Here is a 41,059-nt window from a genome sequence, read left to right as displayed (position 1 = left end):
CACAACCCCTCTATTCCATCAGCAAACGCCTTTGGAACTGCTTTTTTTAAGATGTTATAGGAACCATTCACATCTGCGTTTAGTAATTTGTTCTCTTTCGTACGATACAAGCCACGTTTAATACGTTTCCCACTGAATACAAGAATGTCTTCTTCACCATAAGTGGGAATTACATCATTGTCTAAAAAGGATGCCTTGCTTGTATACGATTCTTCTACGACTTGAACAGCAATCCCATTTCGTTTGGCCTTATAGGTGATCATTTCAATAAGTAGATTGTGTGGGATATGGCAAAAGGATTGATTCTGTCGGTTTCCCATATTACTGTTTTGTTTCCATGATGTATTTTTCCCAATCACAATCATAGAGATTTCCTGTTGAATCGCTATCTGAACAATGTGGTGACTCATTTTGTGGAAGATATCTTTTATTTTAAGAAACCGTTTTTCATGAAGCTTTTCTAAACGCTTTGATGTGTGTGGTCCTTCTTTTGGTTCTTTTCCATGACGAAGAATACCCAGTAAATGGGCCTTTTGCTTGTTGTAGTATTGATTGATGCTTTTGATGACATTGCCCTTTACTAACATAGGTGTGATCCCTATATTCGTTGTGATAGTTGCAATGTTATGAATCCCTAAATCGATACTCATATACCGATTATTATCTACATGCTCAGGTATTGACTTGGAATGTTCTGTTACAATTTCCACCTTAAACTTCCCATAGGCAGGAGAAACACGTACTTCTTTTAAATTTTCGATTTTCCCGAGCAATTTACCGATATTTAATTTGATACTTGTTTTTGGAAAACGAATATACTTATCTTGGAGTTTACATACTTGATTCGTGAATACAATTTCTCTCATAGATGATTTAATGTATTTGGGAATGCGAGGTCTACCCGTAAAAGTGGAAGGATGTTTTTCGTATGCTTTAATGGAAGTAAAGAATGATTTCCAGTTTTGATATAACTTCTTCATAACCGCTTGATTCGTTTGTGCTGGCAAGTTCATATAATCTTGTTGCTTCATTATTTTAAACAAACAATCTAGAAAGTTATAGGATAGAAATGATTTCTCCTTTGTCGGTAACGTAAACAGATTACACTTGATTTCTTTCCGTTCTTCTGCCAGCTTTTCTTTCTGCTTTTGCACACGTCTTTGATACGCACGAAGTTGATTTTCATTCATGATTTCAATATATGCTTGTAATGTATGGAGAACTTCTTGTTGAAGTGGCTGTAATGGTTGATCCGTACGTAAGGCCGTATACACTTGGCGAATATAGAAATTCGTTGTATTGTAGAGATTTTTTGCATGTTGACACATTTCCATGAAGTAGGCGTGCAATTTGTGATCTTTCTTAATCCAAATTTGATAGGTTGTATATTCTTTTTCTCTTGTCATCATGTTCACCCCCTTCTTTCCATAATAATACTACAAAGCAGCAAAAAAGAACATACATTCGTATCGATATCAAAAATTTTTTTACAAATTCAAAGGCAATTCATCCCCACCTTAAACTGGGCTATGCACTGAGCGTTTTGAAGATGGGGGTTTCTTGCCAATTTTCCGATAAAAAAATAGCCTCATTAACAATGAGACTATTTTTCATCCCGCTCTAACGGGCCATATATTTAAAATTTAAACTCTTGTCCAACTTCGTAACTTTCTTCAAGTACAAGAATTCCTTTTTCTTGCGGAGCATCTGGAAGCTCTAATTCACGTGCTGAGCAAATCATACCTGAAGATGGAATACCGCGAAGCTCTGCTGGTTTAATTAACATACCGCTTGGCATTACCGCACCGATTTTCGCAACAACTACTTTTTGACCTGCGTCAACGTTTGGCGCACCGCATACGATTTGTAATGTTTCTGTACCAACTTCCACTTTACATACATTTAATTTATCCGCATTTGGATGCTTTTCTTTTTCTGCTACGTAACCAACAACAAATTTTGGTGAAAGATCTGCTTCTACTTTTTCTGTAAAATCGTTCTTCGCTAAAATTTCATTGATCTTTTCCACAAGCTCTTTCGTTAATGTAAGATTGCCTGTTTCTGTTACTTCCATATAAGAAGAAGCATTAAAAATGTTGAAGCCTGCTGTTACATTGCTTTCACGATCGAAAACGCGCGCTACATCTCCTTTACGTTCAAATGTACGGTTTTCTAATGTAATATCTTGCAGGGCAACAATTAATGTATCCCCAATACCTTCAAGGTTATAAAAAACGTTCACTTTGTTCATCCTTTCTCTTTTTCACTTCGTTCCTTCCGATTTTTCGCCAAAATAAAGATTGGTTCGAAATTACCATCTTCATATACGAATGAAAGTGATGTAATCGGAACATGACCTTCTGCAAAAAACTTCATTGTCATTTGTGCAATAATATCATAACCGATTTTGTTCACGATATCAGCAACAATTAATACATCTTGATGTGGAACTGCAACAACCATATCACCTGAAATTTGTTTACGCATCTCTCGTAATAACGCATCGTTTAAAATACGACTCGCATCATACCCGTCATTTGTATTTAAGAAATAAAACGTATTTCCACCGACTTCATCTCGCTTAAAATCAGCATTTAAAGAACGAACGTTGAACAATGCCATTTCACGCACTTGTTCTTCTGTCATTCCAAGTTTTTGCAACAAACGCTGATCAATAAGGCGATATGTTTTATCTGAATCTAATGCATAGTAAATACGCGTTTCTGCTGTATGCTCTGTCATGACAAACGGATTTCCTTCTTCCGCTTCTTTCGGAAAGGACGTCGAACGAATAACAGGCAAAATTTTCGCCGTACTTTTTACTTCTTTATGCATCGCAACGAGCGCTTCTTCTACGTAATATACAACTTCGTCAATTGCCTTCTCTTTCTTTACCTCCCACTTCGCTACGATACCTGGAAGAGAAACAGTAATTCCCTTTTTCGTATCTGTCTGCTCAATGCGAAGTGTCTCCTTTTCACTATCGTACTGAAAATTCCACTCTGCTCTTTCAAGACGCTTCATAAGCTCGTCTTTCATCTTTTTACTCGTCATTTTCATATGATGTACCTCCCTTCCGAAAAAAACAACCTCCACATGTGAAGACAGAGGTTGTTTTTCGCATTGTAATTGGCTGGAAACGTCTTACTTTAACCCTTCAATAAACTCTTCAATTTGCTCTTGTGTTTTACGATCTTTGTTTACGTAACGACCAATTTCTTCTCCCTTATTGTAAGCGACAAAGCTTGGAATACCAAATACGTCTAATTTGATGCATAGATCGATATATTCATCACGGTCTACATAATAGAAAGAGAACTCGCTATATTTTTCTTCTACTTCCGGCATAAATGGATCGATAAAACGGCAATCTGGGCACCAGTCTGCTGAGAATAAAAAGATCACTTTCTCCTCGTTTTTCAATTCTTGAAATTGCTCCATGCTTTCTAATGATTTCATCTATAATTCCTCCCTAAAAAGAAGTATGTATTTACTAATTTAATCTTACTTTATATATAAATCCATTTTGATTTATCAACATATAAATCGCTGCCATGCAGATCAAAACATGACCTGCACTCGCTTTCTACCTTTGTTTTAACCCTTGCACGTGGCAGGAAAGGCCCTGACCGCTTCTATGCATGGCCAGATGCTCTCGCCCATCTAAAAAGAAAGAGGGTTTTTAGGTCGTTTTTTTAATTTGTATTTATATACTACCATACATGAAGTACGGTGCAAGGTTTATGCTTCGTTTCTGTCATACATATATTGTCCAACTAATAGCTTCACAACATGCACAAACAAATCCGTTCGATCTACATAATTGTTTGTAAAAATGCCGATTGCTCCTTCATGGCTGCGAATGTCATGCCGCTTTGTATAGTCTTCCATTACTTCACTTAATTCTTTTCCTTCTTCAAGAGGTTGAATAAACTCATCTGGCAGTTTTATACGTGCTCCGCCTGCGGTAAATAGCTTGCCTTCTTTCGTTGCTAAAGCACCCCAGTTACACATAAACAAGCCGTGTTCTGTATGCATCACACCGCCTTCTAAACCAACTCCAATATCTGCTTTTCCTTCTGCTAGTGCTAATTTTGCCCGGTTACTTGCTCCTTGCAGCGTTTCTTCATCAGAAAACGGCTGCGCTGACACATGAGATGGTACAGACAATGAAATCATTTCAGCATCTGGTAACACTTGCTGAACAGCATTTACTTTTGTTTTATTTTTTGATCCGACTGCTACTTTCACTGTTAAACCTCCTACTTAAAAAGAAAAGGCCGCATTTGGCCTTTTCCATATTAAACATTTTGTTTAATTGTTTCAAATGTTGTTTTATCTGTTGCTTTTACTAAATGAATCAACAATTCTTTCGCAGCTGCGTAGTCATCGATATGTAAAATTGACGCATGTGTATGAATGTAACGAGCACATACACCAATAACAGCTGATGGTACACCAGAGTTACTTGTGTGTACACGTCCTGCATCTGTACCACCTTGTGATACGAAGTATTGATACGGAATGTTATGCGTTTCTGCTGTATCTAAAATAAACTCACGAATTCCACGGTGCGTCACCATAGAACGATCATACAGACGAAGCACAGCACCTTTTCCGATTTGACCAAACTGTGTTTTATCTCCTGATGCATCGTTTGCTGGGCCTGCATCTAACGCATAAAAAATATCTGGCTGAATCATATTCGCTGCTGTTTGTGCACCGCGAAGACCGACTTCTTCTTGTACAGTTGCACCGGAATATAGCGTGTTTGGTAATTTTTCATCTTTTAACTCTTTTAACAATTCAATCGCAAGGCCGCAGCCATAACGGTTATCCCAAGCTTTTGCCATAATTTTCTTTGGATTTGCCATTGGTGTAAACGGACAAATTGGCACAATTTGTTGACCAGGTTTCACGCCAATTTCATGTGCTTCCTCTGGGCTATCTGCACCGATATCAATTAACATATTTTTTATATCCATTGGTCTCGCGCGTTGTTCGTCACTTAATAAATGAGGAGGAACAGAACCTACTACACCGATAATTGGTCCATTGTCTGTCATAATTTGTACGCGCTGCGCTAGTAACACTTGACTCCACCAGCCGCCTAATGTTTGAAAACGAACCATTCCGTTTTTCGTAATTTGCGTTACCATAAAGCCAACTTCGTCCATATGACCAGCTACAAGAACGCGCGGTCCATTTTCGTCACCCTTTTTTAAGCCGAAGATACTTCCTAAACGATCTTGTACAATCTCATCTGAGTATTTGCTTAGTTCTTGCTTCATAAAACGACGCACATCATGCTCAAATCCAGAAGCTCCTTGCAGCTCTGTTAACGTACGAAATAGCTCCATTGTCTCTTTATTCATCGCGTTATCCTTCCTTCAATCCAATAATAGAATCACTCTTTTTATTGTAACGAAATTTTCGAAATCTTTCTAGTTTCTTCTTTTTTCATGTAAATTGATTTATAATTATGAAGATGAACTTTTTATAGAATAGAGGTGAGTATATGAATTGGAAAAGCTTACTAGCTGGTGTTGGTATAGGATTTGCGGCTGGATATGTTGTTGCAAATAAAGTACAAGAACAAGCACACATTTCTTCTGAAAAAGCATTAAAAATGGTGAAACAAGCATTAAGTCATAAAGGTGAAATTACAGGTTCTTGGGTCCATATGGTCCCAGAGACGTTTGAAAAATATGATGTTACTTATGATGTATACCGCGGTGGTATTACAACGTTATTACACGATGTACAAGAACGATTTGAATTTTTAGTAGATGCAAAAACAGGTACAATTTTAGAAGTAAAAGTTGCTTAATCAAAAGGGTGCAGATTCATTTCTGCACCCTTTTAATTATCACATCAATATATCGGCGAGCCGACAATATATGACTTAAATTTACTGTTATATTCTTTCAATAATTGTTGCCGTTGACATCCCGTGTCCAATACAAATCGTAAGCAACCCGTATCTTCCATTTCTTCTTTCCAGTTCATGAAGAAGGGAAGTCATCAATTTCACACCTGTTGCTCCAAGCGGATGCCCTAATGCAATAGCACCGCCATTGACATTTACCTTATGTAAATCTGCTTCCATTTCTTTTTGCCATGCAAGAACAACGGAAGCGAATGCTTCATTAATTTCTACTAAGTCCATATCATGAATCGTTAAGTTTGATTTTTGCAGTACTTTTTTCGTTGCTGGAATAACTCCAGTAAGTCCCATTGTAGGATCTGAGCCAACAACAACTTGATTCACAATTCGCGCGCGTGCTTTATATCCTAGCTCTTTCGCTTTTTCACTGTCCATTAAAAGAATCGCTGCTGCTCCGTCACTAATTTGACTTGCATTTCCTGCTGTAATCGATCCGTTCTCCTTGAACACAGCCTTTAAATTTGCTAGTGCTTCAGGAGAAGTATTCGCCCGCGGCCCTTCATCATTTGTAACTAGTATTGCATTTCCTTCCTTATCTATTCCATTTACAGGTACAATTTCTCGCTTAAAATGACCTGCTTCTATCGCATGTAGTGCGCGTTGATGACTTTCAAAGGCATAGCTATCTAGTTGCTCTCTTGTAATTCCATATTTTTCAGCAATCATTTCTGCTGATACACCTTGATGTACAATTTCATATTTTGCATGAAGACTACTCGGAATTGTATTTGCATTGCCATCGCTTAAAATTGGCACTTTCGTCATATGCTCAACACCAGCAGCAATGGTAATATCCATATCACCAGATTTAATTTCTTGCGCCGCAAAATGGATCGCTTGTTGTCCTGAACCGCAAAGACGGTTAATCGTTACGGCAGGAACTGTAATCGGAAAGTTCGCTTCTAGCGCGGCAAGTCTACCAATATTAAAGCCTTGCTCCGCAATCGGCGTTACACATCCCATTACAATATCTTCTACGATTCCTTTTTCGATATTTGCACGTTTTGTTACTTCATTCAGTGCAACTGCTCCAAGTTGTACTGGATGAAGTTCACGAAAAGCACCGTTTCTTTTTCCAACTGGAGTACGTACCGCTTCAACAATAACGACTTCTCGATTCATATTTTCTCTCCCACTTTCCCTTTTTGATAATCATAGAACCCTTTTCCCGTTTTCCGGCCAAGATGTCCTGCCTCTACAAGTTTTACAAGTGTTTGCGGAGCGCGGAATCTATCACCAAACGCTTCGCTTAAGCCTTGACTTGCAAATAACATCGTATCTAATCCAACATAATCCGCTAACTCAAACGGACCCATTGGATAATTCAAGCCAAGTTTAATTGCTTTATCAATTTCCTCTTTACTACCTACTCCTTCTTCGTACATACGCATACACTCTAACAAATGCACCGCAATTGCTCTTGAAGTGACAAATCCTTGCACATCTTTCACAACAACTGTTTCTTTTCCAATCTCTTCTGCTAATTCTTTCACTGCTTGTAGTGTATGTTCCTCTGTATCAACCCCTTTCACAATTTCAATGAGTTTCATAACAGGTGCTGGATTAAACCAATGCATCCCCACCACTTTCTCAGAGCGGTTTGTCGCGCTTGCAATCGCCGTTACACTTAATTCAGATGTATTTGTTGCAAGAATAGTAGCCTGAGAAGCATAGCTATCTAGCTGTTTAAAAATCTCTTTTTTCAACTGCAAATTTTCAGGTGCAGCTTCAATAACAAGTTCTACATCTTTACATGCTTCCTCTAACGTAATCGTAGAAACAATATTAGCAAGAACCTGCTCTTTCTCTTCTTCGTTCATACGCCCGGCTTTCACAAAGCGATCCAAACTTGTGGTAATCCCCTTATATGCCTTTTGTAAACTTTCTTCCGATACATCATACATTTTCACACACTTTCCGCCCATCGCTAATGCTTGGACAATACCGCTTCCCATAATTCCGGCACCAATTACTGCAATATTTTGAATCATCTTTTCTCCTCCCATTCCTCTTTCATTACAATCCCATACTTTTCGCGATAATACTTTTCATAATTTCGTTTGTTCCGGCATAGATCGCACTTACTGGAATATCGCGGTACCGCCTTGCAATCTCGTACTCTTCCATGTATCCATACCCGCCGTGCAGTTGCATGCACTCTGCCGCTACTTTCTTCGCAAGGTCTGTTACCCACCACTTTGCCATCGATACTTTGGTAACGATGTTTTCCCCATGCATATGTGCCCTAATACATTCATCAATAAATGTGTGGCCAATTTCAATTTCTGTATACATTTCTGCGAGTCTGAATTGAACAGTTTGAAAATCACTTATACTCTTTCCGAATGCTTTTCGCCCTTTTACATATTTCTTTGTTAAACGCAGCATCACTTCTGCTGCAGTTATGGCAGCAATCGCGACAACGAGGCGCTCTTGCTGCAATTTGTCCATTAAATAATAAAAACCTTTTCCTTCTTCTCCTAACAAATTAGAGGCAGGAACTTTCACATCTTCAAAAATAAGTTCTGCTGTATCTTGGCTATGTAATCCAACTTTTTCTAATTTTTTCCCTCTTTTAAATCCTTCCATTCCTCTCTCTAAAACAAGCAAACTCATTCCTTTATGAGCTGGCTTTACAGTAGAATCCGTCTTACAAACAACAACGACTAAATCTGCATGAATGCCATTTGTAATGAATGTTTTTTCTCCGTTTACAACATAATGATCCCCTTCCTTTCGTGCTGTTGTGCAAATACCAGCTAAATCAGAACCTGCTCCCGGCTCTGTCATCGCAATTGCGGTAATGTATTCACCGCTCACACATTTTGGAAGCCAACGTTTCTTTTGTTCTTCTGTTCCATATGCTGTTAAATAAGGAACGACAATATCATTATGGAGACTAATTCCTACTAAACTAGAACCAACCTTTTCTAACTCTTCATTTATCACAGCTGAATATCCAAAATCAGCGCCGGCTCCGCCGTACTTCTCCTCTACCATCGAACAAAGAAAGCCATTTTGGCCCATCTTTTTCCACAAGGAACGCGGAATAATACCGTCTTTCTCCCATTGGTTATAGTGCGGATACGCTTCCTTTTCTAAAAATTTACGGAAGGCATCACGGAAAATGTGATGCTCCTCCTCCAAATATGCATGCTTCATCGTATTCTCTCCTTATTTTTTCACCTCTGCTCCTTCACTACGTATAATAAACTTTTGAATTTTCCCGCTCGCATTTCTCGGCAACTGCTCGGTAAATACATACTTGCGCGGGCGTTTATAATCAGCGAGTTTATCGCTCTGTTTACAATATTCATCTAACATTTCTTCTGTAAGAGACCCGTCCTTCGAAACAACATACGCAACGACACGCTGCCCCCATAACTCATCCTTCTCTCCTAGCACCGCAACATCTAAAACACCGTCATGCGTATACAAAAAATCCTCTACTTCACGCGGATAAATATTCTCACCGCCGCTCACGACCATATCATCAACGCGGTCTGCAACGTATAAATACCCATCGCTATCTACATACCCTAAATCGCCTGAATGATACCACCCTTTATATAAAGCCTTTTCTGTCGCTTCTTTATTGTTGTAATACCCTGCCATCACACACGAACCTCTTATAATAATTTCTCCAATTTCATATGGAAGTAATACATCATCCGGTTCAGACGGTCCATCATCGTTCGGACGGACAATGCGAATTTCATGATTATACCCAGCCTTTCCTGCCGAACCAACTTTCGAAAGCTGCTCATGCTCACGTAAAAACGTAACGGCTGGTCCCATCTCTGTCATTCCGTAAGCTTGTACTAATGAAACATTCAATTTTGCATCGCAAGCTTTCACAAGTGCAGGTGCCATCGACGCCGCTCCATATAAACCGTATTGAAGTGAGGATAAATCATACTGTGACAAATCTTCTTGCAGTATCATATTCCACATTGTCGGTGCCGCAAACATAACAGTCACCTTTTCACTTTGAATTGTCTCTAAGACAAGCTTTGCATCAAAATGATGAAGAATGATATTTGTTGCACCGCTATGTACTCTCGGAATAAAGCAGCAATGCAGCTCCGCGCAATGAAACATCGGCGCTGTTACAAGGCCGCGGCTATTTTCCGTGTAATGTAAATAGGCAACGCCCATCAAGCTTTGATCAATAATCTCTCGGTGACGATGAAGCACACCTTTTGGATAACCCGTTGTTCCACTTGTATACATAATGGAACAAATATCATCTTCTTTTACTTCTATTTTTTCAAAATGTGGCGTGGCACTTGATATTTTTTCTTCATAAGAAATAGAAAACGTTGGCTGATCTTGATCAATGTACCAAAACTGAATGTGAGGAAATTGTGTATGAATGCTTTGTACTTGGGAGGATAATTGCTGTTCAAAAAGTACGATTTTAGGAGAAGCGTCTTCTAATATGTAAGCAAGTTCTTGCGGTTTTAACCGAAAATTAATTGGATTGAATACAGCCCCAATTTTTGCACAGGCAAAACATGTCGTTGCCAGCGCACTACTATTAAAAAGAAATGTCGAAACGCGGTCACCCTTTCGTATCCCGCTTTGTTGAAGTGCATGGGCAAGTTTGTTTACCTGCTCGTTCCACTCTGCATACGTCCAGCGAACCTGTTTTTCCGGCTCAACAATTGCTTCCTTATTCGGATAACTTCCAACCGTTAATTCCAGTAGCTTCCCAATCGTCATATACACGATACATTTCCCCTCCTTATCCATTAAAACGCTTTCATTTTTTCGTTATCTTCTTTTAAAAAATGGACTAGCTTGGGGCTATTATAACAATTTTCAGAATGTTTTAGAAACGAACATTTCGACAAATAGTTACAACAAAATCGTTGGACAGCTACTTCCAAAGAAAAAGGAGAGCATTCTTTGCTCTCCTTTTCCTACACCTATTCGTATTAATAGAATAATCCGCACCATTAGCTTAAACGAACAAACTCACGCTTCCGCTGCTAATCGTCTTTCTTTTTTAGGAGAATAACTAATCCCTACAAACACTAGCAAAATTCCAAGAAGTTGATAGACATCAGGACGGTAATTCAAAATAGTAACATCCAGTAAGATTGCAACAATTGGATCAACAAAAACTAAAATAGCAATGGTTTGAGCCTTTAATTCTCGCAAACTACTGAAAAACAAATAAAATACGAATCCCGTATGAATAAACCCTGTAACAAGGATATAAAACCAATTTTCAGCGGTAAGATGCGTAAACTTTGACCAATCTACGAATGGAATCAATAGCAAAACACCCAAGCTCGTTTGAATAACGGTCGTTAACAACGGACTAAGTGTTTGAATTCCCTTTCCCGTAATTGAAGTAAGGGCATAAAAGAGTGCTGCTGCAAACGCCCATAAAACGCCTGTAGATAAAAATCCAGCAACGGTTGTATGTTGATGAATCCCTCCGACTAACAGTGTTCCTGCAAAACAAATAAAGAAGAATATCAATCCTGTTCCTGTTATTTTTTCTTTAAAGATAAAAGAACCTAATAAAAGTACAATAACAGGCGCTAAATGATAAATGGATATTGCCACAGTAATGGGCATTACTTCAATAGAGCGAAAGAAAAAGACCCAGTTTATGATAAGAAACACACCACATAATAAAGCAAGTAAGTACTCCCGGCGCGGAATAAAACTTTTATGCTGCTGTTTTGTTGTTAATGTGTGAAACCCCCATATTGCTCCTAAAAGAATACTTGCACAGAGGCAACGTACAAAAACCAATTCAATCGATGGGAGGCCTGTTTTTATCGAAAATAAACCGATTGAACCAAAGATAGCCATAGAGGCGGCAAATTTTAGTTTTGCATACATCTAATTCCCCTCCAAAGTCGTTATAATTATAACGACTCTTGTTTTATGGTAAAAAAACAGCTTTACACTAAGCTGTTTCTTCCTGTCATGACATGAATTAAATCTTCTCGTTTTTTCCATAGCTCATCTAGCTTTTCAGGACCGAACGCAGTTGTAATCTCTTCTACCATAATGTCGTGCCGAATATATTCGGTAGCGATAAGAACGAGAGCAGGGTCAGTTGACTTTACAGCCCATTCTGAACCTCTGTCGCTAAACTTAGCAATTAATGCTTCTTCTTCATCCCGAATAAGAATGGTCAAATACCCGCCCATACGTTTACTAACAATGTCCGGTGCCATATAGTTGTGATGATACGTGTTTCCTAGCGTCTTATCTTCTGCTCCAAATAAAACTGTAAAAATAGGGATTGATCCTTCTTTCTCTCGAACAGCTTTTTCAATGTCTTTCACAATAGGAGACCAAATGGATAACCAAAGTTCTTTGTTTGCATCTCGAATCATCGAAAGCATTTCTTGAACAATATGTTCATATTGAACAATTCTCGTGACAACATCTATCTTTTGATCACTTTCTAACGTGGTAAGAGACGATTCTAGTACTTCTAATGATGTATTGATCTCTTCTTTCAACCTAGCAAGCAATTGCTTCGGCTCAACTGGTTTATAGACAATTGGATCAGAGGGAACAGTTTGAATTGCCCCTTTATCAAGTAATTTTCCTAATACTTCATAAATCATTGAGCGCGGGACGCCAGAACGTTTACTTAATTCATAGCCAGTGATGGCTGGTGATTTCAATAAACCTATATAGGCCTTACACTCGTATTTTGAAAATCCATGTTTTTGCAATTCGGTAATTGCTTTCTCTTCCATAAATCCTCCTAATAGTAGTTATTGTATTAACTACTATAAAACATTCATGATTAAATGTCTATATTTTCAGAATTATCATTAAAAATAAAAAAGTACCGGTTAGTAAAGACCGATACTTTTCGTTTACTCATATGGGTTATCTTTTCATTCGCTTCATGTTTGCTTATTCAAATTTTACTCCATTACACTTCGCTCGGTACTTCTGCTTCTTCGCGTTCTAATTTTTCTACCATATGCCCTTCTTCATCCCATTTCACAGCGCGGTAATATGCATCGTGGTAGAACGTAAACCATGCCTTCTGCTCTGCGCCATATTTCATCCATTTTTGTTTATTCCCAATTGACGTCATTGGATAATCATCATACGCCATGACCCACAATACATTTTGATGCGCATGCGTTGGCATTAGGTCTGCTAAATGCAGTAATGTTTCATTTTGACTTTGTGCAACGACAACCGCATGTCCATCGCTATGTCCGCCTGTATGAACCATTCGAATTTCATCTGTAACGTTTACTTCTTCCATAAACAGATGTACTTGATGTACAATTGGCTCCCAATTTTCTTTCCAATATGTATTGCGTGAGCGGATATTCGGATTTCTCATTTCGTCCCATTCTGTTTGTGATACATATATTTTTGCATTTGGAAACGTCGGGACAAGCTTTTCCCCTTCCCATTTCGTTAAACCAGATGCATGATCAAAATGAAGATGCGTCATAAGAATATACTGAATATCTTCCGCTTTCAAACCAAGTTGAGCGAGCGATTGTTCAACAGATGACTCTTCAGTCACCCCTTGATTTCGCTTCATTTTCTCATTCATTTTATTGTTGCCTATCCCGGAATCTATGAGCATATTTCCATCTTTCGTTTGCAGCAGTAATGGATCTGTTCGTAAATAAATTTGATTTTTATCGTTATGGCTATATTTTCGTGACCAAAGGGATTTCGGCACAACACCAAACATCGCCCCGCCGTCTAAATGCGTATTTCCTCCCTGCAACCATGTCACTTGTATATCTCCAATTTGTAAATGTTCCATTTTTTGTATGCCCCCTTTCATTCCATATTATCACACAATTCAGAAAAGGTGGTTTACTAGAAGGAAATGAAGTAAAATTTATGGAACAAGAGCAGTCGAAAAGACTGCTCTTGTTTTTTGAAATAGGAAATATTGAGTTTTTAGAATTCCTAAACATACAAACTATTAAAATGTTTATATTAATTTTATTAATAGTTTGTAAATAGTCTAAGCCTTTTCTCTATACTATGAATACTTTACTAGAGGGAATTGATTATATAATCCAAAAATATATACGGAAAGAAGGTTTTTTATGGGTTCAAATAGTCATCGTTCAAATGACTCTATATGTGACTTATGTAAAGAATTTGGGAGAATCTTAGGTGGATCTGCAACGGTTACTCCAGAAGGGGTATGCTTAGTACAAAAGTTTCGTGATATTAAATTTACTATTCTTGGACGTAGAACACAATCTCCGCTGGTTAACCCACAGTTTTTTTCGTTTGAAGATGTTGATCGTAAAGGAAATGCGTTGAACTTAGGGGAAACAGTTCTTTTACAAGAAGAGGTTAACCCATTATTAACTGAACTTCGAAAAAGAAACATCATTGTTACAGCACTTCATAATCATTGGTTATTTGAAGAACCACGGGCTATGTACATGCATTTTGAATCAGTTGAACCACCATTAGAGTTTGCTAGAAAAATAAGAGAAGCATTTAAAGTATTAAAAAAATAGTTTGATTTTATTTATATCAGGGAGGAATTCTTATCAATCCTCCCTATTTCTGCTTCTGTAAGGGCATTTCTAACCTTTTTTACATAATAGTTCTTATATCAGATTCTCATAGCAAACTGATTTCCTCCCTTAATATAAGTTATATAATGAACGTGTATTCCATTTTTTGTATCCCTCCTTTTTGTGTTATCATATAATTCAGAAAACAGAGTCTGTCAAAATGAAAGGGAGTCATTTCCGTGATTAAAGGACTATATGAAGCACATCTGCCTGTCCGTAATCTAGAAACATCTATCGCATTTTATAAATCATTAGGTTTAAAACTATATAAAAAACATAAAACAGTAGCTTAAGGAGGTACATTATGATTCCTATCCTCATCTTACTAATCCTATTTAGTTTTCTCGTTTTTATTTGGGATAATCTTAGATTAATTAGAAAAAATTCTGACCAGCAGCTGAAGCAAAACGAACAACTAATAAAACTTTTAGAAGAGATAAAACAAAAGTAGAAGCTCTTTCCTCTAATGATAAAACCCCCAGGCAATTTTATTCCTCTATTTGTAGGAAGTAAACCTGATTGGGATGAGCTTTCCATCAACAAGGGATGAAGCACTCCACTGATGAAAATTTCACTTTATCATTTTAAATTATAATTTCATTTCATCCTCATGATTTGGTATCACAAACAAAACATGAGCATCATCCTATTTACTATCATTGTCCCCATATATTTTACCTTTATATTTTCCAATGAAAGCCCTAAACCAGAATGACCTTTATTTTTAGATCTTAAAGAATCACCTTGATAAAATTTATCCCCGCCTTCACTAACAAGCTGTTATGTGCAAGAAAAAAGATGAATGGGGAATTATAATATCGTTTCCTAATATTTCACTATAAATCTAAAGAGGAGTTAATCTATGCATAAGTGGAAATATATTATAGTTACTTTTTTAGTTGCTGTTATAATTTATAATTTTACTTCAGCCCCCTCAATTCAAGCGATGGAGAACTCTTCTTCTCCGAATTACAATCATTCAACAAATCATTTACCACAACAAGTAAACTGGAAACTAGTTGAGAAAGCAATGGGACAATCAGGTGCGATGAAGCCAGGTGAAGTCTTTTATATCAGCCTTCCACGTAATGATTTACAAGTAAATGTCCAAGGAATACCAATCCGGCCTAGTTTAGCCTTGGGAGGCTGGACAGCTTTTAAACAAATGGGTAATCAAACGATGGTTATGGGTGATTTAGTTCTTACGGAAAATGAAGTTCAACCTGTCATGAATCAACTTTTTCATCAAGGAATTCAAGTTTCTGCACTACATAATCATTTGCTGGGAGAGTCACCGCGTATTATGTACTTGCACGTTAAGGGGTATGGTGATCCAGTTCAATTAGCTAAAGCGATTAGATCCGCAATGGAACTAACAACAATACCATGGAACAACAAATTACCGAATGATTCGCATACATTTTCCATTGATCAACAGAAGCTTGATAAAATATTTAGACAGAAAGGTACAGTTAGTGGTGGTGTTTATCACGTAAGTATTCCCCGGTTAGAAAAAATCATGGAAAATGGCATGGAAATTCCTCCTGCTATGGGAGTAGCAACAGCAATCAATTTTCAGCCGACGAAAAACAAAAAAGCTGCCATAACTGGTGATTTTGTACTTACTGCTGAAGAGGTAAATCCTGTTGCAAGTACGTTACGTAAACATGGTATTGAAGTAACTGCTTTACATAATCACATGTTAACCGAGAATCCCCGACTGTTTTTTATGCATTTTTGGGCAAATGACGATCCAATCAAATTAGCTAAAGCACTGCGTGAAGCCATAGACAAAACTCATAGTATGTAGACTGTTTCGTTCGAATGCTAAATTGGATTTCAATTAGAAAAACAGATAAAGTGAAACTTCCATCAGTGGGGGTTTTCTTCATCCCCCACTGATGGCTAGTTGAACCAATCGGGCTTTTACGGGCAGTTATCCCCCACCTATCCTCTTAATCTTGAGGTGGGGGGTCTTACTGCCCGTTAATGCGGGATAAATTCATAAAAAGCGCTATTCTCTCCGTATGTTTCCACAAAAGAATAGCGTTTTTTCTTTATATAAATACAAACTCGTTTTAATCTACTAAATCAAAGTATGCCCACCTTCAACATGCAGAACTGTTCCCGTAACAAAACCGTTCTGCATCGCATATAGTACAGCTTGTGCTACATCTTCTGCTTGCCCCACTCGCTGTGCAGGGAGTTTGTTTCCTAAGTCAGTATAGAATTTGTCGCGTACTTCTTCGGCCATTTCACTGCGTGACGGCGTATCAATAATTCCAGGAGAGACAACATTCACACGAATAGGAGCCAGCTCTAAAGCTAACGTTTTGCCAAGATTAGAAACAGCCGCATTGACTGCACCGAGCGTTGCCGATCCAACCATAGATTTATAAGCAACAACTCCAGAAAATAAAGTGATGGAGCCATTAGTAGCAATCTTTGGTGCACCATATTTTGCAGAGTAGAATTGTCCCCAAAATTTGTTTTCAAACAACTGACGTGCTGCGGCTGTATCTGTGTCGATAAAGGAACCTCCTGATGTTTCTGCTGCCGTAACAACTAAATGATCAATCGTACCTACTTGTTCAAAAAAGGACTGAACTTGTTGTTCTTGCGTCGTATCAAGCGTATAAGCAGTCACGTTTCTTCCTAACTGATCCGTCGCCCTCTGCAACTTTTCCTCTGAACGACTAGCAATGATAACTTCAGCTCCTTGCAAGAGTGCAAGTCTCGCTGTTTCTAAACCAATTCCAGAACTTCCGCCGATAATTACAATTTTTTTATTGCTTAACATGTTCATTTCCCCCAGTTTTTCTTGTTTTGTTTTGCTGAGATTATTGTATTTTCAAAACTTTCTTTTTGGAAGTAGTGATATTTAATTCACATAGTTACATTTTAGAAAGTTTCTTTTTTGACAAGAAATGTACGCACAAAAATTGTTTTTCATAATAAAAAAGGACCCATGGTCCTTTTTTATCTACTTTCAAATTTTTTCATAATGTTAATCCAAATCGCTTTAATTCAATGAAAATATGTTCTAAACGTTTTCCTTTGTCCGTTAATGTGTATTCGACACGCGGTGGAACCTCTGGGTATACCGTTCTTTTCACAATTCCTTGCACTTCAAGTTCCTTCAAACGAAGCGAGAGGGTTTTCGGGCTAATTCCATCCATCGATTTTTGTAAATCACTAAATCGCATCGTTCCTTCAATAAGAAGATCTCGAATGATTAAAAAAGTCCACTTTGTTCCGATCACGTCGAGTGTTTTCGCAATGGGACAAATTTGCCCTGGTGTTCCTTTTGTTAATTCAATTGGATCCATGCTACTCATAGAAACACACTCCTAAAAATTTTTTGACTGATTTCCTTTATGCTATCACAATTCTATCTTTACGGTAACTATATGAAATAAATATCACTACTTTCCAAAAGGAATCAACTATACATACAATATCAATAGCGACTAGACGCTATTTCTAAACTAAGGAGGCGATAAAAATGAATACAGAACACCGAAAAAGTAAACGGCCACTGGCACTGATTTCTCTCTTAATAAGTATCCTCGGGATTACGATTCTGATGACTGCGTGTAATACGCAAACATCAGAATACAAGACTGCTGCACCAGTAAAGAAAGAGATTCAACTGTTGAAGGATTTTCCCCAACCTAAATCAATGACCATAGATCCTTCATTAGATCAAAAGAAAGCTACAGAGATGGTTCATGCTGCGCAGCGCTTTTACGCATTTTGGAACAGCGGCAACGAAACTCTTATCCCGCAAACTGTTACAACAAATTTCGTTGATAACACGTTACCAAAAGGACGCCCTCAAGGACCAAAAGGCTTAGCATTTGCATCAAGCAATTTTCGTAAAGCTGTGCCGGACTTACAATGTAACATCGAGGACTTATTGGTAACTGGGGACAAAGTAACAGCTCGGCTATCATTCACTGGAACACATAAAGGGGATTTTGGAGAGAAAAAAACAACTGGTAAAGCTGTTAACTTCTTTGCGATTGATATTTTACGGATTAAAGATGGAAAGATTGTTGAAGATTGGCACTTAGAAGATAATCTAACTCTTATGCAACAACTCGGCGTCATACCTGAAAATTAATCTCTAGAACTCATAACACATTTATAAGATAAAGGGGATAAATAAAATGAACAATATACTAATTATCAACGGTCATCAAACATACAGATCAGCGGAGGGAAAACTAAATAAAACTTTGACAGACAATATGGTGAATGCATTGGGTACAAAAAACAATGTACAAACAACAGTCATTCAAAACGGATATGATATCGAGGAAGAACAAAGTAAGTTTTTATGGGCGGATATTGTAATCTACCAAACGCCTATTTATTGGTTCAATGTTCCAGGATTACTGAAAACATATATGGACGAAATATATGCTTACGGATTATTTTTCAAAGGATCCGAGCAATACGGAAGAGGCGGATTATTAACTGACAAATACTATATGTTTTCGACTACGTGGAATGCTCCCGAAAAAGCATTTAACGATCCAGCACAATTCTTTGGAGGAAAAAGCTTAGAAGAAACACTCAGTCATTTACACCAGATGCAAGAGTTTATCGGTATGAAGCCGTTAAAGAGCTTCGCTTGCTATGATGTAATAAAGAACCCTGATGTTGATAAATTTGTATCTGAACTAAATACACATCTAGAAGAAGTATTACCACTTTCACTTTAATTCACTTTCACATTAGAAAAGCCCCCTTCAGAAGATCTGAAGGGGGCTTGCAAATTATAATCAATTTTCATACGTATCCCAGTTGAACTCTTATTACTTAATCGTTCCCATCGCACCAACTTTTACACTTACCTTAACATTTACATCCCCCTCTGCCAATGCCTTACCCCATTGATTTTGGACTTTTTTCCACTCTGGATATGTGTAAGTTCTTGCATATGTACCAAGTCCAATAGGGTCGATTTCGGCAGCTTGTATTTTCTTTATTAAATCCTTAAAATCAGCTTCCAGCTTAGTTTCAATAGCTTTTTGCAGCTTTTCCGCGTCCTTTCTTGTATTGAATGGAAAAAGCCGTTCTGTAATGGCGATTCTCATCTTTACATCTATATTAAATATAAAATGACTGTCATATTTTACTTTTGTCTTTACCTTGATGTTTTGAGCAGCAAAGCTTATCCAATCTTTATTACGGTCATTCGATTTCGGCTTGATTGCAAGTGTAAATAGAAACTCGCCTTTATTTTCGTGTTGTAAAATGCGTGATAAGCTGTTTTCATCCGGTGTTAGCGTTAATTTATATCTGCCTTTTTCGTCCAACAGGGCTGTTCCTGTCACCCATACTCTATTCTTTTTTTTCATCTCGGTAATACTCGCTGTCATCCCTTTATCTTTCGTTTGTTGATGCAATTTTTGAAGAGTTGTTTTTACCGTGACATTTCTCATATAGGCGGTATCAACTAGTTTTGCTAAATACAAAGGGAGCCGAGGCTTATCTTTTGGATTATAAAAAATTACGTCCGAAACAGGTCCATCCACAGCGACAATTCGTGCAGTAACCGTATTTTTTGGATCACGGTAAAATGGGTCAAGATAATCTTCCCAGTTTTTTCGTTTCAGCAGCCGTTTCCCAATTAAAAAGACTTGCGTTTTGCTTCCCGATGTTAGCGCCATAACCGTAGCATCGAATTTCTCTCTAGAATTTCGAACCGTAACAGATTTCACACCAGTATTTTCTTCTTTCATCTTTGCTTCTTTATTAAACACAGGACTTGACATGTATACCAATAAATTATTATCGCGATCTAAATCCATACCAAGTATAAGAGTAAGGGAAACATCTTCAACATTTGTTTGATCAAAGCATCCAGTCATCGTGAACGTCAATAATAAAATGCAACATAATACCTTCCTTTTCAATGTATTCCCCTCCGGCTATACTTCTCATATACCCAGCTGTACATCCATAAAATCACAGGTGATATATACGTCAATCCTAATCCAGCATTTGAGATTGCCTGTTGCCAAGCCTCAGATTCATTCCAAGTAGGATGAGTTAAAAATACAAAACCGATAATGCACAATAATAGAACAATGACGTGAGAGCTATGATCTTCTTTTCCAAGTAATTGACTAGAACAAAATACAGCGCAGTATATGCAAGGGATCCAGGCTGTGGAAACAACAATTAGGTAAGCAGCCAATAAAACCATGTCAAAACGCTCCAAAAAACGAAATTCAATTACTTTAAATAAGTTTAGTACTGGTTGATTAAATTCTGTAATGCCATCAGGGCTAAAGTAAGCAAAACAAACAAGAGTAGCAAACAAATAGAATAACATCGTCAAAGTATTTGCAATAACAAATCCATGGACCGCGTACTGCTTTTTTTGTAAAAAAGGATACAAAAAGAACGTAATATCAAATCCTAAATAGGCAAAAATAGTAGTTGGCACAGCTGTCAATATCGGATTCCATCCATCCTTCAACAATGGAAAGAAAGGCAGCCAACTCCAGCCACCTCTTAGCGGTATCAAAAAAAACACCGGAATCCAAATCATCATATAAAAAGCGAGTTCGCAGTATCGTCCTATAATACGAAGACCGTTGCGTACAACAAGAAAGATAGGAATTGAAAACAAAGATATAATGATATAGTCAGGCGTTTTCGGAAGAAGCCACGCCTTAAGATAAAGCATAGCGTTCACAAGAACGATACCGGAATAACAAGCGAAGTATATCGTGTAAATAACAACTAGTGCTTTCCCAACTATTTTTCCAAACAATCGTATAAGAATGTCATAAAGCGTGTCTTCTGGATATCTTGCACATGTTTTAACGATAAAAATACCAGATATTGTGGAGAATACCCAGCCAATAAGTATAGCTATCCATCCATCTGTTCCAGCTTTTTCTGCAAGCACTCGTGGGAGAGCTAAAACTCCAGTTGCCACCTGCATTCCATTAATTAAAAAAATATACTGCATAAGAGTGATGTCATTATAGGCATACTTTTTCATAGTTTCACCTTTTATTGTGGTTTTTTCCTTGACGAATAGATTGAATAGCTCCCGTACCTTTAGAGCGGCTTCTCATTGCCCATAGAGGAAAGCGTACAAAAGCATCCTTCATATCTGCAAAGCGAAACGGTGCTAACGGAGTCCCATAAGGGGTACCTAGCGATTCAAGACTGATGAGATGTGCAATTAATGTCATCCACCCGATAACAAGTCCTACAATTCCAAACAAGGCAGCTGATATCATCATAGGAAACCGTAAAAACCTGATTGCTGCCCCCATATCATAATTCGGAATGATAAAAGAAGCGATGGCTGTAACAGCAACAACAATAATCATAATGTTACTTACAATTCCGGCTTGAACGGCCGCCTGTCCAATGATAATCCCGCCTACAATTCCAACTGTTTGACCAATCGGAGTGGGTAGCCGCAAAGCTCCTTCCCTCATCATTTCTAAAGTCATTTCCATAAGCAGTGCTTCCATAACTGGAGAAAATGGTACGCGCGTTCTTGATTCCGCAATAGATAAAAAAAGCTCCACAGGAATGACCTCAAAATTAAAGGAAATAAACGCAACATAACTCGCAGGCAAAAATAGAGCAATCAAAAAAGCGAAGAAACGAAGTATCCGAATAGACGAGGCAACTAACCAGCGTGTCCCGTAATCATCAACTCCTTGAAAAAAGGATATAAAATTTGTCGGAGCAATCAATACATTTGGAGAATGATCCACAACAACTACAAACCTTCCCTGGAGAATGTGAGATACAGCTAAATCGGGTCTTTCAGTTAATATAAATTGAGGAAACGGTGAATACGGATTATCTTCAATGAACTCGATAAGTTCACCCGTACTAATGACAGCGTCCACCATAATATCTTGAATCCGTGTTTCCAATTCTTCCAGTACTTCTTCGGAAGCTACATCTTTCAAATATAAAATGGAAATCCTCGTTTTGCTCCGCATACCAATTGTAATCTCTTTTAACATTAATTCTCGATGAGGAATATATCTCCGAATCAATGCGATATTTTGACTTCCAGTTTCTACAAACCCTTGATGAGCACCTTTTAGTGATATTTCATTCCTAGAATCTTCAATATTTCTTTGCGGCCATCCTTTCGTATCTAATTGATGCGCTGTAGTTTGGCCATGAATAAATAAAACGCTATCTCCTTCCAAAATAGCACTTTCAATTTTGGTCCACGTATCGACGACTTTGACCTGCCCTAATGTAATGGGCAGATCCGTGTTAGGATCACGGGCACTATTCATCAAAGGACTTAAAACATGATTTTGAATCGATTGCTTGTCCGTTAATCCAGACAAATAGACTAAAGCTGCTTCTAATCCATCGACTGTGATTGGAAACGGACGAATGACCAAATCAGGAGATTGACAGAAGAGTTGCTGAAGTTGAGCTATGTTCTTAGATAAATTAACGTCCAAGGGAGAATCTTCTATGTCTTTTTCCTGAAAATGAGTATTATTGTTTATTTGAAGAGACTTTGAATTACGTCTACCTTTTAATGGTTTCAGAAAATTAAACATAAACTCCATCCCTTTCTACATTTCATAACTATTTTTTATTATGTATTCTTTAAGGGAAAATATTCTAATAACCATTCTGGCTCATTATTCACGAACTAATGGTACTCTTAATCAAATCCTCAAAACAAAAAGCATTTCTTTCTGTATGTATAATAGAAAGAAATGCTTTTTTGTTTTAGGGATAAAATAAATATTTTTAATTATTTTCGATTTTTATCTTTTTATTTCGTTCTAATTGAGCTGTAATGCCAGTGCGGTCAATTTGAATCCAGTACTCTACAATTTTCCCGCCTTCTACACGATACACCGCGCTAGCTAACTGAATGATAGGAAGTCCGGTTGGCTGAAATCCATCTACTTCACCAATATGAGTACCTGTTTGTTTCCATCGAACATATACACGATCTTGTTGAGATACTAACAATTCTTGAATTTCTAAAGTAAACGTACCATAAGCATCCAACATCTCTTGTACATGATCCGCATAATCCATAGGAGATCTTTCAACTGTTACTTCATCTTCAGCTTGAACTTGATGAGCCAACACTTTTTCTGCCATAAACTCTGTTACTAGATGTAGATTACGTCCTGAACGTATTTCTTCAAAAAATCTTCTAACTATAATCTCAGGCATCATATAACAATCGCTTCCTCTCAGTATTATTTTCTATGAAAATAGCAAAAAACACCTCATTTTGCAAATGAGGTGTTTTTGTATGTCGAATATCGTCGAGTGGTCTTTATGTTGTGTCGAAGCGCCGATATATTCGTCCCAAGCTACTTACTCTATTTTCCACTATACACCTTCGGACAGTCATTTCCAGTCGGTTCATAAAAACAATGATTCTTATATTGTCCTGCATGAGGTTGATCCCACCACGTAGGAGGACAATCGCCAACTGGACGAAAAAACCAAAGAGAATATACACCTGGCCATATACGAGCATAATTCAAACATTTTCTTGCCATTTCTTTGTCGCTCTCTCTTGCTCGTTGATAAAAATACCCTTTCGTCACTGCTTCAAATCCGCCTGGCTGCTGATACACCATTTGTTCAATATTTGTAATTTGTTTAAAATCCAAACAATCGCACATTACACGATTCACACCAACTGTTCCTACTGCCATCATACCTTGTTGCCCTTCACCTTCTGCTTCCGCTCTCATAAGACGAGCAAGTAAATCGACATCACTTTCTGAATAGGCAATTCTCGTCACTTTTATCCCTCCGTTCTCCCTATAACTATATGCAGCAAGGAGCATTTGTTTAAAAAAGACATGTTCTAAATAACAAAAAACCCGAATAGGTTAACTTGTCTGCTACTCGGGTTACAGTATAATAAATGATCTAATTATTTAACTCTTTGACGAAAGAATAGGATTTCACCTAAAACAAACAATATCAAAACTTAACTGTTTGCTGGGACTCATAATGTCTACATTCAACTACGAGTCCTAGCAAATTGTTTGTTATTCGCAATTTTGAAATTTTTTCGGTGATAAAATAGTTTCCATAAGTTTTGTAAGTAAAAAAACTAGTTACAAAACTGGCTAAACAACCACTTTGAGAGACACTCCCACTATTTCACAATCCCTCCCATATATGCCGAAATATCAACGTTTAATGCTTGCGCTAAACGCATACCATACTCTCGATCTGCACGGAAAAAATTACAAATTGCAAGCAATTTTGTTTGTTCATGTACATCTTTTAAATCATTTGCTAGGTTCGCAATTAAGTTATCTTTTTCTTCTTGAGAGAATGAACGATAACGCTCACCGGCTTGTTGGAAATCGTTTGGCTTCTCAATTTTTTCACGAGTTACATAACCTGTAAGTTTCATAGTTGAATCTCGATACGCTGGATCTTCAGTTGGATTTTCAGTATGACGACTTGGTTCGTAATTGATTGTGGATGATTGTTGATTTACTTGCATGAAACCATCACGTTGCTGATTATGAACAGCTGCATACGGACAGTTTACAGGTATTTGTAAGTAATTTGCTCCTAAGCGATAACGCTGTGTATCCGGATAAGAGAATAAGCGTCCTTGTAATAATTTATCCTCAGATGGTTCAATACCAGGCACAGTTGCACTCGGTGAAAATGCCGCTTGCTCTACTTCTGCAAAGAAATTTTGCGGGTTACGATTTAATGTCATTGTACCTACTTCAATTAATGGAAAACGGTCTTCTGGCCATATTTTTGTTGGATCTAGTGGATCAAACTCTAAAGAATCCATTTTATCTAGTTCCATGACTTGTACATGAAGATCCCATTTTGGATAATTCCCATGCTCAATCGCATCAAATAAATCACGAGTTGCATGGTTAAAATCTTTTCCTTGCATTTGTTCTGCCGCTTTCGCATTAAAGTTACGTACACCTTGTTGTGGCTTCCAATGATATTTTACGTACACAATTTTTCCATCTTCGTTTACCCATTTAAATGCATGAACACCGAAGCCCTCCATTTGACGGTAGTTTGCAGGTGTACCGTAATCAGAGAATACCCATGTTAGCATATGAGTCGATTCTGGTGATAACGTCATGAAATCCCAGTAACGATCCGGTGTTTGAATATTTGTATCAGGTGCTGGTTTTAAAGAATGAACCATATCAGGGAATTTGATTGCATCACGAATGAAAAATACGGGTAAATGATTACCAACAAGATCATAGTTTCCTTCTTCTGTATAGAACTTTACTGCAAAGCCTCTTGGATCACGAGCTGTTTCTGGAGAACCTTGGCCATGGATAACAGTTGAAAAACGAACAAATACAGGTGTTTCTGTTTCTTCCTTCTGTAAAAATGCTGCTTTTGTATATTCTTTCATACTATTTTTTGTTACGAAAATACCATGGGCACCAGCACCACGCGCGTGTACCACACGCTCAGGAATACGTTCGCGATCAAAATGAGCTAACTTTTCTACTAAATGATAATCCTCTAATAAGACTGGTCCACGGCGACCTGCTGTGCGAGAATTTTGATTATCTCCTACAGGAGCACCTTGGTTTGTTGTTAAACGATTATTAAGATTCATTTCTGAAATCCTCCTTTTAAATAAAAATTATTTATTTAAAATTATTATAATCTAATTATTATTAAAAAGTGACTCCATTGTCAATTATTTATATAAAATTTTTTCACTTTTTAAAAACTATTACTACTAAATAATGAATAAATACATCTTAGTCATCTCGCATATCTACTCTTTTCTATTCAAAAAAGCCGTCTCAAAAGGTCATTATTCAACGACCTTTTGAGACAGCTTACATGTACAGCTTTATTTTATTTTCATCAATACAACGCAATTTACTTACCGGTCTTCCTACCTGCTGATAAACCATTTCATTTTCTAAAACTCCGATTTCAATTAAAAATATGACATACTTTCGAATAGACACTCTTGAAATTCCAACTAATTGTGCCATTTCATCTGTTGTAAATGCGTTTCCACGGAGCGATTCTATTTGTTTCCAAATTAACTGCAATGTTTGTTTTGTTAATCCTTTTGGAAGTTCTTTACTTACGTGAGATTCTACTTTTTCTTTTTGTAAAATCAGTGCATCTAGTTCAGATTGATTAATCTTTTGTTGCGCCTTCATAAATCTAAATTTCTCACGATATGCAGTTAACGCTTCCTTAAAACGTTCAAATGTAAATGGTTTAATTAAATAGTCGACAACTCCATATTGCAGTGCTTTTTTAATACTTGCCATATCATGTACCGCTGAAATCATCATAACATCAGTTTCTTTTTCTTTATTGCGGATATGCAATAACAATTCAAACCCTGTATCACCAGGCATAAAAATATCAAGCAGTATAAAATCTATATGAGATTCCTCTAATATTTGTACTGCTTCGTTTACGGATTTAGCTATATGAACAAGTTCAAATCCTCCCACTTGTTCTAAATAATGCTTATTTAGCATCGCCACCATTGGGTCATCTTCTACAATTAAAACTTTGATCATTTTCCTATCTCATCCCTACTTTTATATGGTATTTCAATTGTAATGGTCGTTCCCTTTCCTAAGACGGAATCGATATATATATTCCCTTTTATGCGCCTTATGCTTTCATTTACAAGATATAAACCATACCCTCGATTTTCACCTTTTGTGGAATATCCTTTGACGAATATTTTATCCACTTCTTCTTTCGGAATTCCATTTCCTGTATCGGTAACTTTAATAATCAATTTATCATGATATTGGACGGAAACGTGTACTTGCTTATATTCACAACTCGCCACCGCATCTAGTGCATTATCAATTAAATTTCCTCCAATTGTAATGAGCTCATGAATCAATCTCTCATCATCTGGATCTGGTAAATACGAATCCTCACTTATAGTCAGTTCTATCCCCTTTTCTCTCGCATAGCTAAGTTTGCCAAGCATAAACCCTGCAAACACGGGATTTTTTATTTTCCTCATCACACCGCCAATTTCATATTGATGCTCTGATACCATGCTACTAACATACGTCTCTAATTCTTCATAATTTTTCATATGTGTTAGCCCTAATACAACGTGCATCTTATTCATAAATTCATGAGATTGTGCTCGTAAAGCCTCTGCATATAGTCGAATACCCGTTAACTGCTCTGCTAATTTTCTCATTTCCGTTTTATCACGAAATGTTGCAATGACACCAACAATTTCACCCTTTACGTATAACGGAACTCGATTCGTAACAATTGTAATCCCATGTAGACTTTGTTCCTCATCGAACTGCGCTGCTCCCGTTTGTAATACTTCTTTTATCCTTGTGTTCGGCATATACTGCTCAATGTCTTTACCAATACACTCTTCTTTAATTCCGCTTTTCTCAATTAATCGTTTCGCTTCGTTATTAATTAAAGTAATCCTCGCATCTTTATCAATCGCAATAATTCCTTCTTTGACGGATTGTAGCATCGTATTCCGCTCTTCTAAAATTTTTGAGATTTCACTAGGTTCGAGGCCAAATAAAATTTTCTTAATATGTCTAGCTAATAAAATAGCACCTATAATACCAACTAAAATTCCAACACTAACACCGATGTAAATAATATGTCTACTCTCCTTAACCCTTTCTTCCACATTATCAGCTGAAATTCCAACAGCAACAACCCCGATTTGTTCTTTCGCTTCAGAAAAAATCGGTACAAATACGCGCATAGATCTCCCTAATGTCCCTTTTGCCATTGATACATGTTCTTTTCCTTTCATGGCTAAGCCTTCATCGCCCCCTACAAAATGTTGGCCGATCTTCTTAGGATCTGGATGAGACTTTCTTATTCCATTCATATCCATGACTACGATGAATTGAACATCTGTATTTTTTAAAAGTCTATTCGTATACGTTTGAATCTCAGATACATCTTTTCTTCCCGCTAAAGCATCGATTACGAGCGGTGAATTTGCTGTAATACGTGCAACTGCTTTAGCTTTTTCCATTTGGCTCTCTTCTGTCATACGCTCAACATGATGACTAATTAAAATATCTGTTACAAGCAAAGACAATATGACAACCGTACACACCAGCAATGTAATCGTTGGCCATAAACCTAACAAGTTTTTTCTTTTTCTCATCTCTCTATTTTCTCCCTTATTTCTTCTATCCCGCATGAAAAATCTATATTTACTTATTCTCTTTAATAAAAACAACACTTTTTATAAGTAAAATCATCTACATTACTTTACTAGTTTTAATACAAATATACTATAGTTCCAAAAGGTCCATACAGACTTCTAGATTTTGGTACAAAAATAGAAAAAGGAGCATAAAGTGAAATTTCCATTCGGAGATGCTTTTCCTCCGAATGGTTAGTTAGTTGAACCAATCGGGATTTAACGGGCAGTTATCCCCCATCTATCTTCTTCGGATTCCTCACAATCTTGAGGTGGGAGTCTTACTGCCCACGAATAGCGGGATAAAATTTGCTGAAAAGCTACTTGACACCCGAGTGAATTATTTTTAAAACAGTGTAAAATTACACTCTAGGAGATTTGAAACTATGAAGCAAAAAAACATGTATAGATTATCTCTCATACAATTACTTGCTTTCGTACTTAACCTATTTATCTTCTCCTCAACCATACGATTTTTACCTTGGTTTATTGAAGATGCTGTAGGTTGGTTTGGGGTCCTTATTACTGCTCCCTTACTATTAATTATTGCTGTAATGATGATATATCTTCAGGAAAGTAAAGGGTATGTGATATCAAGAACGAAAAAAATCATTCCTTTTATTGCATCAATTTTTTCAATCTGTATCGTATTATTAAATATCACAGACTTATCTGTTATAACCGCTCTTATATTTAACTTTGGAATGATCATTATAACTGCTATATTTTTGTTACAAGATTTCTTCACACTTAATAAAAGTTAAGATTTTGAGTATAGATTCAAAAGAATGCGAATTAGAACACTCTATTTCCAAAGATTATACTAGTGGTGATTTTAAACAAACAAAAAAGATATCCATGAGTAGCAATGGATACCTATTTAATTTAACAAGCCAAAAGAACAACAAATTATAAAGTGAAACTTCCATTCAAAGTTTCACTTTATTGTTCCGCAGAATAGTTTGGCATCATTGTGATTTGCGCCACTCCTGATTGAATAGCTGCTTTTGCTACCGCAGCTGCTACACTTGGTACAACTCTTTTATCCAGTGGATTTGGAATAATGTAATTTGCATTTCGTTCTTCATCTGTAATAATGTTAGCAATTCCGTACGCCGCAGCTAATTTCATTTCCTCTGTAACATCTGTTGCGCGGACATCTAATGCACCGCGGAATATACCTGGAAATGCCAATACATTGTTCACTTGGTTTGGATAATCAGAGCGTCCTGTTCCAACAACAGCTGCCCCAGCTTCCAGCGCATCCTCTGGGAATATTTCTGGCACGGGATTCGCCATTGCAAACACGATTGGATTTGTATTCATTGTCTTTACAAGTTCCTTTGTTAATACGTTAGGAGCAGATACACCGATAAAAATGTCTGCGCCGTGAATCGCTTCTTTTAATGTTCCATGTACATGTTCACGGTTTGTTTCTTTAGCAATCTCGATTTGTGCTGGGTTCATCCATGATTCTCCTTCACAAACAACCCCTTCTAAACTTACTAATGTCATATGCTGTGCGCCTGCTTTTAATAACAATTTACCAATCGCAATCCCTGCAGAACCAGCACCATTAATGACGATCTTTACTTCATTCATCGTTTTATTTACCACTTTTAACGCGTTAAGCACCGCAGCTAAAACAACAATTGCTGTTCCGTGCTGATCATCATGGAACACTGGAATATTCGTTTCTTCTTTTAAACGCTTTTCAATTTCAAAACAACGCGGTGCTGCAATATCTTCTAAATTAATACCTGCAAATGTAGGCTCTAAATTTTTAACAATGGTTACGATTTCATCTACATCCGTCGTTCCAAGACAAAGCGGAAATGCATCGACATTCGCAAACGTTTTAAATAAAATACTTTTTCCTTCCATAACAGGCATAGCTGCTTTCGGCCCAATATCGCCTAATCCAAGCACTGCCGTTCCATCTGAAATAACCGCAACCATATTACCGCGTGCCGTATAATCGTAAGCTGTTTCTTCATCTGCAGCAATCGCCTTACAAGATTCAGCTACACCTGGTGTATATGTCAAACTTAAATCATCTGCTGAATTCACTTCTACTTTACTTGTAATTTCAATTTTTCCTACTAACTCTTTATGAAGCAATAATGAACGTTCCTTAATTTGACTCTCTAACATAGAAATAATCTCCTCCTAATTTGACAAGCTAGCTACGTCTTTACATAGCTAGCTTGTCTGCATACATTACGAAAACATTTTTAATAAAATTGATGCTGTTACAACCATCGCTGCTCCGCCTAAACGTGTTGAAATTTGTGCAAATGGCATTAATTCCATACGGTTTGAAGCTGATAAAATCGCAACGTCTCCTGTTCCACCTAATCCGCTATGGCATCCTGTTACAATCGCAGATTCAACTGGGTACATTTTCATGACTTTTCCAACAAGAAAACCAGACGCTATCATTGTTACTACTACTGATGCACACACCGCAACATATCCAACTGAAAGAACAGCTGCTACATCTTTTAACGGAATGTATAGCAATCCTAAACCAACCATTAATGGCCACGTTAAGCTTGTCGAAATAAATTTATATAAGTGATATGCACCTTGCTCCATTTTTGCTGGCATTAATTTGAAGTATTTTACAAGTGCTGCTGAAAAGATCATAATGATTGCCCCTGGAATACCAATAAATTTAGAAGCCAATCCACCGAAAATAAAGAACGTACATGCAATTAATAAACCTGCTCCCATTAATGAGAAGTCAATTGGTTTTTCTGTATTTTGTTCTTTTAATAATTCATCTTGATCACCTGTTCTTACCAACATACCATTACCGCTAAGCTCTGGTTTTTTCTCACCTAATCGCTTCATATATCCAGCACCTACAATCGCAAACATATTTCCGATAACCGCTGCTGGAATAAGCTGAGATACAAATGTTGCTGATGATTGATGTAAAATGTCACTGTAAGCTAAGGAAAGTGGTAAAATCCCTTCTCCGATACCACCGCTCACAATTGGTACAATGATAAAGAAGAATGTTCGCTTCATTTCAAATCCAAATAATGATCCAACTAATAATCCAACTGCAATAGAAGCGAGTGTTCCTACAACTAACGGAATAAACATGCGAATAAAGCCTTGCACTAACACTTTACGGCTCATTCCTAAAACACTTCCGATTACTAAACAAGAAATATATAAATATAAAAAGTTCGATTTTTTCATTAACATATTCACAGCATCCATTGAAGCTGGGTTCATCCAATTAAAGAACACAAGTAATGAAGGAATAAATAATGAAAGAATTGCTGGTCCACCAATGTTCTTTAAAATTGGAATTCTCATTCCGATATCACCTAAGAAAATTCCCATAATCATAATAACTGCAAATCCACCAATCATATCAGCAGGCAACTTATTATATACAGATGCTCCGTAAATAACAGCCGCTAGCACGATATATAAAGGCAACGGTATAACACCAATTTTTATATTCATGATTTTTGAAACGAGTGATTCCTGTTTTGTTTCTACTTCACCTACAGGTGACACCGTTTCCATTTTATTTTGAATCCCCATAGAGGCACCCCCTTATGTTGTTACTCACAATATTAAAACGCTTTCAATAGTAAAAACAGATTTTGTAAGTTTTGTAATTGGTTTTGTAATTAAAAAAACGAGATTGGTAAAAAACGCTATCCTTTTTATATTTCTACAAAAAGAATAGCGTTTTTTTCTACATAAATACGGACTGCTTTTTTTATATATTATTTCACACCTAACTTTTCTTTTGCCTTCATAGGTAATTCATTCATTGTTACCTCTTCGTAGCTTTGAATTCCATGTGTTTTGTCAGGATATTCACCATTTACATACACACGAAGAAATGCATGTAGTTTCAAGTTTTTGTTTGCAAAAAATTTAACAGTTACTTCCTTCCCTTTTTCATCATATGCCTTCATTGTATACCAATACGAAATGTGCTTTTTTCCATCATCACCTTGCCAAGGTTCTTCTTTTCCATTCTCTGTGATTTGAACATAATATTCTTTCGTTCCCCATTTTTTAATATTTAATACATCGTTTTTCTCAGCAACAGCCAAAACTGCTACTGAAGATAGTAAAAATAATAAAACACATGTCATAACACCTACTACATATTTCTTCAAATCGTTCACGCCTTTTCTATGAATTTGCAATGTATTATCCTTTTGTATCGTAAAGGTTTTGTGCGTGATTTATTATCGATTTAGGTGACGTAAACATTACATTTCTGTAATGATTAAATCTTTATCACAGATATTATCCAAAAATCCTAATTATCGAATTAATAGGAAAATTGTCTATTTTTTGTTGATTTATTTTATTTTTAGTGTTACACTTACAATCACAAAGAGAGAGTAACGAAAACCCTCTGTATTCCAAGAAGTATAAATATTCATTTTTTTGCTTGTTTACTCTATTTCCACTTGTTTAACATGTATGTGCAGTTACCACTCTTTCTTTGCTGTCCTGTCATATCAAACCAAATACCTTAAACTTTTTGAGGTTATTTGGTTTGATATGTATTTTATCTATTTTTTATGATTTTTGAAATTCAACTAAATTATTAACTCAGAAACTTGTATGTTTTTTACGATACAAAAAGTCCCTTTAGATTTTTTCTGAAGGGACTTTTTTTGGTTTCTAGTTATATCGAGGTATTATAAACAAGTAAAAAGCTAAAAGCTCAAAATACGAACTGTTTTCTGCGTTGCATTTAATTCAATAGTTGCTCCAATTGGCATTGTTACAATAGGATGTGTATGGCAGCAATCAAAATCCACTAAAATAGGGATATCAAGGTCCCCGATTACTTCGAGTAAAATGTCAGATGGCGCTAACCCTGTTCCTTGATCGTCAAACTGTTCATGCTTTCCTAAGATTACGCCGCTAACCTTGTCGAACACACCGTTTATTTTTAGGAAACTAAAATGCTTTTCAACGATCGCTGCTGTTTTTTTACAGTCTTCCATCATGAAAATATCTCCCTTATTAATAGCAGGCATATAAGGACTTCCCCATATACTTAACATTGTCGTCAAATTTCCAGCTATTAACCGACCTGTTGCTACACCTTCTTTTACACAAATCCATTCATTCGGATAACTTTTTTTTGGCCGATTTTGTGTCTGCCAATTTAATTGCTCATCTGTCCAAAAAGGATATACAGGATACTCATATGGAAGTGCTTCACTTTTTATTAGCACATCTTCAAATGATAAAAATGTATCATTTACATACGGAGGAAATTCTCCCAATGAAGAAATCAAGGAAGGTCCATAAAATGTTTGAATACCTGTTTTAGCATAAATACCTAATAAAATTGCTGTAACATCTGAATATCCAACAAAAATTTTAGGGTGTTGTTTTATTGCTTCGTAATCTAAATAGGGAAGTAAAGAATTTGAATTACTCCCTCCAACAGACGACATAATACACTTAATCGCTGGATTTCGAATGAGTTCATTCAACTCTTGAGCACGATCCTTTATACTTCCAGATCGATATCCATCATGTTTCCCAGTAAGACTTCCATCAACTATACGAAATCCTTTACTTTCCATAAACTGTTTGGAGCGTTTGAATCTATTAGGCGATGTATATGTACCTGGCAGTGATGGTGAAAAAATACCTATTTGATCTCCTTTGTTTAACTGAAACAATCCTTTTCACTCCTATATATGTATTACCATGTGATATCCACTTATTTAATATAGCCCAATATTAGTTTAAATGCTTCTGATGTAAAGTGAAACTTCCATCAGTGGGTGGGTTTTTCATCCCCCGCTAATGGTTAGTTGAACCAATCGGGCTTTTACGGGCAGTAAGCCCCCCACTCCTCGCTTCTCTCTCAATATCGAGGTGGGGGTCTTACTGCCCGCGAATAGCGGGATAAATCTCAAATTTGATCAAAAGATGTAATTCCAACAATATATTCATGTGCCTAGCTTTCCAGCTTTAGTAACTATATTAAATTCTTATAAGTAGTCTTATATCAGTCTGTAAAATTGTCGAATTATAAAGAAAATTGTCTATTTTTTGTTGATTTATTTTATTTTTAGTGATAAACTCATAATCATAAAGAAAGAGTAGAAAAAAAACACCCTATAAGCTTTGTATTTTTCTGAAAATTTAGTTTTCAAACCATTTCACTTTCATTGACATTCTTGTGCTTATCTAACTCTTTCTTTTTTCCAAGAAGCTGTCACAAAGCTAGTACTTTGGGGCGGCTTCTTTATTTTATGCAATTAGCTCCTTAAAAAAGAAAAAACCTGCGCATTATTGCGCAGGTTCTGTACGATATTTTGCTTCAACGCGGTAAATACGATTTCCCTTGCTTGAGAATTTTTCTTCGTATTCCGTCATAATGTTGCCTTCAAAATCACTATTGTGAAGGTCTAAGCTAATATACGGCAGCAGCATGCCATATTCCGCCATACTTGTAAGAGAGTATTCGAATAGAGCTTGGTTATCTGTTTTGAAGTGAATTTCTCCGCCCTTTACAAGTACTGTTTCATAGTTACGTAAAAACGTTTTATACGTTAAACGGCGTTTTTCATGACGATTCTTTGGCCATGGATCAGAAAAGTTTAAATAAACGCGATCAATTTCATTCTCCGCAAAAAATACTGTTAAATCTTCTGCGTCTTTATTAATTAATTTTAAATTCGGCACTGCTTCTTCAATTAGTTTATCAAGTGCATCTACAACCACACTTGTAAACTTCTCAATTCCAATATAGTTTACATCGGGATTTGCTTTTGCCATTTCGTACATGAAGCGGCCACGTCCTGTTCCAACTTCAATATGAATTGGGTTGTCGTTACCAAACAACTCTTTCCATTTCCCGTTATGTTCTTCCGGATTTCCAATTACAAACTGCGAATATTCTTTCGTTCGGTCCATTGCATATGGTTTATGTCTTAAGCGCATAGTTCTCTCCCTCTCTGCATTTCAAGATGTGTGTATCAAATAAAAAACCAAGTACGTACGAGCACTCGGTCCGTTTGTTTCTAGTATAAGATTTGCTATTTTGATGGAAACTACAAAGTGTATTACATACAACTTTCATCAGCTCTTCGCTGGCGGTACACTACGCTCGTTTCATTGTTACGATAACAACTGAAAAGGATGTGTCAAAAATGCCACTTAACCATGAACATCAAATGGCAATCTTAAAAGACATCTTAGTCAATCATCAAAGTGATTGCTGTGGAACGGTTTCTGAGTGTGAACAATTAGAACGTCTCATTCAATCATTACTCGTAAATGACAGTGTGAGCAATGAGGTCAAAACGATGCTAAACGATGTATATTACTATAGTCAATCGGGTAAATTGTCTCCTGATTTAGACGGCCATATTTCTGGTCATCAAGAACAACTGTCACAATGGATTACAGGAATGGATAGTTTTTCTTAAATTATTCTGAAGCGAGTAGTTGTATTAAATATTGAAGCCAATATTCTGCTTCTACTTGCTTATTTTTTGCTGTGTACCATTGTACGAAAATCATACATTGCAGTGTAACATACCATTTCATACGGCTTAGCAAAGAATCAGTCAGTTCTAATCCATAATGCTCAAGCCACTCGTGCCATTCATCCCTTGGAATATACCAATGGAGTAGCATTCCAATATCAAGAGCTGGGTCTGCAATAACTGCTCCGTCCCAATCAATCAAGAACAATTCATCATCATCTGTTAATAACCAATTGTTATGATTCACATCGCAATGACAAACAGCAAGATTATCAAATTCTACATGCTGAAGGGACTTTTGTAAATACTGAAGTCCTTTTTGAATGATTTCATTTTGCTTTACATCCTCTTGCAAAGTGAGAAGCACTTCTTCTAATATATCTTGCGCATGCAAGGGCTGTTTACCAAGCTTTTGAATCATATGCACTAACGCTTCAGAAGAATGAATTTTTTTCAGCAATGCTGCAACTCGCTTAGATTTCATATCTTCTGGCTCTAACCTTTGTCCTGGCAGCCACCTTTGTGCTGAAATGACATCGCCATTTGTTAATCGCCTTGTCCAAAGTAGCTTCGGAACAATCCCTTCTGCTGACAATACCGCAAGAAAGGGCGATGAATTGCGCTTTAAAAATAGTTTATGTTGTTCATTGTGCGCAATGTAGGCATCTCCTGTCGCCCCTCCGGCTGGTATTACTTTCCACTCTTCTCCTAACAATTGTTCCAACCATTCCATGTTCATTACCCGTTAACAATTCCTTATCTTTTATAGTTATGAAAAGAAACAAACAAGCTGTTCACTCTTTTACTTTATTTTACAAAAACAATAATATATATGGCAACTTATCTGAATAGCCACCTTTGTCAATTCTACATTTATTATATTCGCATCGTCAAGGGTCGATTCGTCACATTTTCGCCAATATATAGGTACTAATCGGTGCAATAACAAATGTATCTCCATCAAATGAAGAAATTGGACTCTCTGCTGCATTTTTATCGTTCGCAAGTACATGCCATACACCGCTATTTGGCAATGAAACAGTTTGCTCTTCTATTCCGTTATGAAAGAACACAACAATTTCTTTCCACTTCCCAAACTGCTGTACATCCTGTAAGTAATACGCGATAACAGAAGGAACCGTATTTAAGAAGGACATATACCGCTTAATCAACTCAGACGACGCAAAACGAAATGCTCCGTGTGATTTTCGAATACGAATCATTCCTTTTATATAGGAAATATTTTCTTCTTCTCGCTCTTTTTGATCCCAGTCCATCTGATTGATGCAATCCGGGGCATTATAACTATTTTCATTTCCTTGTTTTGTACGGTAAAATTCTTGACCAGCATGTAAGAACGGAATACCTTGTGCTAATAATGTCATTGTCGTTGCGAGGCGGTGACGACGTTTTTGCAATTGTTCCTCTTCTTTACTGTTGCTTGCAATCTTATCCCACATTGTCATGTTATCGTGACATTCTACATAATTAATGCTTTGCACAGGCTCTTGAAATAAACTAGACGACTTTAAATAAGGAACACTTCCTGTAAGTAAATATTGGATATGCTCTTTATTTGTTGTTTCACCAAGAGCGTAGCCGCTTTTTTGGACATCAAATGTACTTCCCTTGATTCCATCTCGAAATTGATCATTAAACTGAGCAATATATGGTATTTGGATTGCATTTTGTAACGTTGCTTTCTTATTAGCAGCAAGCGGTGTTTGCAAATCCCATCCTTCACCTAGTAATACTACATGTTCTTTCACTGTATTTGTTTTTTCACGAATTTCGTTCATTGTATCAACATCTAAAATACCCATTAAGTCGAAACGAAATCCGTCCACATTGTATTCTGTTAACCAATATAATACCGAATCGACAATAAATTTACGGACCATATTACGCTCTGATGCAATATCATTTCCAACACCCGTCCCATTTGACGGCATCCCATTTTCATCGTGCCGAAAGTAATATCCTGGTACAAGCCTCTCAAAAGAAGATGTTTCTCTTTCGTATATATGATTATAAACAACATCTATAATAACGCGTAGACCATTTCGATGAAGTGCTTGAATCATTTGTTTACATTCAACAATTCGATTGTACGGATCAATCGGATTTGTTGCATAACTGCCATTTGGAACGTTGTAATATAACGGATTATATCCCCAGTTATACGTTGTGAACGGCTGCTCCTCATCTACTCCAGCATAATGATGAATGGGCAATAGTTCGATATGTGTAACTCCTAATTCCTTTATATAAGAAAGAGCTGTGAACGTCCCATCTTTTCCTACTGTTCCTTCTTCCGTTAAACCGAGGTACTTTCCTTTATTACTCGCACCGCTATTAGGATGAATCGTCATATCACGAATGTGTGTCTCATAAATAATGGCATCCGTCATAGAAGTCATTGGCGGTAACGGTTCATGGTCTTGTACATACGTTTTCGCAAGATTTACGACGATTCCATATGTGCCGTTTAAAGAAACTGATTTTGCATATGGATCAACTGCTTCTCGCCAAATAAGATTAATACAGACAAGAAATGTATATTGAGCACCATCCCAGTCTCCCGACAACTCATAGCACCAAACGCCTTTTTCTTGTCCATTCATTTCATAATCTGTATATACATCGGCGCTTTCATAAATACGAACTTTTGCTTTAGTGGCTGTTGGTGCCCACACTTTAAACTTAGTTTGTTCCTTTGAATAAGAAGCTCCTAAATCGCTTCCCTCGTACATATATAACTCATCAAACTTCGCTGTTCGAATGACAGCACCCATCTGCAAATCTGTTTCTACGCCGCGCTCATCACATATGATATAACACTGATTCAGTGTAATTGGTTCACTCACTTTACATTCATATTTTATTGCATGTGGAAGAGAGATGATACGTTCGATTGAGAGCTCCCATTCATTTGCATCTTGTTTTAAATGGAAGATGCTACTCGTTCCGTACGCATGCGGAAGTAAAATTGTGATTTTATCCATTTCATCTAAATATGCTTCAAACGTACGCTGTATGTTTAACATATGTACTCACATCCTCCCAAGAGACATTCCATTTTCTATAGTATATTCAAAAAATCGGAAAACGTTTTCAAGCTTGTGTCTTCTGTAAAGATATTTCATGGATTGCCTCATACTTCGGTACCTGGTCTACATGAGTTTCATATAAGGTTACTGTTTCGACTTCAAATGTACGCCGCGGTACTACTGAAAGCTGCTTCTCATCAAATTTTTCTTCACCTTTCCATTTACGAGCTATCGTAATGTGAGGGTGATACGGGCGTGTTTCTAATTGAAAACCATTCTGTTCACATATTGTATATACTTGTTTTTGTAAGTCAAACAAAGCCCTTTCTTCTTCCACTCCCACCCAAAAAACACGCGGCTGTTCTTTTCTTCCAAATGTATGACATCCTTGCAATGTAAGTGAAAAACGTGAAATTTTAGCTAGCTGCTGCAAGTCTTGTTTCAGTTTTTCAAGCTGCGTTTCCTCAGCACTTCCTAAAAACGACAGTGTAATATGATAGTCCTCTTTATGCACCCAAGAACGAAACAGGGCGGCTTCTTCTATCGTTTCTTTCCACTCTGCCAACGCGTTCTTTATCTCATTTGGTAATTTCACTGCAATAAAATAATGTCTCGCCATCTTCTCTATCTCCTTTTCCCGGCATTAAACTGTCTAACAAAATACATCCAAGCAGGATTTTTCACTATTATTAGTGTGAAACGTCTTCTTATTCTCCATACATACAAAAGAAGCCGCTCTCCTTGTAGAGAGCGGTTCATGTATTGCTGCTACTATTTTGCTAATTCATAAATAGCATGCGCATAGATAGCTGTCGCTTTTAATAAATCCTCAATTTCAATATACTCATCTTTTTGATGCGCTAATTCTTCTTTTCCTGGGAATAGAGGACCAAACGCAACACCAGCTTCCAATGAACGTGCATATGTACCGCCGCCGATTGCTAATAACTCTGCTTTTTCGCCTGTTTGCTCTTCGTATACACGCTGAAGTGTACGAATTAACACATGATTTTTATCTACGTGATGCGGACGAGAGTCTGACACAATTGTTATAGCAAAGTCCTGTGCACCCACATAATTCGTTAATGTTTGCAGCGTTCCTTCTAAGTTTGTTGTAACTGGATAACGAATATTTAATCCCAGTTTACCGCCCTCTTCTTTCGTATAAGAAAGAAGACCAACGTTTACTGTTAATGGTCCGGTAATCTCATCTGCATAAGCAATGCCAGCTTTTTTCCCAAGCGTATCATTTGTGAATGTTTCTGCCGCTAGGCTAGCAAATGCTGCGCCTTGCTCATCTAAAGAGATTGTCGTTAAGAAGTTCACAAGTGTTAATCCTGCATTTTCTCCTTGTTCAGGCGTAGAGCCGTGTGCAGAAATGCCTTTTACTTGCAATTTAACTGTATTTCCTTCCACAATTGCTTTTCCGTTTTTCTTTGCTTCTTCTACATATTGTTCATACTGACTTGCAAGTTCTGCTGCTTTTTCGCTCGTTACAACAGCTTCTGCAAAATCAGGAACCATATTTAAACGACGTCCAGATGAAAATGATACTAATACATTCTCTCCTGCTGCGTGTTCTTTTTTATTTTGAACAACATATAAATCGCAAATCCCTTTTTCAGCATTAATAATCGGGAAATCTGCATCCGGTGCAAATCCCATCGTTGGCATTTCTTCATGTTTGAAGTAATGATCCACGCATTTCCAATTACTTTCTTCATCTGTTCCTAAAATCATTCGAACACGTTTAGAAAGCGGCAATCCTAATTCTTTTACAATTT

General features: G+C 37.0%; 39 protein-coding genes and 1 pseudogene (1 of these 40 only partly in view). 8 read left to right on the top strand and 32 right to left on the bottom strand.

From position 1 onward, the window contains the following. The 6 genes from CN326_RS04955 to CN326_RS04930 form a co-directional block, all read right to left on the bottom strand. A partial coding sequence (locus tag CN326_RS04955) for an RNA-guided endonuclease InsQ/TnpB family protein (protein WP_098306802.1) occupies positions 1-1,406 on the bottom strand: 1,406 nt, incomplete at its 3' end. 230 nt (positions 1,407-1,636) lie between these two features. Beyond that, complete coding sequence (ytpR, locus tag CN326_RS04950) at positions 1,637-2,251, bottom strand: YtpR family tRNA-binding protein (protein ID WP_098306800.1); 615 nt, start codon at positions 2,249-2,251, stop codon at positions 1,637-1,639. Next, the gene (locus CN326_RS04945; protein WP_098306798.1) at positions 2,248-3,060 is read right to left on the bottom strand and encodes a DUF1444 domain-containing protein; all 813 of its coding nucleotides are present in this window, start codon (positions 3,058-3,060) and stop codon (positions 2,248-2,250) included. The genes ytpR and CN326_RS04945 overlap by 4 nt, the downstream gene beginning before the upstream one ends. A gap of 84 nt (positions 3,061-3,144) precedes the next feature. After that, positions 3,145-3,459, bottom strand: a complete 315-nt coding sequence (locus CN326_RS04940; protein ID WP_090918897.1) for a thioredoxin family protein — start codon at positions 3,457-3,459, stop codon at positions 3,145-3,147. A 282-nt stretch (positions 3,460-3,741) separates the two neighbouring features. Next, positions 3,742-4,251, bottom strand: a complete 510-nt coding sequence (locus CN326_RS04935; protein WP_098306796.1) for a DUF84 family protein — start codon at positions 4,249-4,251, stop codon at positions 3,742-3,744. 50 nt (positions 4,252-4,301) lie between these two features. Then, a complete protein-coding gene (locus CN326_RS04930) occupies positions 4,302-5,375 on the bottom strand; it encodes a M42 family metallopeptidase (RefSeq protein WP_098306794.1) in 1,074 nt (357 codons plus the stop codon). A gap of 143 nt (positions 5,376-5,518) precedes the next feature. On the opposite strand from CN326_RS04930, the gene CN326_RS04925 reads away from it, so the two are divergent. Then, positions 5,519-5,830: a PepSY domain-containing protein gene (locus tag CN326_RS04925; RefSeq protein ID WP_098306792.1), complete on the top strand. Its 312-nt coding sequence runs from the start codon at positions 5,519-5,521 to the stop codon at positions 5,828-5,830. Positions 5,831-5,917: 87 nt separating this feature from the next. Here the strand turns inward: CN326_RS04925 and CN326_RS04920 are convergent, their stop codons facing one another. The 7 genes from CN326_RS04920 to CN326_RS04890 form a co-directional block, all read right to left on the bottom strand. Next, the gene (locus CN326_RS04920) at positions 5,918-7,069 is read right to left on the bottom strand and encodes a thiolase family protein (protein ID WP_098306790.1); all 1,152 of its coding nucleotides are present in this window, start codon (positions 7,067-7,069) and stop codon (positions 5,918-5,920) included. Continuing rightward, on the bottom strand, positions 7,066-7,938 hold the full coding sequence (locus CN326_RS04915; protein ID WP_098306788.1) for a 3-hydroxyacyl-CoA dehydrogenase family protein: 873 nt from the start codon (positions 7,936-7,938) through the stop codon (positions 7,066-7,068). Before CN326_RS04915 ends, CN326_RS04920 begins: the two co-directional genes overlap by 4 nt. 25 nt (positions 7,939-7,963) lie before the next feature. Then, entirely contained in the window at positions 7,964-9,109 is a 1,146-nt protein-coding gene (locus tag CN326_RS04910) for an acyl-CoA dehydrogenase family protein (RefSeq protein ID WP_098306786.1), read from the bottom strand. 12 nt (positions 9,110-9,121) lie between these two features. Continuing rightward, the gene (locus CN326_RS04905; RefSeq protein ID WP_098306784.1) at positions 9,122-10,678 is read right to left on the bottom strand and encodes a fatty acid--CoA ligase; all 1,557 of its coding nucleotides are present in this window, start codon (positions 10,676-10,678) and stop codon (positions 9,122-9,124) included. A gap of 249 nt (positions 10,679-10,927) precedes the next feature. Beyond that, positions 10,928-11,809 carry a DMT family transporter gene (locus tag CN326_RS04900; protein WP_098306782.1) on the bottom strand — a complete coding sequence of 294 codons (882 nt, stop codon included), beginning with the start codon at positions 11,807-11,809 and terminating at the stop codon, positions 10,928-10,930. A 62-nt stretch (positions 11,810-11,871) separates the two neighbouring features. Beyond that, positions 11,872-12,684 carry a TrmB family transcriptional regulator gene (locus CN326_RS04895; protein ID WP_098306780.1) on the bottom strand — a complete coding sequence of 271 codons (813 nt, stop codon included), beginning with the start codon at positions 12,682-12,684 and terminating at the stop codon, positions 11,872-11,874. 182 nt (positions 12,685-12,866) lie between these two features. After that, positions 12,867-13,730 (bottom strand): YtnP family quorum-quenching lactonase, encoded by an 864-nt coding sequence (locus CN326_RS04890; RefSeq protein ID WP_098306778.1) that lies wholly within the window; start codon positions 13,728-13,730, stop codon positions 12,867-12,869. Between the two features lie 292 nt (positions 13,731-14,022). Here CN326_RS04890 and CN326_RS04885 point away from each other — a divergent pair, with 292 nt between their 5' ends. From CN326_RS04885 to CN326_RS04880, 3 genes and pseudogenes are all read left to right on the top strand, one after another. Beyond that, complete coding sequence (locus CN326_RS04885) at positions 14,023-14,448, top strand: DUF1259 domain-containing protein (protein WP_098306776.1); 426 nt, start codon at positions 14,023-14,025, stop codon at positions 14,446-14,448. A gap of 239 nt (positions 14,449-14,687) precedes the next feature. Further along, a pseudogene (locus CN326_RS24055) lies at positions 14,688-14,798 on the top strand (VOC family protein); the annotation flags it as partial. A 572-nt stretch (positions 14,799-15,370) separates the two neighbouring features. Continuing rightward, positions 15,371-16,318, top strand: coding sequence for a DUF1259 domain-containing protein (locus CN326_RS04880; RefSeq protein WP_098306774.1), 948 nt, complete (start codon positions 15,371-15,373; stop codon positions 16,316-16,318). A gap of 276 nt (positions 16,319-16,594) precedes the next feature. On the opposite strand, the gene CN326_RS04875 is transcribed toward CN326_RS04880, so the two are convergent. Together CN326_RS04875 and CN326_RS04870 are read right to left on the bottom strand one after the other, a co-directional pair. Beyond that, entirely contained in the window at positions 16,595-17,308 is a 714-nt protein-coding gene (locus CN326_RS04875; RefSeq protein ID WP_098306772.1) for an SDR family oxidoreductase, read from the bottom strand. 199 nt (positions 17,309-17,507) lie between these two features. Continuing rightward, a complete protein-coding gene (locus CN326_RS04870) occupies positions 17,508-17,846 on the bottom strand; it encodes a winged helix-turn-helix transcriptional regulator (protein WP_098306770.1) in 339 nt (112 codons plus the stop codon). A gap of 167 nt (positions 17,847-18,013) precedes the next feature. Here CN326_RS04870 and CN326_RS04865 point away from each other — a divergent pair, with 167 nt between their 5' ends. Further along, a complete protein-coding gene (locus tag CN326_RS04865; RefSeq protein ID WP_098306768.1) occupies positions 18,014-18,634 on the top strand; it encodes an ester cyclase in 621 nt (206 codons plus the stop codon). 46 nt (positions 18,635-18,680) lie between these two features. After that, positions 18,681-19,238, top strand: coding sequence for an NAD(P)H-dependent oxidoreductase (locus tag CN326_RS04860; protein ID WP_098306766.1), 558 nt, complete (start codon positions 18,681-18,683; stop codon positions 19,236-19,238). A 93-nt stretch (positions 19,239-19,331) separates the two neighbouring features. Here CN326_RS04860 and CN326_RS04855 read toward each other — a convergent pair whose 3' ends face one another. From CN326_RS04855 to CN326_RS04820, 8 genes are all read right to left on the bottom strand, one after another. Beyond that, positions 19,332-20,435, bottom strand: a complete 1,104-nt coding sequence (locus tag CN326_RS04855; RefSeq protein ID WP_098306764.1) for a Ger(x)C family spore germination protein — start codon at positions 20,433-20,435, stop codon at positions 19,332-19,334. Then, positions 20,432-21,535 (bottom strand): GerAB/ArcD/ProY family transporter, encoded by a 1,104-nt coding sequence (locus CN326_RS04850; protein ID WP_098306762.1) that lies wholly within the window; start codon positions 21,533-21,535, stop codon positions 20,432-20,434. The genes CN326_RS04855 and CN326_RS04850 overlap by 4 nt, the downstream gene beginning before the upstream one ends. Positions 21,536-21,539: 4 nt before the next feature. Next, positions 21,540-23,087 (bottom strand): spore germination protein, encoded by a 1,548-nt coding sequence (locus tag CN326_RS04845; protein WP_098306760.1) that lies wholly within the window; start codon positions 23,085-23,087, stop codon positions 21,540-21,542. Between the two features lie 196 nt (positions 23,088-23,283). Then, on the bottom strand, positions 23,284-23,724 hold the full coding sequence (locus tag CN326_RS04840) for an ester cyclase (RefSeq protein WP_098306758.1): 441 nt from the start codon (positions 23,722-23,724) through the stop codon (positions 23,284-23,286). A gap of 149 nt (positions 23,725-23,873) precedes the next feature. Then, positions 23,874-24,350 (bottom strand): cell wall hydrolase, encoded by a 477-nt coding sequence (locus tag CN326_RS04835; protein ID WP_098306756.1) that lies wholly within the window; start codon positions 24,348-24,350, stop codon positions 23,874-23,876. A 317-nt stretch (positions 24,351-24,667) separates the two neighbouring features. Beyond that, positions 24,668-26,134 carry a catalase gene (locus CN326_RS04830; protein WP_098306754.1) on the bottom strand — a complete coding sequence of 489 codons (1,467 nt, stop codon included), beginning with the start codon at positions 26,132-26,134 and terminating at the stop codon, positions 24,668-24,670. Between the two features lie 229 nt (positions 26,135-26,363). Then, a complete protein-coding gene (locus tag CN326_RS04825; protein WP_098306752.1) occupies positions 26,364-27,071 on the bottom strand; it encodes a response regulator in 708 nt (235 codons plus the stop codon). Continuing rightward, positions 27,068-28,675 (bottom strand): sensor histidine kinase, encoded by a 1,608-nt coding sequence (locus CN326_RS04820; protein ID WP_098306750.1) that lies wholly within the window; start codon positions 28,673-28,675, stop codon positions 27,068-27,070. Before CN326_RS04820 ends, CN326_RS04825 begins: the two co-directional genes overlap by 4 nt. Positions 28,676-29,100: 425 nt before the next feature. Between CN326_RS04820 and CN326_RS04815 the strand changes: the two genes are divergently transcribed. Beyond that, on the top strand, positions 29,101-29,478 hold the full coding sequence (locus CN326_RS04815) for a hypothetical protein (RefSeq protein WP_098306748.1): 378 nt from the start codon (positions 29,101-29,103) through the stop codon (positions 29,476-29,478). A gap of 178 nt (positions 29,479-29,656) precedes the next feature. On the opposite strand, the gene CN326_RS04810 is transcribed toward CN326_RS04815, so the two are convergent. The 5 genes from CN326_RS04810 to trmB all read right to left on the bottom strand — a co-directional run bounded on the left by CN326_RS04810 (position 29,657) and on the right by trmB (position 35,677). After that, positions 29,657-30,868: an NAD(P)-dependent malic enzyme gene (locus CN326_RS04810; RefSeq protein WP_098306746.1), complete on the bottom strand. Its 1,212-nt coding sequence runs from the start codon at positions 30,866-30,868 to the stop codon at positions 29,657-29,659. 66 nt (positions 30,869-30,934) lie between these two features. Continuing rightward, positions 30,935-32,281 carry a 2-hydroxycarboxylate transporter family protein gene (locus tag CN326_RS04805; RefSeq protein ID WP_098306744.1) on the bottom strand — a complete coding sequence of 449 codons (1,347 nt, stop codon included), beginning with the start codon at positions 32,279-32,281 and terminating at the stop codon, positions 30,935-30,937. Positions 32,282-32,469: 188 nt separating this feature from the next. After that, positions 32,470-32,901: a YxeA family protein gene (locus CN326_RS04800; RefSeq protein ID WP_098306742.1), complete on the bottom strand. Its 432-nt coding sequence runs from the start codon at positions 32,899-32,901 to the stop codon at positions 32,470-32,472. A gap of 522 nt (positions 32,902-33,423) precedes the next feature. Then, positions 33,424-34,407, bottom strand: a complete 984-nt coding sequence (locus CN326_RS04795; protein WP_098306740.1) for a S66 family peptidase — start codon at positions 34,405-34,407, stop codon at positions 33,424-33,426. Between the two features lie 616 nt (positions 34,408-35,023). After that, on the bottom strand, positions 35,024-35,677 hold the full coding sequence (gene trmB, locus CN326_RS04790) for a tRNA (guanosine(46)-N7)-methyltransferase TrmB (protein ID WP_098306738.1): 654 nt from the start codon (positions 35,675-35,677) through the stop codon (positions 35,024-35,026). A 209-nt stretch (positions 35,678-35,886) separates the two neighbouring features. Here trmB and CN326_RS04785 point away from each other — a divergent pair, with 209 nt between their 5' ends. Further along, entirely contained in the window at positions 35,887-36,165 is a 279-nt protein-coding gene (locus CN326_RS04785; RefSeq protein ID WP_098306736.1) for a YtzH-like family protein, read from the top strand. A 1-nt stretch (position 36,166) separates the two neighbouring features. On the opposite strand, the gene CN326_RS04780 is transcribed toward CN326_RS04785, so the two are convergent. From CN326_RS04780 to pepV, 4 genes are all read right to left on the bottom strand, one after another. Next, positions 36,167-36,964, bottom strand: a complete 798-nt coding sequence (locus tag CN326_RS04780) for a phosphotransferase family protein (RefSeq protein WP_098306734.1) — start codon at positions 36,962-36,964, stop codon at positions 36,167-36,169. A gap of 166 nt (positions 36,965-37,130) precedes the next feature. Continuing rightward, positions 37,131-39,272, bottom strand: coding sequence for a type I pullulanase (gene pulA / locus CN326_RS04775; RefSeq protein WP_098306732.1), 2,142 nt, complete (start codon positions 39,270-39,272; stop codon positions 37,131-37,133). Positions 39,273-39,339: 67 nt separating this feature from the next. Next, positions 39,340-39,894, bottom strand: coding sequence for an RNA 2',3'-cyclic phosphodiesterase (thpR, locus tag CN326_RS04770; protein WP_098306730.1), 555 nt, complete (start codon positions 39,892-39,894; stop codon positions 39,340-39,342). A gap of 152 nt (positions 39,895-40,046) precedes the next feature. Then, positions 40,047-41,059, bottom strand: partial view of a dipeptidase PepV gene (gene pepV / locus CN326_RS04765; protein ID WP_098306728.1) — the 3' portion only. The gene runs 394 nt beyond the window's last position; only the last 1,013 of its 1,407 coding nucleotides appear in the window; its start codon lies off the right edge, out of view; the stop codon is at positions 40,047-40,049.

The organism is Bacillus sp. AFS018417, from assembly GCF_002560985.1.
GTDB lineage: Bacteria > Bacillota > Bacilli > Bacillales > Bacillaceae_G > Bacillus_A > Bacillus_A rhizoplanae.
This window is presented reverse-complemented; position numbering and strand designations above follow the sequence as displayed.

Excerpts from the sequence above, each read along its gene's own strand:
- ytpR (WP_098306800.1), bottom strand. The coding sequence starts at position 2,251 with ATGAACAAAGTGAACGTTTTTTATAACCTTGAAGGTATTGGGGATACA.
- CN326_RS04945 (WP_098306798.1), bottom strand. The coding sequence starts at position 3,060 with ATGAAAATGACGAGTAAAAAGATGAAAGACGAGCTTATGAAGCGTCTT.
- CN326_RS04940 (WP_090918897.1), bottom strand. The coding sequence starts at position 3,459 with ATGAAATCATTAGAAAGCATGGAGCAATTTCAAGAATTGAAAAACGAG.
- CN326_RS04930 (WP_098306794.1), bottom strand. The coding sequence starts at position 5,375 with ATGAATAAAGAGACAATGGAGCTATTTCGTACGTTAACAGAGCTGCAA.
- CN326_RS04925 (WP_098306792.1), top strand. The coding sequence starts at position 5,519 with ATGAATTGGAAAAGCTTACTAGCTGGTGTTGGTATAGGATTTGCGGCT.
- CN326_RS04920 (WP_098306790.1), bottom strand. The coding sequence starts at position 7,069 with ATGAATCGAGAAGTCGTTATTGTTGAAGCGGTACGTACTCCAGTTGGA.
- CN326_RS04915 (WP_098306788.1), bottom strand. The coding sequence starts at position 7,938 with ATGATTCAAAATATTGCAGTAATTGGTGCCGGAATTATGGGAAGCGGT.
- CN326_RS04910 (WP_098306786.1), bottom strand. The coding sequence starts at position 9,109 with ATGAAGCATGCATATTTGGAGGAGGAGCATCACATTTTCCGTGATGCC.
- CN326_RS04900 (WP_098306782.1), bottom strand. The coding sequence starts at position 11,809 with ATGTATGCAAAACTAAAATTTGCCGCCTCTATGGCTATCTTTGGTTCA.
- CN326_RS04895 (WP_098306780.1), bottom strand. The coding sequence starts at position 12,684 with ATGGAAGAGAAAGCAATTACCGAATTGCAAAAACATGGATTTTCAAAA.
- CN326_RS04890 (WP_098306778.1), bottom strand. The coding sequence starts at position 13,730 with ATGGAACATTTACAAATTGGAGATATACAAGTGACATGGTTGCAGGGA.
- CN326_RS04885 (WP_098306776.1), top strand. The coding sequence starts at position 14,023 with ATGGGTTCAAATAGTCATCGTTCAAATGACTCTATATGTGACTTATGT.
- CN326_RS04880 (WP_098306774.1), top strand. The coding sequence starts at position 15,371 with ATGCATAAGTGGAAATATATTATAGTTACTTTTTTAGTTGCTGTTATA.
- CN326_RS04875 (WP_098306772.1), bottom strand. The coding sequence starts at position 17,308 with ATGTTAAGCAATAAAAAAATTGTAATTATCGGCGGAAGTTCTGGAATT.
- CN326_RS04870 (WP_098306770.1), bottom strand. The coding sequence starts at position 17,846 with ATGAGTAGCATGGATCCAATTGAATTAACAAAAGGAACACCAGGGCAA.
- CN326_RS04865 (WP_098306768.1), top strand. The coding sequence starts at position 18,014 with ATGAATACAGAACACCGAAAAAGTAAACGGCCACTGGCACTGATTTCT.
- CN326_RS04860 (WP_098306766.1), top strand. The coding sequence starts at position 18,681 with ATGAACAATATACTAATTATCAACGGTCATCAAACATACAGATCAGCG.
- CN326_RS04850 (WP_098306762.1), bottom strand. The coding sequence starts at position 21,535 with ATGAAAAAGTATGCCTATAATGACATCACTCTTATGCAGTATATTTTT.
- CN326_RS04845 (WP_098306760.1), bottom strand. The coding sequence starts at position 23,087 with ATGTTTAATTTTCTGAAACCATTAAAAGGTAGACGTAATTCAAAGTCT.
- CN326_RS04840 (WP_098306758.1), bottom strand. The coding sequence starts at position 23,724 with ATGATGCCTGAGATTATAGTTAGAAGATTTTTTGAAGAAATACGTTCA.
- CN326_RS04835 (WP_098306756.1), bottom strand. The coding sequence starts at position 24,350 with ATGCTCCTTGCTGCATATAGTTATAGGGAGAACGGAGGGATAAAAGTG.
- CN326_RS04830 (WP_098306754.1), bottom strand. The coding sequence starts at position 26,134 with ATGAATCTTAATAATCGTTTAACAACAAACCAAGGTGCTCCTGTAGGA.
- CN326_RS04825 (WP_098306752.1), bottom strand. The coding sequence starts at position 27,071 with ATGATCAAAGTTTTAATTGTAGAAGATGACCCAATGGTGGCGATGCTA.
- CN326_RS04820 (WP_098306750.1), bottom strand. The coding sequence starts at position 28,675 with ATGAGAAAAAGAAAAAACTTGTTAGGTTTATGGCCAACGATTACATTG.
- CN326_RS04815 (WP_098306748.1), top strand. The coding sequence starts at position 29,101 with ATGAAGCAAAAAAACATGTATAGATTATCTCTCATACAATTACTTGCT.
- CN326_RS04810 (WP_098306746.1), bottom strand. The coding sequence starts at position 30,868 with ATGTTAGAGAGTCAAATTAAGGAACGTTCATTATTGCTTCATAAAGAG.
- CN326_RS04805 (WP_098306744.1), bottom strand. The coding sequence starts at position 32,281 with ATGGGGATTCAAAATAAAATGGAAACGGTGTCACCTGTAGGTGAAGTA.
- trmB (WP_098306738.1), bottom strand. The coding sequence starts at position 35,677 with ATGCGCTTAAGACATAAACCATATGCAATGGACCGAACGAAAGAATAT.
- CN326_RS04785 (WP_098306736.1), top strand. The coding sequence starts at position 35,887 with ATGCCACTTAACCATGAACATCAAATGGCAATCTTAAAAGACATCTTA.
- CN326_RS04780 (WP_098306734.1), bottom strand. The coding sequence starts at position 36,964 with ATGAACATGGAATGGTTGGAACAATTGTTAGGAGAAGAGTGGAAAGTA.
- pulA (WP_098306732.1), bottom strand. The coding sequence starts at position 39,272 with ATGTTAAACATACAGCGTACGTTTGAAGCATATTTAGATGAAATGGAT.
- thpR (WP_098306730.1), bottom strand. The coding sequence starts at position 39,894 with ATGGCGAGACATTATTTTATTGCAGTGAAATTACCAAATGAGATAAAG.